This is a genomic window from Streptomyces sp. NPDC034099 (assembly GCF_055575415.1).
This window is the reverse complement of sequence record NZ_JBVISR010000007.1, coordinates 56,143-111,836: the sequence shown is the minus strand read 5'-3', so window position 1 is coordinate 111,836 and position 55,694 is coordinate 56,143. Positions and strand designations below refer to the sequence as shown.

The following is a 55,694-nucleotide window of genomic DNA, read 5'->3' as shown; positions in this document are numbered from 1 at the left end:
AGCGCAGGTAGCTCTTGACGGTCTCCGCGCCCACCCCGAGCCGCTCGGCCGCCTCCCCGTTCGTCGCGCCCGCGGCCACACAGGCCAGCACGTCCACCTCGCGCGGCGCCAGCCGGGGCCCCGGGACGGGACCGTCCCCCGCCACCAGCAGGCCGCACGCGCGCAGCAGCTCGTCCCGCAGCGCCGGGTCCGTGATCCTCGGTGCCAGTGCCCGCAGCGCCGCGTGCGCCTCCCGCACCTGCTCCCAGGCCGCCCCGCCCGCCGGGCCGGGCGCGGGCGCGGCCGCCGCCAGCAGCTCGCCCGCCTCCTCCCGCAGCACCAGCGCCTGCTCCGCGTCCCGTGCCGCCGCCACGGCCGCACCCAGCGTGCGGTCGCCCAGCGGCTGGGCCGTGCGCAGCGCGCCGTACAGGACGCCGCGCACCCGGCGCCGTACGACCACCGGTACCGCGAGGACCGAGCGCAGGCCCTCGGCGGCGACGGGCAGGTCGTACTCGTGGCTGATCTGCCGGGAGACGGAGTAGTCCGTCACCGCGCACGGCCGCGACAGCGCCACCGCCCGGCCGCCGAGCCCGTTGCCGGCGGTCACCGCCAGCGCGCTGAGCGCCGTCGTGGCCGTGCCGCTCAGCTCGCTGATGCGCACCTGGCGCCGCCCGGACTCCACCAGTCCGCCGAAGGCGACGGGCAGCCCGGTCGTACGCCGCAGCCGCACCAGCGCGCTGCGGATCTGAGCCGCGTCCGCCGCGTCCACCGCCACCGGCTCCGACCTCCCTCACGACCGCCGTCCCGGGACGCACACCCCCGTTCGGGGGTAGTGAGACCCACATCACGGATTAGACGATGGCACAGAGCCGCCCGGCAAGGTCCGGCACCGAGGAGGACAGATGACGACGGCCACGGAGCTGTTCCGCACCGCACGGGACTTCCTGCTGGAACACCGCGAGGACTACACCGCCGCCTACGAGGGGTTCCGGTGGCCCCGCCCCGAGAACTTCAACTGGGCGCTGGACTGGTTCGACGTCATCGCCGACGGGAACGACCGCACCGCCCTGCACATCGTCGAGGAGGACGGCCGCGAGGTCCGGGTCTCCTTCGCAGAGATGTCCGCCCGCTCCGACCGCGTCGCGAACCGCCTGCGCGAGTGGGGCGTCGGCCCGGAGGACCGCATCCTCGTCATGCTCGGCAACCAGGTGGAGCTGTGGGAGACCGCGCTGGCCGCGATGAAGCTGCGCGCCGTCGTCATCCCGGCCACCACCCTGCTCGGCCCCGCCGACCTGCGCGACCGTGTCGACCGGGGCCGGGTGAAGCACGTGATCGTGCGGGCCGGGGACACCGGCAAGTTCGACGACGTGCCCGGCGACTACACGCGTGTCGCGGTCGGCGGCGGCGCGGCGACGGCGCCCGGCTGGCGGCGCTACGAGGACGTGTACACGGCCTCCGACGCCTTCACCCCGGATGGCCCCACCGCCGCCGACGACCCGCTGATGCTGTACTTCACCTCGGGCACCACCGCCCGCCCCAAGCTGGTCGAGCACACCCACGTGTCCTACCCCGTGGGGCACCTGGCGACCATGTACTGGATCGGGCTGACCCCCGGCGACGTGCACCTGAACATCTCCTCACCCGGCTGGGCCAAGCACGCCTGGTCGAACCTGTTCGCGCCGTGGAACGCCGAGGCGACCGTCTTCCTGTACAACTACACCCGGTTCGACGCGAGCCGGCTGATGGCCGAGATGGACCGGGCCGGCGTCACCACCTTCTGCGCCCCGCCCACCGTGTGGCGCATGCTCATCCAGGCCGACCTGGCGCAGCTCGCCACCCCGCCCCGCGAAGTCCTCGCCGCCGGTGAGCCCCTCAATCCCGAGGTGATCGAGCAGGTCCGCCGCGTGTGGGGGAGGACCGTCCGGGACGGCTTCGGGCAGACCGAGACCGCCGTCCAGGTCTCCAACAGCCCCGGTCAGGTGCTCAAGACCGGCTCGATGGGCCGCCCCAGCCCCGGCTACCGCGTCGAGCTGCTCGACCCGGTGACCGGCGCGCCCGGCGCCGACGAGGGCGAGATCGCCCTGGACCTGTCCGAGCACCCGGTCGGCCTGATGACCGGCTACCACGGCGACGCGGACCGCACGGCCGAGGCGATGGCGGGCGGCTACTACCGCACCGGCGACATCGGCGCGCGCGACGAGGACGGCTACCTCACCTACGTGGGCCGGGCCGACGACGTGTTCAAGGCCTCCGACTACAAGATCAGCCCCTTCGAGCTGGAGAGCGCCCTGCTGGAGCACGAGGCCGTCGCGGAGGCCGCGGTCGTGCCGGCCCCGGACGAACTGCGCCTGGCGGTGCCGAAGGCGTACATCGTGCCGGCGGCGGGCTGGGAGCCGGGACCGGACACCGCGAAGGTGCTCTTCGAGCACTCCCGCCAGACCCTCGCCCCCTACAAGCGGGTGCGCCGCCTGGAGTTCGGGGAACTGCCCAAGACCGTCTCCGGCAAGATCCGCCGCATCGAGCTGCGCGAGGCCACGGCGGCCGGTTCCGCGAACGAGTACCGCGAGGAGGATTTCCGGTGACCCGCCTCTCCTACGCCCACGGCACCAGCACCACCCCGCTGCTCGGCGACACCATCGGCGCCGACCTCGCCCGCGCGGTCGCCGCCCACCCGGACCGCGAGGCCCTGGTCGACGTCCCGTCCGGACGGCGCTGGACCTACGCCGAGTTCGGTGCGGCCGTCGACGAGGTGGCGCGGGGACTGCTCGCGAAGGGCGTCACCAAGGGCGACCGGGTCGGCGTCTGGGCGGTCAACTGCCCCGAGTGGGTCCTCGTCCAGTACGCCACCGCCCGCATCGGCGTCATCATGGTGAACGTCAACCCGGCCTACCGGGCCCATGAACTGGAGTTCGTGCTCCAGCAGTCCGGCATCACCCTGCTGGTCGCCTCGCTCGCCCACAAGAGCAGCGACTACCGGGCGATCGTGGAGCAGGTCCGCGGCCGGTGCCCCGCACTGCGCGAGACCGTCTACATCGGCGACCCGTCCTGGGACGCGCTCACCGCGTCCGCCGCCTCGGTGCCGCAGGAGCGGGTCGACGCGCTCGCCGCCGAGGTGAGCTGCGACGACCCGGTCAACATCCAGTACACCTCCGGCACCACCGGCTTCCCCAAGGGCGCCACCCTCTCCCACCACAACATCCTCAACAACGGCTACTGGGTGGGCCGCACGGTCGGCTACACGGAGCAGGACCGGGTCTGTCTGCCGGTGCCCTTCTACCACTGCTTCGGCATGGTCATGGGGAACCTCGGCGCCACCTCCCACGGCGCCTGCATCGTCATCCCCGCCCCGTCCTTCGAGCCGGTCGCCACGCTGGAGGCGGTGCAGCGGGAGCGGTGCACGTCTCTGTACGGCGTCCCGACGATGTTCATCGCGGAGCTGAACCTGCCGGACTTCGCCTCCTACGACCTCACCTCCCTGCGCACCGGCATCATGGCGGGCTCCCCCTGCCCGGTGGAGGTGATGAAACGGGTGGTCGCCGAGATGCACATGGAGCAGGTCTCCATCTGCTACGGCATGACCGAGACCTCCCCGGTCTCCCTGCAGACCCGCATGGACGACGACCTCGAACACCGCACCGGCACCGTCGGCCGCGTCCTGCCGCACATCGAGGTCAAGGTCGTCGACCCGGTCACCGGCGTGACCCTGCCGCGCGGCGGGGCGGGCGAACTGCGCACCCGCGGCTACAGCGTGATGCTCGGCTACTGGGAGGAGCCCGAGAAGACCGCCGAGGCCATCGACCCGGGCCGCTGGATGCACACCGGCGACCTCGCGGTGATGCGCGAGGACGGGTACGTGGAGATCGTCGGCCGCATCAAGGACATGATCATCCGGGGCGGCGAGAACATCTACCCCCGCGAGGTCGAGGAGTTCCTGTACGGCCACCCGAAGATCGCGGACGTCCAGGTGGTCGGCGTGCCGCACGAGCGCTACGGCGAGGAGGTGCTGGCCTGCGTCGTCCCGCGCGACGCCGCCGACCCGCTCACCCTGGAGGAACTGCGGGCCTACTGCGACGGGCAGTTGGCCCACTACAAGGTGCCCAGCCGCCTCCAACTCCTCGACTCCTTCCCGATGACCGTGTCCGGGAAGGTGCGCAAGGTGGAGTTGCGGGAGCGGTACGGCACTCCGCAGCCGCCCCCGGGACACTGACCGCCGGCGGGGGCGGGCGGCGCGCGGCGTCCCCCGGCGCCCGTCCACCGGCGTCAGCCCGCCGCCCAGCCGGCGCTCACCGCGCAGAGCACCGGCAGGACGAGGAGGGCGGCACCCATCGGATGCGGGAACGGGCCGCGCTCCCGCACTACCTCGCGGACCGCGAACGCCTTGCGCTGGGCCGCGTCCGTCCGCTTCGTCGACAGCGGGGTCAGCGAACCCAGCAGTACCAGCAGCACTTCGGACCAGCGCAGCCGTTCCGCTCCCGCCACAGGCAGTGTCCAGGAGGACACCCAGCCCCTGAACGGCAGCAGCGCCAGAACCGTCCCGCACAGGAACCCGGCGCACGCCGCGCACGCCGCCTGCCACGGCACTCGCGCACCGGCCCCGAGGACGAGTGTCAGCGCCGCTGCCGAGGGGAGCGTCACGAGGGCGATCCACCGCTCCCGACGCACGGGCAGCCACCGCAGGAGCACGCAGGTGAGGACCAGGTCACAGACCAGGAGCGCGAACACGGCGAACGGAAGGAGCACGGGCGGTCCTCAGCTGTCGGGTAGGCGGTGGGGAGGAGGCCGCCACACGCCCCGGGAGGGCGGCTCATCCGATGAGAAAGGCCACGAGCACCGTCGTCGCCACGAAGATGACGAGGAAGACGACCAGTTGGCCCTTGGTCACCTCGTCCGCCGGCTGGCCCGCGCGGTGCAGGGCGAGCTGGCGGGCGAAGTACTTGGCATAGACGAGCCGCAGCACCACCAGAACGAGGGCGACGAGGGTGAACAGGAAGAGCGCCTGCTTCACGTCGCTGTCCCGGGCCAGGGTCTGCCCGCCGATGACCGCGGCGCCCGCCAGGGGCGGCAGTACCGCGGCGATGCGCTGCCACCTCTTCGTGGCCAGGGACTGCGCGGCGAGGGTGAGGGCGATGCCGGACACAACGGCCATGACCCACCATTGGGTGACGGACATGTCGGGCGTCAGCATGGGCACTTCCCTCTTCCGAGCCGCTGCGGACCGCCGCGATGACGGCATTGAGGTGGGACGGCGATCATATCCCGTCCCACCCCTGCCGGTTGCGTGCGTCCGCTACCAGGTCAGCCAGCCGACGACTGTGGTCGTGGCGTCACTCACCGCGCCGGAGATCTTCGCACCGACATCCTCCGCGACGTCGTCCAGGCCGCCGAACTTGCTGAGCAGCTTGCCCTTGCCGAGGAAGATGCCGCCCACCGCGAACATGCCGAGCGCACTGTGGAAGTCGCTGCCCTGCCAGTTGTCCGCGATGCCGTGCAGCAGGGCACTCGTCCCCTGCAGCCCCCAGGACACGAGACCGACGGCGCCGGCCGCCGCCAGCAGTGCCGGTGCGGCGGGCGGGAAGAGCAGGGCGCCCACACCGAGGACGACGCCCGCGCCGCCCGCGATCGTGCTCCAGTGCCCGGTGACCGTCGCCCACTGCTTGGCCGAACCGATGTCCTCCGGCCACAGCTCCCAGTCGTAGTACCAGGGCTTGTCGTGGTCGGAGCTCTGGGAGGGGTTGGTCCCGTTCGCCTTGTCCTGCGCGGCCTTCTCCGCGGCCTGGCGCGCCTTCTCGGCGGCCTCCGCCTTCCGCTTGGCCGCCACGATGGCCTTCGCCTCGCTGGCGGCGTCGGCGGCGGCTGCCGCGTCGGCGCCGGCCTGCAGCTTCGCGGCCCGGGCGCTGGCGGCGGAGGCCTGTGCCTCGGCGGCGGAGGCGACGGCCGCGCGGGCGGACGCCGACGCCTGCCGCATGGAGTAGTTCGCCGTCCGGGCCGCGCCGCGGGCCACCGTCGCGGCCTGCGACGCGCTGGCGGCTGACTTGGCCGCGTCGGACGCGGACTGGTCGGCGGCGTCCGCGTTGGCCTTGGCGTCCGCGGCGGCGTCGGCGGCGGCGTCGGCGTGGTCCTTCGCCTTCGCCGCCCAGTCGGAGGCCTCCTCGGCGGCCTGCCGGGCCTCGGCCGCCGCCTTCGACGCCAGCGCCGCGTCCTCCAGCGCCTTCGCGGCGACCTTCGCGGCGTGGGCGATGGTGGCGCGGATGGCGGCCACGTGCGTGGCGTGGTCCTCGTCGAGCCGCGCGATGTAGTACTTGTCGCGGGCGACGAAGTACCGCCGCATGCGCGCCGAGCCCTCCAGCACGATCTCCGCGGCCGACTTCATGTAGGGGCCGCCGGATTCGAGGAGGCGGAAGATCTCGACCTGGTCGTCCTGCTTGACGGCCTCCGCCAGCTCCACGTTGAGGAAGCGGTGCAGCGCCAGGGCGCTGCCGTCGGCGAGTGCCGCCTCGGCCTTCGCCTTGACGGCCTTGCCCGGGTCCTCGTTCAGGACGGAGAACACGGTGACCCGGTTGTCCGTGGCCGCGGCCTCGAGGACGCCGGACGCGAGGAACTCGGTGGGGGCGTCCTCGTTCTCGTCGGCCAGTGCCCGGTGGGCCGCTTCGGCGACGGCAGGCTTGGCCGACTCGGCGACGGTCAGCACCGTCTCGCGGTCGTCCTGGCGCTGGGCGAGGAGACGGTCGGCGCCGACCCAGTTGAGAACGTCCTGGTCGGCGCCCGCGAGGGCGAACTCGGCCGCGGCACGGGTCCAGCTGCCGGCCGAGTCCAGGAGCCGTACGGCGGCCTTGCGGCCCTCGGTGACGGCCTGGGCGGTGTCGCCGGCCCGCAGGGCCGCCTCCGCTGCCGCGATCGTGTTCTTCGTCTCCGCGGCCGTCTGGTCGGCCAGGGTGCGCCGGTTGTCGGCCTGCTTGGCGTCGTCGATCTCGGCCTGCGCCCTCAGCCTGGCCTCCAGGACGCCGAGTTCCGTGTCCTGGGTGATGCGGGCGGTCTCCGCCTCACGCGCGGCCGCCTCCACGGCTTTGGCCTCCTCGACCGCGTCGGCGGCCGTGGTCGCGGCCTTGACCGCGGCCTCGGCGTAGGCGGTGGAACGCTTGGCGTACTCGACCGCCTCACCGGCGTGCGCGGCCGCCTCGTCGGCCGCGTCCGCGGCCGCGTCGGCGTGGTCTGCGGCGCTGTTGGCGGCGTCCCGTGCGACCGCCGCCGCGGCTGCGGCCCGGTCGGAAAGGCTTCGGGCGGTACCGGCGGCCCGGGTGGCGCGCGCGGCGGCGGCGTTGGCCTCGGCGGCGGCCTGCCGGGCGGCGGCGGCCTGGGACGTGGCCACACCCGCCGAAGCGGCGGCGTTCGCGGCCTCGTTCGCGGCGACGGCGGCGTTCTGCGCCGCGCCCGCGGCGGCGGCACCGGCGGCGTAGGACTGCCGGGAAGCCGCCGCGGCGTGGTCGGCGGCCTTCGCGGCGGTGCGCGCGCGGCGCGCGGCGTTCCGGGCACCCTCGGCCGCACTGCGCGCGGCGGAGGCCTTGGAGGCGTCCTTGGACGCCGCGATGGCCGCACCGTAGGCGCGGGAGGCCGCGCCGCCCGCCGCCGCGGCGGCTGCGGCGGCGGCCTGGGCGGCCCGCGCGGCCCGGCCCGAGGCGGCCTGAGCCGTGCGGGAGGCGGCGATCGCGGTGTTGGCGGCGTTGGCCGCGCCGCGGGCGGCGTTGGCGGCGTTGTTGGCCGCGCGCGCCGACTTGCGGACGTCCTCCTTGGCCGCCAGGGCCTCCTCAGCCGCCTTCTGAGCAGCGGCCTTCGCCTCCTCCGCGGCCTTCTTGGCCCGGTCCGAGGCTGCCACGGCCTGCTCCGACTTGAGGCCGGCCTGCTTGCCCTCGCGCTCCACCACGGCGACCAGCTGCTCGATCGTCGCGCTCTCCTCGTCGCGGGCCCGCGCGATGAACTGACCGGAGACCAGGAAGCGGTGGATGGCGGCGGGCGTCCCGTCGGACAGGGCCTGCTCGGCGTACTTCTTCACCTCGGGGGAGGCGGTGTTGAGGATCGTGAAGACTTCGACCCTCTCGTCCTCGGCCTGCGCCGTGTACTGGGTCTCGTCCAGGAAGGTGCGCATGGCCTGGGCGGTGCCCGTGTTCAGGGCCTTGGTGGCCTCGCGGGCCACTGCGGGGCCGCTGTTGTTCAGGATGGTGAGCACCGCGACCCGTAGGTCGGTCGTCACCGGCTCGACGTAACCGTCGGTCAGGTAGGCGGTGACGGCGTCGTCGCCGGCCGTCAGCGCGGCCTCGGCGGACTGCTGGGCGGACTTGCCCGCGTGGGGGAGGCCCGTGAGCACGGCGAAGCGGTTGTCCTCCGCCTGGGCGACGGGGAGTTCACTGGTGAGGAAGGTGGAGACGGCGGCCTGGGACCCGGTCAGGGCGGCGGCCGCCGCCTCGCGGACGGCGACGCCGCCGATCTTGTACTGCCATACCGCCCTGCCCCGGTCGGTGTCCGGCAGATCGGTGTCGGTGTCTCCGGAGTCGCCCTCGGCGGCCCCGGCGGGGCCGGCGGCGAGCAACGCCACGCCGGGCAGGGCGGGTACGGCGCCCGTCGCGGCGATGGTGGTGAGTATGCGGCGTCTGCTCCACAGTGACGCTGACAAAGTGAGCATCCTTCCCGTACGGGATACGCGAGTGTGTTGGTGGACGAAACGTCCAACACTGGGACAGGAAAGCAGAACTGACCTGCCGTCAGCTTTACATGTTGCGCGGCGAAACATTACCTGTCCGTCACCGAATCGCCACCCTTATTCCGCCGGGAAAAAATTGGCGAATTCTAATTCTGGGAGAGCAGTTCACTGCGAGGATCGAGAGATGGTCACCTTTACTCCAAGGAAAGATCACAGGATCTTCATAAGTGAGAAGGCAACCTTTTCTTGGGTGACGCAGGTCACGCTGAGGTTGTGTGGGGTGACCTTTTTGTGGTGGTTAAAGGGTTGGACAAAACTATTCGGGCCGACTTCCATCGGGGGGCCGCAGGGGGTGCGGGTGCGTCCCGGAACCCCTTCAAGCGGTCCGGTGGCGGAATAATCCGGGGGGTTCTCAGGGCGAGTTGAAGCCGTCCAGTGCCGCCCATTCCGCAACGCGTACCGGACATTGCGTTCGTATCGACCCGTAGGACGGTAATGAAGAGCAAAGCACGTATCGGGACCTCGTGGTCCAAGGGGCGTTTCCTGGCGCGAACCGCGGCTGTCGCGGTCGCCGCGGGGGCACTGGCGGCAGTGGTGGCGGCCGGCGCCGGCGACTCGGCCGGGAGGAGCGGCACCTCCGTGCGCGCGGTCGCCGACGAGGCTCCCGGCTACGCCGTCGAGGACTTCGCCTATCCGCAGGCGGACAAGGTCCTCGAGGAGCAGGGCATCGTCCTCAAGCGGGGCGACGGACACATCGTGCTGGCCTCCTGTGCGCCGGGCACCGGTCAGCTGGAGGTCTACTCGCGCGAGGCGTCGAGCGTCTGCTTCGAAGTCACCGGTGACAGCGGCTGGCTGACGATGGAGATCCCGTCCGTCTACGGCGTGAAGACGAACGAGTACGCGACCCAGGTCGACCTGACCGTCGGCGAGGAGGAGAAGTCCGTCGACGTCCCCGCCAACTCGTGGAAGGCGGTGGGCGAGAGCGCCGACGAGCAGGGACGCCCCCACATGCTGGTGGAGATCAGGACGTCCAAGTAGTGGCCGGCGAGACCCCAGCAGTGACGAGCGATCAGCCCCCCTCCCCCGCAGCGACTCAAGCAAGGAGCCGACCCATGCCGCATCCCAGACCCTTGCGTCTCACCGCACTCGCCGCCGCCCTGGCCGCCGGACCGATCGCGCTGACCGCCGGTCCCGCGGCCGCCGTGACCGGCTCGGCGGCCGCCGACTCCGACACGACCTACGCCTACGCCGCCCAGATCGTCGTCGGCGACCACGACCGCGGCTGCTCCGGTGTCCTGGTCGACACCGACTGGTTGCTCACCGCCGCCAGTTGCTTCGCCGAGAACCCCGCCGAGAGCCTCGCCGTGCCGACCGGCAAGCCCGCCCTGACGACCACGGCGACCATCGGCCGCGCCAACCTCACGGGCACCGGGGGCGCGGTCCGCACCGTCGTCGAGCTGGTGCCCCGCACCGACCGCGACGTGGTCCTGGCCCGGCTGAACCGGCCGGTCACCAACGTCACCCCCGTCACCCTGGCCACCACCGCGCCCACCGCCGGTGAGGAGCTGACGCTCGCCGGCTACGGCCGTACGAAGACCGAGTGGGCGCCGCTGAACCTGCACACCGGTGCCTTCTCGGTCGACGCGGCCGACGCCACCACCGCGACGGTGACCGGCCGGGACAACGTGGCGGCGTGCATGGGCGACACCGGTGGCCCGCTGGTGCGCACCGTGAACGGCGCCAAGCAGCTGGCCGCCCTGAGTAGCCGCTCCTACCAGGGCGGCTGCTTCGGCATCGACGCCGCCGAGACGCGTACCGGGGGCGTGGTCGCCCGCGTCGACGACCTGGGTTCCTGGGTGGCCTCCAAGGTCGGGGCCAACCGGATCACCGACTTCAACTGCGACGGCGTCGAGGACATAGCCGTGGCCGACCCCGAGGCGACCGTCGGCGGCGACGCCAAGGCGGGCCTGGTCCGCGTCGTCCTCGGCGGGGGCAAGGGCACCGCCCAGATCGACCAGGACCTCGACTGGGTGCCGGGCGGGGGCGAGGCCAACGACCTCTTCGGGCAGGCCATCGCCACGGTCGACTACAACGAGGACGGCTGCACGGACCTGGCCGTCGGCACCCCGGGCGAGAACCTCGGCGACGCCGTGGACGCGGGCATGGCCGACGTCCTGTACGGCGCACCCGGCGGCATCGGCACCGGCGCCGTCAAGAACGCCCACTTCCAGCAGGCCACGGGCAACGGCTCCATCAACGCCTCCACGCCGGAGAACGGCGACCTGATGGGGCAGGCGATGGTCGCCGGTACCACGGCCGCCGGCGAACCCTTCCTCGTCATCGGCGTGCCCGGTGAGGGCCTGGGCGATGCCGCCGGAGCCGGCGAGGCGTTCTACGTGCGCGGCGGCACCAACGTCTCCGTCCACCAGGACGGGGTCGACGTGCCCGGGGCAGTGGAGGCGGGCGACGGTTTCGGCGCGGTGCTCGCGGCCGACGCCAACCACCTGGCCATCGGCGCCCCCAACGAGAACATCAACGGTGACGACGCCGCCGGCAACCTCGTGGTCTTCTCGCACGAGCTGAACAGCGACAAGAGGCCCACCCCGCTGTTCGGCCTCGACCAGGACCTGGACACCGTCTCGGGCGGCGCCGAGAAGGGGGACCGCTTCGGCGCGGCCCTGGCGCTGGCCCCGTACCGTCCGGCGGGTGCGGCGCGCGCCGACGATTCCCTCCTGGCCGTCGGCTCCCCGGGCGAGGCCCTGAACGTGGACGGTGTCAGCAAGGCGGAGACGGGCGGCGTCACCACCTTCCGGGTCACCGCGGCCGGCACCTACACGCAGCTCGAGGGATACTCCTCCGGCACCGGTGAGGACGACGTCTCCGGCACCTCCGAGGCCGGCGACCACTTCGGGTCCACGCTGACGGCCGTCAACACCGCGCCGCGTGCGGTGAGCACCGTGGCGACCATGAAGATGGCGGTCGGCATCCCGGACGAGGCCCTGGGTTCCGCGGCCAAGGCGGGTGCGGTGCACGTCTTCTCGATGCTGGGCTCGCCCGGCGCCAACGACAAGTGGATCGAGTCCGGCGACGGCGACGGTGTCCCCGGTGCGCCGGGTGCCAACGAGCGCCTCGGCTCGAGCATCCACTTCACCGGCACCCACCTGTACGTCGGCATGCCCTACGGTCCGACCGCCACCGGCGCGCTGTACGCCCTGCCGATGTCCAACGTGACCCTCGGTGAGCCCATTGCCGCGCCCACCGTGTACCAGCCGGGTCAGGGCGGCCTCCCGGCCGTCGGTACGGCCTTCGGACACGCGGCGAGGTAGTCGCTCAGTCTGATCCCTCCCAGTCGGCCGTGGCGTCCAGCGCCACGGCCGACGTGTTCGCCGGGCGCGGCACTCCCGACGGGTCGAGCACGAAGAGCGCGACGTCCAGCCGGTCGGCACGGACCCGGGCGTCCTCGGCGTACCCGGCGAGCGAGAAGTACACCCCCCGCGCCGACTCCGCCATCGCCGTCAGCCACAGGCACTCCACGTCCCGCACCGAGGCCGGGCCCACCGTCGGGTCCACCTGGACGGCGATGCCGGGCGCGGCGAGGCCGATGCCGGCCGGCGGACGCTGCTCGGCGCGGCGCACGTCCCGGTGGCCCAGCCCGCGCAGGTACAGGACTGCGGCGGTGACCGCGTCGCGGGCGGTGCGGATCGGAACGGCCCGGTGCGCCGGGACCCGTGACCCCGGGGTGCGCCCGGACCGGCCGGTGGCGGCGGGGTCCACCGGCAGGCACAGCACCGTCCCGCAGGGGCAGCCCAGCTCCGGGCGCGGCCACCGGCTCTCGGCCCCGCAGGCCGCACAGCGCACCCCGATCCACTCCTCGTCCCACGCCCGGTGGGTGACCGCGGTCGCGGCCCCGCGCGGGTCCAGTCCCGGGGCGACGGGCGCCCCGCACGCACAGGGATACGACGGGGCCGTGTAGCGGTGCCGGCGCCCGCAGGCGGTGCAGCACACCGAGATGGTCTCGGACATGACCCCCATCGTCCTCTCTTGACGGCCCCCGGCTGCCCACTTACATTACTTCCAGATCGTAGAAAATAAATTTCGCTATACGGAAGTTGCTACGGAAGAAGCTCACCGCGGGGCGCGACGGGAGTGCGAATCCGACAGCCGGATCAGGAGTACTCGATGGCTCGTATGACCGCTGCCCGAGCGGCAGTTGAGATCCTCAAGCGCGAGGGCGTCACCGACGCGTTCGGTGTGCCCGGTGCGGCGATCAACCCCTTCTACGCCGCGCTCAAGGCGTCCGGCGGCGTCCAGCACACCCTGGCCCGCCACGTCGAGGGCGCCTCGCACATGGCCGAGGGCTACACCCGCACCAACCCGGGCAACATCGGCGTCTGCATCGGCACCTCAGGACCGGCCGGCACCGACATGATCACCGGTCTGTACTCGGCGATCGGCGACTCGATCCCGATCCTGTGCATCACCGGCCAGGCGCCGACCGCGGTGATCCACAAGGAGGACTTCCAGGCCGTCGACATCGCCTCGATCGCCAAGCCGGTCACCAAGATGGCGGTCACCGTCCTGGAGGCCGCGCAGGTCCCCGGCGTCTTCCAGCAGGCCTTCCACCTGATGCGCTCCGGCCGTCCCGGCCCGGTCCTGATCGACCTGCCCATCGACGTCCAGACGACCGAGATCGAGTTCGACCCGGAGACCTACGAGCCGCTCCCGGTCTACCGGCCCCTCGCCACCCGCGCCCAGATCGAGAAGGCGATCGGCCTGCTCAACGCCGCCGAGCGCCCGCTGATCGTGGCCGGCGGCGGTGTCATCAACGCCGACGCGGCCGATCTGCTGGTGGAGTTCGCCGAGCTGACCGGCACCCCGGTGGTGCCGACCCTGATGGGCTGGGGCATCCTGCCCGACGACCACGAGCTGAACGCCGGCATGGTCGGCCTGCAGACCTCGCACCGCTACGGCAACGCGACCTTCCTGGAGTCCGACTTCGTCCTCGGCATCGGCAACCGCTGGGCCAACCGCCACACCGGCAAGCTGGACGTCTACACGGCCGGGCGGAAGTTCGTCCACGTCGACGTCGAGCCGACCCAGATCGGCAAGATCTTCGCCCCGGACTACGGCATCGCCTCCGACGCCAAGGCGGCCCTGAAGCTGTTCGTCGAGGTCGCGAAGGAGCTGAAGGCGGCCGGGAAGCTGCCCGACCGCTCCACGTGGGCCGCCTCCGCGCAGGAGCGCCGGGCCACCCTCCAGCGCCGTACGCACTTCGACGACATCCCGATCAAGCCGCAGCGCGTCTACGAGGAGATGAACAAGGCCTTCGGCCCGGAGACCCGGTACGTCTCGACCATCGGCCTCTCCCAGATCGCCGGCGCCCAGATGCTGCACGTCTACCGGCCCCGGCACTGGATCAACTGCGGCCAGGCCGGCCCGCTCGGCTGGACCGTCCCGGCCGCCCTCGGCGTCGCCAAGGCCGACCCGGACGCCCAGGTCGTGGCGCTCTCCGGCGACTACGACTTCCAGTTCATGCTGGAGGAACTGGCCGTCGGCGCGCAGCACAAGATCCCGTACGTGCACGTCCTGGTGAACAACTCCTACCTGGGCCTGATCCGGCAGGCACAGCGGGCGTTCGAGATCGACTTCCAGGTCAACCTGGAGTTCGAGAACATCAACTCGCCCGAGCTGGGCGTCTACGGCGTCGACCACGTCAAGGTCGCCGAGGGCCTGGGCTGCAAGGCGATCCGGGTGACCGACCCGAACGAGCTGGGCGCGGCCCTGGAGCAGGCCAAGAAGCTGGCCGCCGAGCACCGGGTGCCGGTCGTCGTCGAGGCGATCCTGGAGCGCGTCACCAACATCTCCATGTCGGGCACGAACGACATCTCCAACGTGGTGGAGTTCGAGGAGGTGGCCACGGAGCCGGGGCACGCCCCGACCGCGGTCAGGACGCTGAAGGTCTGACACACCCGCGCCGCGCGGCGAGAGCGGCCCGTTCCCCAGGGGACGGGCCGCTCTGCCGTGTGCGCGCTCAGTCCGGGCCGCCGCCCGCGTGGTCCCCGTGGCCCGTGCCGCCACCGCCGTCGCCCGGGACCGAGTCCTCGTACTCGTCGCGCCACCTCGGGAACCTGCCCCGGCCCAGCGAGAAGCGCACACCGCCGGCCGGGGTGCCCGGGGCCGCCAGCCCGGTCCGCAGCGCGAAGCGCGGCAGGAGCAGGCGCAGGGCGGCATCGCCGTGCAGGGCGACCGCGAGCAGCGTGTCCTCGTCCGTCAGCCCGTGCCTGACCGCCGGCAGCGGGTGCCGCTCCCGCCAGAACTCCACGCGCCGGCGGGCGCCGCGGGTCGGCCTGAGCCAGGGGTGACCGAGGAGCCCGTGCTCGGCGAGCGGGATGCGCGTCAGGGCCAGGGCCAGGCGGACGTCCGGGTGCCGGACCAGTTCGCGCGCGGTGAGCGGCTCGTGCAGACAGTCCAGGACGGTGCCCTCGAACGGACCCAGGCCCTCCGGCTCCGGTCCCGTCGTGCACAGCGTCCTGCGGGGGCCGGTCTCGACGGCGCCCAGCAGGTGCAGGGCGACCAGCGCCACCGTGACGGCGCCCGGCGGCCCGCCGCCCAGCAGCGCGATCTGATGCGGCTCCCACCCGATCTCCGTGCCACCGTCCACGACCCCACCCCCGTGCGCCCCCGTGTTCCCGGGGTTGTGCCCGCTGCGGGGGCTCCTACGCGCGTTCAGCGACCGTGGTGACCGTGGTGCTCGTGCAGCCCCGGCCAGTCCTCCGGGCCGCCGCCCTGCCACTCGACCAGGTCGCTCGACTCGACGTCGGTCACGTACAGGTCGGCCAGCCGCAGCAGTTCGGCGACGTCGTCGATGTGCGAGGCGACGCCCAGCGTCTCCTCGCCGGAGGTGACCCGGCGGGAGCCGTCGAGGGCGGGGGAGTGGACGACGCGTTGTGCCCGCTGCGGGGGGCTCCTACGCGCGTTCAGCGACCGTGGTGACCGTGGTGCTCGTGCAGCCCCGGCCAGTCCTCCGGGCCGCCGCCCTGCCACTCGACCAGGTCGCTCGACTCGACGTCGGTCACGTACAGGTCGGCCAGCCGCAGCAGTTCGGCGACGTCGTCGATGTGCGAGGCGACGCCCAGCGTCTCCTCGCCGGAGGTGACCCGGCGGGAGCCGTCGAGGGCGGGGGAGTGGACGACGATGTGCGGGTGCTCGGGTGGGTGTGCCGTTGCCATGCCTCCAGGCTGCTGCGCGGGCGGCGGATCCGCACCCGGTGAACGCCGGGCAGCGCCGGATGCGGGACCGTCCGCATCCGGCGCTGCTCGGCCGGTGAAGGTTCTTCACGTGGTGTCCGTCCGGCGGCGCGAGGCTGGGCGCGACAGGTCGTTCGCGCCGCCGGACGGGATCTTCGGGCCCCTCTGGGACGAGAGGCGTGTGGCTGGGACCGCGGCGGTGCGACGGGCCGGAACGGCTCCTCCCCTCAGGTCGTAGGAGAAGCGTCCGTGCCCTTCACCACCGCACTGGCTCGCTGGCCGCCGCGGTCCTCGCCCTGCCCGCGCCGGCACCTGGCGGTCACCCCTCATCCGGGCCGCTTCGGTGCCTGCGCGGGCCGCGCACACGGCCCCGGCCTCCCCGCCGGGTTCCGTGCGCGAGCCGGTGGATCAGTCCTCGCGCAGGGCGCGGACCGCCTCCTCCACGCGCTTGCCGTACTCGGGGTCGGCCGCGTGGAAGTGCGCGAGGTTCTTCTCGACGACGTCGCCCCGCGAGACCTGGGACAGGCCGCCGGCCAGGTTGGCGACCAGACGCTGCTTCTCGTCCTCGCTCATCAGCCGGTACAGCGCACCGGCCTGCACGAAGGGGTCGTCCTTGGTGTGCAGCGGCGCCTCGTGGGTCCCGGTGTGGCCGGAGACCGCGAGCGGGGCCGCCAGCGGACGGCCGGTCTCGGCCGGGCCGTCGTAGGAGTTCGGCTCGTAGTTCTTGGCGTACCGGCCCTGCGGGTTGGACGCCATCAGACCGTCCCGGCCGTAGTTGGCGGCGCCGCCCGGCACGGCCTTCGGGGCGTTCACCGCGAGCTGGGTGTGGTTGACGCCCAGGCGGTAGCGGTGCGCGTCCGCGTAGGCGAACAGACGGCCCTGGAGCATCTTGTCGGGGGAGGGGCCGATGCCCGGCACGAAGTTGTTCGGGGAGAACGCGGCCTGCTCGACCTCCGCGAAGACGTTGTCCGGGTTGCGGTCGAGCACCAGCCGGCCCACCCGCTTGAGCGGGTAGTCGGCGTGCGGCCACACCTTGGTCACGTCGAACGGGTTGAAGCGGTAGTTCGCCGCCTCGGCCACCGGCATCAGCTGCACGTGCAGCGTCCAGGACGGGTACACGCCCCGCTCGATCGCCTGCACCAGGTCCGTCTGGTGCGAGGTCGGGTCCTCGCCCGCGAGCTTGGCGGCCTCGTCGGCGGTCAGGCAGCGGATGCCCTGGTCGGTCTTGAAGTGGTACTTGACGAAGAAGGACTCGCCCTTGGCGTTCGTCCACTGGTAGGTGTGCGAGCCGAAGCCGTCCATGTGGCGGTACGACGCCGGGATGCCGCGGTCGCCCATCAGCCAGGTCACCTGGTGCGTGGCCTCGGGGGAGTGCGCCCAGAAGTCGAAGACGTTGTCCGGCTCCTGGCGGCCCGTGAACGGGTCGCGCTTCTGGGAGTGGATGAAGTCGGGGAACTTGATCGGGTCCTTGATGAAGAACACCGGGGTGTTGTTGCCGACGAGGTCGTAGTTGCCCTCCTCGGTGTAGAACTTCACCGCGAAGCCGCGCGGGTCGCGGACCGCGTCCGCGCCGCCGAGGGAGTCGGCCACGGTGGAGAAGCGCAGGAAGACCTCGGTGCGCTTGCCGACCGTGTTCAGGAAGTCGGCGTGCGTGAAGCCGGTGATGTCGTCGGTCACCTCGAAGTGGCCGTAGGCGCCGGAGCCGCGGGCGTGCACCACGCGCTCCGGGATGCGCTCCCGGTTGAAACGGGCGAGCTTCTCGATGAGGTGCTGGTCCTGGATCAGGAGCGGGCCGCCGATGCCGGCGGAGGCGGAGTTCTGGTTGTCGGCGACCGGGGCACCGGACTCGGTGGTGAGCACGCGCTGCGACATCGTGGACCTTCCGTGACCTGCTGAGCGAGGGTTCAGCGGAAACTCGTTTCCGCTTCGTGGAGCTTAGGACGTGAGCCTAGATTTCGGACCGTTGCACGTCAACAGTTTGTTGAAGTGGGTTCCGGGTGGCGCCGCCGCTCGGGCGCGACAGGACAGATGTCAGCGGCGGCGCCACCCGGAGGTCTCGGGGGCGGTGCGTCAGACCTGGGCGCCGGAGAGGCGCTCCACGGCCCGCAGCAGGGCCGAGTGGTCCAGGCCGCCGTCGCCCTGGGCGCGCAGGGACGCGACCAGTTGGGCGACCACGGCGCCGACCGGCAGCGCGGCACCGACGTTGCGGGCGGCGTCGGTGACGATGCCCATGTCCTTGTGGTGCAGGTCGATGCGGAAGCCCGGCTTGAAGTCGCGGGCGAGGAAGTTGTCCTTCTTCCGCGTCAGCACGGTCGAGCCGGCCAGACCGCCGTTGAGGACGTCCAGGGCGGCCTTCAGGTCCACGCCGGACTTCTCCAGGAAGACCACGGCCTCGGCGCACGCCTGGATGTTCACGGCGACGATCAGCTGGTTGGCGGCCTTCACGGTCTGGCCCGAGCCGTGCGGACCGCACAGCACGATGGTCTTGCCGAGCGCCTCGAGGAGCGGCTTGGCCTCGTCGAAGTCGGCCTGCTCACCGCCGACCATGATGGACAGCACGGCCTCGATCGCACCGGCCTCGCCGCCGGAGACCGGGGCGTCCAGGACGCGGACGCCCTTGTCCTTGGCGGCCTTCGCGAGGTCCACCGAGGTCTGCGGGGTGATCGAGGACATGTCGACCAGCAGCGCGCCGGACTTCGCGTTCTCCAGGATGCCGTCGGGGCCGTAGGCGATGGCCTCGACCTGCGGCGACGCGGGCACCATGGTGACGATCACGTCGGCGTCGCGCACGGCCTCGGCGATCGAGCCGGCCGCGGTGCCGCCGGCGGCGGACAGACGGTCCAGCTTCTCCTGCTCCAGGGTGAAGCCGGTGACCTGGTAACCCGCCTTGATCAGGTTCTCGGACATGGGGGAGCCCATGATGCCGAGACCGATCCAGGCAACCGTCGGGAGGGTCGGGTGGGAGGAATCACGCAGCGTGCTCATGATGGGTACCTCTCTGAAAATCTGTGGAGAATTCCTGCGGGGTGGCGCTCAGCGGGCCGCGCGGGCCTCGGCCGGCAGCCAGGAGAAGGACTGCGCGCTGGGGTCGTCGCCGGGCTTGTACTCCAGGCCGACCCAGCCGTCGTACCCGGCCTTCCTCAGGCGGTCGAGCAGGTCCTCCAGCGGGAGGGAGCCCGTACCGGGAGCGCCGCGGCCCGGGTTGTCGGCGATCTGGACGTGGCCGGTCTTCGCGGCGTACGCGTCGATCACCTGCGGCAGGTCCTCGCCGTTCATGGACAGGTGGTAGAGGTCCATGAGGAACTTGGCGTTGCCGAGCCCGGTGGCCTCGTTGACCTTGTCCACGACCCCGATCGCGGCCGGTGCCGACACCAGCGGGTAGAGCGGCGACTCGGGCTCGTTGAGCGCCTCGATCAGCAGGATCGCGCCGATCCGGTCGGCCGCGCGGGCCGCGAGGACCAGGTTCTCCAGCGCGAGCCGGTCCTGCTCGGCCGGGTCCACGCCCTCGACGCGGTTGCCGTACAGGGCGTTGAGCGCCGTGCAGCCCAGGGACTTCGCGAAGTCGGCGGCCACGTCGATGTTGGCGCGGAAGCGGTCCGACTCCTCGCCGGGCACCGACAGCGCGCCGCGGTCGGGTCCGGGCAGCCGCCCGGCGTAGAAGTTCAGACCGGTGAGCTGGACGCCCGCGTCCTCGATGGCCGACTTCAGGGCCTCGAGCTCGGACTGCTCGGGGGTGGGTGAGTCGATCCAGGGCCACCACAGCTCGACCGCGGTGAAGCCGGCCGCGGCGGCGGCCGCGGGACGCTCCAGGAGCGGGAGTTCCGTGAAGAGGATCGACAGGTTGACGTTGAAGCGCTGATCTGCGAAGCCCATCGGGTGCCGCGCTCCCTTCCGTTTCGATCGTATTCCGCATTACGGAAGTTCGTTTCTGCTTAATGGAAGATTGCCGGGGGAGTGCGGCCCTTGTCAAGAGGGGGCGGCGCAATGCGGTCACCCCGCGTTAGGTTGACCGCGTGCGATTGAGAGTGGAGTTCACGACCGAACCCTTCGACCTGGACGAGGCGCCCGCGCACGCGGTGGTGGCCCGGGAGGTCGTCGAGGCCGCCGAGCTGGACGCGGTCGACGTCGGCCCGTTCGGCAACACCGCCGAGGGCGGCGCCGACCGGGTGCTCACCGCCGTGGACGCGCTGCTGCGCCGCTCCCTGGAGGCCGGCGCCACCCGGATCTCGCTCCAGGTCAACGTGGTCGGAGAAGACGCCGGGCGAGGGGGCGAGCGGTGACCGGCCCCGCCGAGGAGCCGTTCATCGCGGCCGTCAAGCCGCTGGTCGACGCCATGGGTGGCGAGATGCTGCCGCCGGACGAGGCCGGCCTGGAGGACGTCGTGCTCTCCTGGGAGGGTGCCGACGTCGTCGCCGTACGCCTGCCCCAGCTCGCCGACTCCCTGGACCACATCCTGGCCGCCATGGAACGCCGGCGGGGCAGGCCGCTGGCCGACCTGGACCGCAGGGCCAAGCAGGAGGTCGTACGGGCCCTGGAGGCGCGCGGCGCCTTCGCCGTACGGCACGGCGTGGAGACCGTCGCGAGCGCCCTCGGCGTCAGCCGCTTCACCGTGTACAACTACCTCAACCGTGAGAAGGGCACCTGACCTGCACGATCCCCGACCACCTCCAGCCGCCGTCCGGTAACCGGGCGGCGGCTTTTCCGACCCCGAATTTTCAACAAAGTGTTGACGGCTTGTTTCCGAGGGCGTTAGCTATCGGCACGCCCGCTCAGCACAAGGCCACGGAGGCTCCCGTGACGTCCACTTCCGCGTCGGGCCTGGCCCGCTTCAACACCCTCGAGGAGTCCTCGGCACGCGCCGAACTCCACGAGGCGTGCGCCTCCACGGCGTGGGCCCGGCACCTGCTCGCCGCCCGCCCCTTCGCCACCGCCGAGGACCTGTACGCCGCCAGCGACGCCGCCATGGCCGAGCTGAGTGCCGAGGACCTCGCCGAGGCGATGGCCGGACACCCGCCGATCGGCCGTCCCAAGCCGGGCGACCCGACCTCGTCCCGCGAACAGGCGGGCATGGCCGGCGCCGCCGAGGAACTCAAGGCGGAGATGCTCGAACTGAACCTGGCCTACCAGGAGAAGTTCGGCCACGTCTTCCTCATCTGCGCCACCGGCCGGACCGGCGAGCAGATGCGGGACGCGGTCAAGGAGCGGATCGGCAACTCGTCCGAGCAGGAGCGGGAGATCGTCCGCGCCGAACTGGGGAAGATCAACCGCATCCGCCTGACCCGACTCGTCGAACAGGACGCCCGACCATGAGCACCAGCACCACCGCCTCCGTGTCCACGCACATCCTGGACACCAGCGCCGGCCGCCCCGCCGGGGACGTCGCCGTCCAGCTCGCCGCCCGTACGGGGCGCGACGCGGACTGGCAGGCGCTCGGCGGCTCCGCGACCGACGCCGACGGCCGGTGCAAGGACCTCCCGGCCCTGCCGGAGGGCACCACCCACGTACGGCTCGACTTCGACACCGAGACGTACTTCGCCAAGAAACAAGCCGCGGCCCAGCAGGACGCCCCCGCGCTCCGGGACAGCGAGAACGGCCGGCCCGTGTTCTTCCCCGAGGTCACCATCACCTTCGCGGTGGTGCCCGGCGAGCACTACCACGTTCCGCTGCTGCTCAACCCGTTCGGCTACTCCGTTTACCGAGGGAGCTGACCGACACCATGACCCGTTTCGTCCTGGGACAGAACCAGTACGGCAAGGCAGAGAACCGCGTCGTCAAGATCACGCGTGACGGCGACACGCACCACATCAAGGACCTGAACGTCTCCGTCGCGCTGTCCGGCGACATGGAGGAGGTCCACCGCAGCGGTTCCAACGCCAACGTCCTGCCGACCGACACCACCAAGAACACGGTGTTCGCCTTCGCCAAGGAGCACGGCATCGAGAGCGCCGAGGACCTCGGCGTCAAGCTCGCCCGCCACTTCGTGGACAACAACGACCCGATCCACCGGGCCCGCATCCGCATCGAGGAGTACGGCTGGGAGCGGATCGAGACCTCGAAGGGCGGCGCCCGGTTCGTCGGCGCCGACGAGATCGCCCACTCCTTCGTCCGCACCGGCCAGGAGACCCGCGTCGCGCAGATCACCTACGACGGCCACGGCATCCAGGTGCTCTCCGGCTTCAAGGACCTCACCGTCCTGAACTCGACCAACTCCGAGTTCTTCGGCTTCCTCAAGGACAAGTACACGACCCTCCCGGAGGACCACGACCGCATCCTCGCCACCACCGTCTCCACCTGGTGGCGGCACAACTGGGACGGCATCGACTCGCACGCCCCCGACTGGGACCGCTCCTACGGCGGGGTGCGCAAGCACGCGCTCCAGGCGTTCGCCGAGACCTACTCGTACTCGCTCCAGCAGACCCTCTTCGAGATGGGTGTGCGGGTGCTCAACTCCCGCGACGAGGTCGACGAGATCCGCTTCTCGATGCCCAACAAGCACCACTTCCGCTCGGACCTGTCGCCCTTCGGGATCGACAACGAGGCCAAGGACGGCGCCGTGTACTACGCCGCCGACCGCCCCTACGGCCTGATCGAGGCCACCATCCTGCGCGACGGCGCCGAGCAACTCATCCCGGTCGACATGACCAACCTCTGACGCGGAAAGCGCGCCCCCGGCCGTCCATCCGGACCCGGGGGCGCGTCACACCGGAGGAAACACCATGGCACTGCCTGCGAAAGGGTCCGCCACCGGCCCTGGCACCACCCCGCCGGTGCACACCGAGGACGCCGTCACGTCCGTGCACCCGGTCGACGAGAAGCTCCACCCCTCGCGGCTCGTCCCCGCCGCGCTCCAGCACATCGCCGCCATGTACGCGGGCGTCGTCACTCCTCCGCTCATCATCGGCCAGGCCTGCGGACTCGACCTGGAGGGCCGCACCCGGCTGATCGCGGCCTCGCTGCTGATCGCGGGCGTCGCCACCCTGCTCCAGACCCTCGGCGTCAAGGGCTTCGTCGGCAACCGCCTGCCGTTCGTCAACGCCGCCTCCTCGGCCGGCATCGCGCCCATCCTCGCCATCGTCGAGACCAACGCGAAGGGCAGCCAACTCCCCGCCGTCTACGGCGCGGTGATGGTCGCCGGCGTCTTCTGCCTCGCCGTCGGCCCGTTCTTCGGCCGGCTCCTGCGCTTCTTCCCGCCGCTGGTCACGGGTGTCGTCATCACCCTCATCGGCGTCACGCTGATGCCGGTCCCGGTCGGCTGGGCCCAGGGCGGCGACAAGACAGCCGCCGACTTCGGCTCGATGCGCCACCTCGCGCTCGCCGCCTTCACCCTCGCCGTCATCCTCGTCATCCAGCGCTTCGGCCGGGGCTTCGTCAAGCAAGTGGCTCTGCTCTTCGGCCTGTTGATCGGCACCCTGGCCGCCGTCCCGTTCGGCATGGCCGACTTCGGCGCCCTGAAGTCCGCGCCGGTCGCCGCGCTGCCCACGCCCTTCGCCTTCGGCGCCCCCGACTTCCAGCCCGCGGCCATCCTGTCGCTGTGCATCGTCATGCTGGTCCTGATGACGGAGTCGTCCGCCGGCATGCTCGCCCTCGGCGAGATCTGCGACCGCCGCGCCGACGCCAAGGTCATCACCCGCGGCCTGCGCACCGACGGCCTCGCCACCCTGGTCGGCCCCGTCTTCGGCGGCTTCCCCACCTCCGCCTTCGCCCAGAACGTCGGCGTCGTCTCCCTCACCCGGGTACGCAGCCGCTACGTCGTCGCCGTCGCCGGCGCCACCCTGCTGGTCCTCGGCGCCTTCCCGGTCCTCGGCGCGGTCGTCTCCCTGGTCCCGATGCCGGTCCTCGGCGGCGCGGGCATCGTGCTGTTCGGCTCGATCGCCGTCAGCGGCATCCGTACGCTCTCCGAGGCCGGGCTGGACGACAGCTCCAACATCATCCTGGTCGCCGTGGCGCTCGGAGCGGGCATCATCCCGCTCGCGGCGCCGACCTTCTACGCCGAGTTCCCCGCCTGGGCCCAGACCGTGCTGGGCTCCGGCATCAGCGCCGGAGCGATCGTCGCGGTCGCCCTCAACCTCTTCTTCCACCATCTCGGCACCCGGAGCCGCCAACCGGTTCCGGCACTCAAATCCTCCTAGGGTCCTGCCGTGCCCTCCCCGTGGGTACTCGACTCCCCGCCCACGGGCCCCACCGAAAGGCAAGGAAGCAGCATGGCAGCATCATCGGCAACCGGACGCACCGTCATCGAGCACGGTGCGATCGCCACCGTGGACGCGGGCGACACCGAGTACGCCTCCGGCCACGTCGTGCTCGCCGGCAACCGGATCGAGTCCGTCGGCGCGGGCGGGGCACCCCAGGACCTGGAGAACGTCGTACGCCGGATCGACGCCACCGGACACCTGGTCACCCCCGGACTGATCAACACCCACCACCACTTCTACCAGTGGCTCACCCGGGGCCTGGCCACCGACCACAACCTGTTCGACTGGCTGGTCGCCCTGTACCCGACCTGGGCGCGCCTCGACGAGCCGATGGCGTACGCGGCGGCCCAGGGCTCCCTCGCCATGATGGCCCGCGGCGGCGTCACCACCGCAGCGGACCACCACTACATTCACCCGCGGGGCGCCGGTGACCTGTCCGGCGCGATCATCCGCGCCGCCCGCGAGATCGGCGTCCGCTTCACCCTCGCCCGCGGCTCCATGGACCGCGGCGAGTCCGACGGCGGGCTGCCCCCGGACTTTGCGGTGGAGAGCCTGGACGACGCGCTCGCCGCCACCGAGGCGACCGTCAGGGAACACCACGACTCCTCCTTCGACGCGATGACCCAGGTCGCCGTCGCCCCCTGCTCGCCCTTCTCCGTCTCCACCGAACTCATGCGCCAGGGCGCCGAACTGGGCCGCCGGCTCGGCGTACGGCTGCACACCCACGGCTCGGAGACCGTGGAGGAGGAGAAGTTCTGCCACGAGCTGTTCGGCATGGGCCCCACCGACTACTTCGAGTCCACCGGCTGGCTCGGCGAGGACGTGTGGATGGCGCACTGCGTCCACATGAACGACTCCGACATCGCCGCCTTCGCCCGCACCGGCACCGGCGTCGCCCACTGCCCCTCCTCCAACGCCCGCCTGGCCGCGGGCATCGCCCGGGTCCCCGACCTGCTCGCCGCCGGCGTCCCGGTCGGCCTCGGCGTCGACGGCACCGCCTCCAACGAGTCCGGCGAACTCCACACCGAACTCCGCAACGCCCTGCTGATCAATCGCCTCGGCGTCCACCGCGAGGCCGCGCTGGACGCCCGCAAGGCGCTGCGCCTGGGCACCCACGGCGGCGCCCGGGTCCTCGGCCGGTCCGCCGAGACCGGCTCCCTGGAGGCGGGCAAGCTCGCCGACCTGGTGCTGTGGCGGATGGACACCCTCGCCCACTCCTCGATCGCCGACCCGGTGACCGCCCTGGTCTTCGGCGCCCCCGCCCCGGTCACGGCGTCGTTCGTGAACGGACGGCAGATCGTCGAGGACGGCAGGCTGCTCACGGCCGACGAGGACGCCCTCGCCCGCTCCACCCGCGACGAGGCACGACGCCTGGCGCGGATCGCCGCGCAGGGCTGAACCCCGTACAACAGAACACCACTTGATCTCCGGCCGGGAGGGACGGCTCCCGGCCGGTAACCGTGGACCCGAGCGGGGTCCACGGTGACCTGCTCCGGGGCGTGCGCCCCTGCGCGCACGCCCCGGAGCGGTCTCCCGTTTCCCCGAACGGTCCGTCCGGGTCCCGCACGACCACCAGTTCCACCTCCCTGACACCCACACGTCAGAGCCGACGTGTAACCGACCGGAGGAACGCCGCCGTGGCCGACCACCCTGTTGACGAGAAACTCCCGCCACTCAAGATGGCGACGACCGGCCTGCAACACGTGGCCGCCATGTACGCCGGGGTCGTCGCCCCACCCCTGATCGTCGGCGCGGCCATCGGCCTGAGCGCCACCGAGCTGACCTTCCTCACCGGCGCCTGCCTGTTCACCGCGGGCCTCGCCACCTTCCTGCAGACCCTCGGCATCTGGAAGATCGGCGCCCGGCTGCCCTTCGTCAACGGCGTCACCTTCGCCGGTGTCGCCCCGATGACCGCCGTGGTCGCCTCCACCGACGACAAGTCCGACGCCCTGCCGATCATCTTCGGCGCCGTCATCGTCGCCGGACTCCTCGGGTTCATCGCCGCGCCCTTCTTCAGCAAGGCGATCCGCTTCTTCCCGCCGGTCGTCACCGGCACCGTCATCACCCTCATCGGCATATCCCTGCTGCCGGTCGCCTTCGGCTGGGCGCAGGGCCCCGCCCCCGCGGCCGACGACTACGGCTCGTCGACCAACCTGGGCCTGGCCGCGATCACGCTCGTCATCGTCCTGCTCCTGCGCCGCTTCACCCGCGGCTTCGTCAAGCAGATCGCCGTGCTGCTCGGCCTGGTCGCGGGCACGCTCGTCGCCATCCCGTTCGGTGCCACGGACTTCGGTCCGGTCGCGGACGCGGCCGTCGTCGGCTTCCCGACGCCGTTCCACTTCGGCGCACCGCAGTTCCAGATCGCCGCGATCATCTCCATGTGCGTGGTGATGGTGGTCTCGATGACCGAGTCCACGGCCGACATGCTCGCCCTCGGCGAGATCGTGGACCGCCCGGCCGACGAGAAGACCATCGCGGCCGGCCTGCGCGCCGACACCCTGGGCTCGGCCCTCAGCCCGGTCTTCAACGGCTTCATGTGCAGCGCCTTCGCCCAGAACATCGGCCTGGTCGCGATGACGAAGATCCGCAGCCGCTACGTCGTCGCGGTCGGCGGCGGCTTCCTGGTCCTCATGGGCCTGTGCCCGATGGCGGCCTCGCTCATCGCCGTCGTCCCGCGCCCGGTGCTGGGCGGCGCCGGTGTGGTCCTCTTCGGCTCGGTCGCGGCCAGCGGAATCCAGACCCTGGTCCGGGCCAGCCTGGACAAGGACAACAACGTCCTGATCGTGGCGGTCTCGCTGGCCGTCGGCATCATCCCGATCGCGGCGCCGGAGTTCTACCACGCGTTCCCGGAGAACGCGAGGATCATCCTGGACTCGGGCATCTCCACCGGCTGCGTGGCCGCGGTCCTGCTCAACCTGGTCTTCAACCACATCGGCGGCCGGGAACGCGACGCGGAGGACGTCACCCACCCGATGGAGGCGGGCGACGAGATCACCGAGTCGTCCCGGGCCGCGGCGATGCCGTGACCCGAGCGTCCGACGCACGGCCGCGGGCGGGGGGCCGGTACCTCTGAACAGGGGCACCGGCCCCCCGCCCCCGTCCCCAGACCTCCAGCCTTGCCGGGGCCGCCCCCTCGTCTCCGGTTCTGTCGGGGCTGTCCCGCCGGTCGCCGGTCCTGCCGCTGACCGGCCCGCGGGCTTCCGATTCCGCCGAGGGCCGTCCCGCCGGTCCTCGCCCCGCCCGGTCGTGGCTTCCGCCGGTCCGGTCCCGCCCGGTCGTGGCTTCCGCCGGTCCGGTCCCGCCCGGTCGTGGCTTCCGCCGGTCCGGTCCCGCCGGTCGTGGCTTCCGCCGGTCCGGTCCCGCCGGTCGTGGCTTCCGCCGGTCCGGTCCCGCCGGTCGTGGCTCCTGCCGGTCCGGTCCCGCCGGTCGTGGCTCCTGCCGGTCCGGTCCCGCCGGGCGTGGCTCCCGCCGGTCGCCGTCCCCGGTCGGGAGCCTTTCGGCCGGTCGTGGGTCCGGGCGGGCGCCGGACGGTCACACCGGGCCGGTCCCACCGCGTCCCGCGCCGCCGCCCCCGCCCCGTCCGATCACCGGCCGCCCGTCCCACCGGGGTCGGCCGGTCGGCGCTGACGTCCCGCACCGTCCCGCAGTACCACCGCCGCCAGGACCAGAGCGGCCGTCGCGACCGTCGCCGCCACTCGGAAGGCGAGCTGATATCCCTCGGCCGTGGCCGGCACCGCCGCCGCACCCTGGCCCAGCAACCCCTCCGTCCGGGCCGCCGCCAGTGCCGACAACGCCGCCAGCCCCAGCGAACCACCCACCACCTGCGTGGTGTTGAACAACCCGGACGCCAGCCCCGCGTCCTCCTCGCGCGCCCCCGACATCGCCAGCCCCGTCAGCGCCGGCATCGCGGCGGCGAAGCCCGCGGCGAGGAGCAGCATCGGCGGCAGTACGTCCGCGAGATAGGCGCCGTCCACCGGTGCGCGGCTCAGCAGCGCCATCCCCGCGACGATCAGCACCAGCCCGGCCAGCAGCACCCGGTACGCCCCGAACCGGCCGATCGTGCGGGCCGAGAGCCCCAGCATCAGCACACCGATCAGGACCGGCGCCGGCAGGAACGCCGTCCCCGTCGCCAACTCCCCGTAGCCCAGCACCCGCTGGAGATACAGCGCGCCGATGAACTGGAAGCCGTACATCGTCGCCACCATCAGCACCTGCACGGCGTTCGCCCCCGTCAGCAGCCGCGAGCGGAACAGCCGCAACCGCAGCAGCGGGCGGGCGGCACGCGCCTGCCGCACGGCGAACGCGACGAACAGGGCGAGCGCGGCCAGGGAGAGGAGCACGGTGGTGACGGCGCCCAGCCGGCCGGCACCGGTGATCGCGTACACCGTCAGCATCAGCGCGCCCGTGACCAGGGCCGCCCCGGAGTAGTCCACCCCGCGGCCGGGGTCCGCGCCCTCGTCGGGGGCGAGGACCCGGACCGCCGCCGCCCACGCGGCCGCCCCGATCGGCAGGTTGATCAGGAAGATCCAGTGCCAGCTCAGTGCCTCGGTCAGCGCCCCGCCGAGGAAGGTGCCGAGCGCCCCGCCCGCCGCGCCGACCGCGCTGAACACCGCGATGGCGCGGGCCCGCTCGCGCGGCTCGGGGAAGAGCGCGACCACCATCCCGAGCACCACGGCCATCGTCATCGCGCCGCCGACCCCCTGGACGGCGCGGGCCGCGACCAGCACCTCCCGCCCGGTGGCCACCCCGCACAGCACGGAGGCCGCCGTGAACAGCGCGAGACCGGCGGTGAACATCCGCTTGCGGCCCACCAGGTCGCCGAGCCGGCCCGCCAGCAACAGCAGCCCGCCGAACGGGATCAGATACGCGTTCACGACCCACGCGAGACCCGGCCCCGTGAAGCCGAGATCGCGCTGGACGGCGGGCATGGCGACCGTGACGATGTTGCCGTCCAGGATCGTCATCAGCGCCCCCGTGCACAGGACGACGAGCGACGTCCAGCGGGAGTACGTTCTCCCGCGCGCCGCCGCCGGGGACTCGATCGTGATCGTCATGGTGACGAGGCCTCCGTTCTCCGCGCACCCCTTTGGTGCACGACTTGTAACGGGGGTCATCGTGAGTAACCATGGCGCCCGGCGTAAGGAGGCAGTTCGATGTCCCAGAGGAACACCGGTGTTACCTCCCAGGTGGTGAACGCGCACGCGTGCCCGGTCCGGGAAGTTCTTGACAGGGTCGCGGGGAAATGGAGCGTCCAGATCCTGGTCGCCGCGGCGCACGGCCCGATCCGGTTCACCGAACTGGAGCGCGGCATCGAGGGCATCAGCCGCCGCATGCTGACCCTGACGCTGCGCAACCTGGAGCGCGACGGCCTGGTGACCCGCACCGTCCACCCGACGGTGCCGCCGAAGGTGGAGTACGCCCTGACGCCCGTGGCCCGGGAACTGCATGAGTCGCTGCAACAGCTGACGGACTGGGCCGAGCGCAACCGGCACTACATCGCCGACGCCCGCGCGTCCTACGACATCGAGCACGACCCGGAGTTGACGGACGCCTGACCCGGCCGTACCGGTCGGCACGGACGCACCGGGGCTACAGGCCGAACAGCTCCGGCCGCGCCGCCAGTTCCTTGAAACGCTGCCGCGGGTCCGGCACCAGCCTGCGCTCGCTCAGGTCCATCAGCCCGCCGACGGCCTCGATCTCGGCGGCGACCGTGCCGTCCGCCTTGACGACGAGCTGCCGGATCCGGAAGGTCTTGCCCTCACCCCACTCGAAGGCACAGGTCACCGTGACCTCGTCACCGGCGAGCAGCTCCCGCCGGAACCGGATGGTCGTCTCCAGGGCCACCGGACCGACCTGGCGGGCGACCAGGTCGGCCTGCCGGATTCCGGCCGCCTGGAGCATCGACCAGCGGGCGTGCTCGGCGTAGTTCAGGTACACCGACTGGTTCAGGTGGCCCTGGGTGTCGGTCTCGTACCCGCGGACGGTCACCGGTACGGAAAACGGCTCGCTCACCGCTGCTGCCTCTCGTCGCACGTACTGACGGACCGATCCTGACATGCGGGCGTCACACCTTCCGCGGGGAGGCCAGCAGATAGCGGGCCCGGGTGCGCGGTTCGGTGTGCTCCCCGACCTGCCAGCCGGCCCGCTCCAAGGTCGCCGCACAGGCCCGCAGCGCGCCGCCGTCCGGCTCGTACACGGCGACGGCCTCCGGCTGCGGTGTCGCCCGCACCCGGTACCCGTCCTCTCCGTCCGGCCCGGCCGGCCGGTGCCCCGCCGCCTCCAGGGCCAGCGCGGCGGCCCGCACGAGATGCGACCGCTCCCACGCGCACGGCCGGTCCGTGCTCCCGTCGGGATGCGTCATCCGGCGCAGCTCCAGCAGCCCCTGCCAGGCGCCGCGCACCTCCCGCAGCCGCGCGGGCCCCGTGCTGCCCGGGGCGGCCTCCTCCCCGCCGACCCGCGCGGCGAACACGCCCCCGGTGTCCGGTGCGGCGGGTGCCTCGGGCGGCACCGCGACCGCGTCCGGGCCGGCTGCCGCCTCCCGTATCCGGTGCCCGGCCGGGGTCAGGAAGTGGTCGTGCGGCGGACGCGGATGCCGGAAGGCGAGCCCCCGCTTCACCAGCGCCGCGAGCTGGGCGGGCGTACCCCTCAGCCGTCCGGTGGCGGGATCGGCGGCGTCGATGACACGCCGCTGCGCGGCGGTGGGCGACAGTGCCACGGCGTGCCCCCCTTCTCTCGTCCTCTCTCGCCGGCTCACCGGTGACGTCTTCGAAGACTACGACGGGGGTCTGACATTCCAGGCGGCGATCACCGGCCGCCCGTGCTCCGTGCCCAGCCGGCACAGCGTGCCCGTGCCCAGCTGGAACAGTGCCCCGTGGGACGCCGGGAGGCCCAGGTGCCGGGCGGTGAGCACCCGCAGGAAGTGCCCGTGCGCCACCAGCACCACGCACCCCTCGGTGTCGGCGAACGCCGCCTCCACCGTGGCCAGCACCCGGTCGGCCCGCTCGCCCACCTGCTCGGGCGTCTCCCCGGGGTGGTCCGGCGGTCCGGGAGCCACCCCGTCCGTGAACAGGAACCAGTCAGGACGGCTCCGGTGGATCTCGAGGGTCGTGATCCCCTCGTAGCCGCCGTAGTCCCACTCGTGCAGGTCCGGCTCGATGCGCACGTCGTGCAGCCCGATCAGCTCGGCCGTCTCCCGGGCCCGCTGGAAGGGGCTGACGAAGGCCGCCCCGATCCGGTGAGACCGGATCAACGGCACCAGGCTCCGCGCCTGCTCCCGCCCCTTCTCGGTCAGCGGGACGTCCGTCAGCCCGGTGTGCCGTCCGGAGCGCGACCACTCGGTCTCACCGTGCCGGACCAGAAAAAGATCACCCATGCCCCCCAGGCTACGGCCGGGGGCGTCGCTACTGCCGGTAGCCGCTCAGGAAGCGTCCGATCCGTCCGATCGCCGCCTCCAGGTCCTCCGCGTGGGGCAGCGTCAGGATGCGGAAGTGGTCCGGGCTCGGCCAGTTGAAGCCGGTGCCCTGGACGACCTGGATCTTCTCCCTCAGCAGCAGGTCCAGGACGAACCGCTCGTCGTCGTGGATCTTGTGCACGGCCGGGTCGATGCGCGGGAAGGCGTACAGCGCGCCCTTGGGCTTGACGCAGGAGACACCGGGGATCTCGTTGAGCTTCTCCCAGGCCACGTCCCGCTGTTCGTGCAGCCGTCCGCCGGGGGCGGTCAGTTCGCGGATGGACTGGCGGCCGCCGAGCGCGGCCTGGATGGCGTACTGGGCGGGGGCGTTGGCGCACAGGCGCATGGAGGCCAGCATGGTCAGGCCCTCCAGGTAGTCCTTCGCGTGCTGCTTCGGCCCCGTCACCACCAGCCAGCCGGAGCGGAAGCCCGCCACCCGGTACGTCTTGGACAGGCCGCAGAAGGTCAGCACCACCAGGTCGGGGGCGAGGGACGCGGCCGAGTGGTGCACGGCGTCGTCGTACAGGATCTGGTCGTAGATCTCGTCGGCGAAGACCATCAGGCCGTGCCGGCGGGCGAGGTCGAGGATGCCCTCGACGATCTCCTTGGGGTAGACGGCGCCGGTGGGGTTGTTGGGGTTGATGATGACCACCGCCTTGGTGCGGGCGGTGATCTTCGCCTCCATGTCGGCCAGGTCCGGGTACCACTCCGCCTGCTCGTCGCAGAGGTAGTGCACCGCCCTGCCGCCCGCGAGGGTGGTCACCGCCGTCCAGAGGGGGAAGTCGGGGGCGGGGATCAGCACCTCGTCGCCGTCCTCGAGCAGGGCCTGTACGGCCATGGAGATCAGCTCCGAGACGCCGTTGCCGAGGAAGACGTCGTCCACGTCCACCTCCAGGCCGAGCGCCTGGTAGCGCTGGGCGACGGCCCGGCGGGCGGAGAGGATGCCGCGCGAGTCCGTGTAGCCGTGCGCCCGCGGCAGCATGCGGATCATGTCCTGGACGATCTCCTCCGGCGCCTCGAAGCCGAAGAGGGCGGGGTTGCCGGTGTTCAGGCGCAGGACGCTGTGTCCCGCCTCCTCCAGCGCGTTGGCGTGCTCGATGACCGGGCCGCGGATCTCGTAACAGACCTCGCTGAGCTTGTTCGACTGCCGGAACTCCATGCGCGGCTTCCCCTCCGGAATCTGGTGTTGCTTGGTTTTACCAAGTAGCAGCTTGGAAAGTCCAACAACTTGTCTACACTGCGTCGCATGTCACCTCGTCCTCGCCGTAGCTACGACCAGTACTGTTCCGCCGCCCGCGCGCTCGACGCCGTCGGCGACCGCTGGACCCTGCTGATCGTCCGGGAGCTGCTCGCCGGTCCGCGGCGCTACACCGACCTGCACGCCGACCTGCCCGGCGTCAGCACGGACGTACTCGCCTCGCGGCTCAAGGACATGGAGCGCGAAGGACTGACGACCAGGCGCCGGCTGCCCCCGCCCGGCGCGGCGTACGTCTACGAACTCACCGCGCGGGGACGCGGCCTGCTGCCCGTCCTGGAGGCGCTCGGCGCGTGGGGCGCCGGCGAGCTGGGGGAGCGGCGGCCCACGGACGCCGTACGCGCGCACTGGTTCGCGCTGCCCCTGCTGCGCGCGCTGCGGGAGGCCGGGGCGGGCGAGGGGCTGGTCGAAGTCCGGCTGGAGGAGGGGGAGTTCCATCTGTACGCCGACGCGGCGGCGCAGGGCTCGGCGGAGGGGCCCGTGTACGGCGAGGGGTCCGCGCCCGGGGAGCCCGACGCCCGGCTCGTGCTGGACGCCGTGACGTGCGTGGCCCTCGGGCGGGGCGAGGTCGGCCTGCGGGAGGCGGTGCGCGACGGCCGCGTCGAGGTGACCGGCGACGGCCCGGCGGCCAAGGCGCTGCGGGACGGGTGAAAACGGCAGGAGGCCCGCCGGAGCGGGCACCCTGATGGTGTGTCAGGCGCCCGGCGGCACCCGGGACGGCCGTCCCGAACCCCGGGTCAGCGCATAGCCGCCGATGCCCGCGAGGGCGGCCAGTACGGCCCCGATCCCGCTCCACACCCAGCGGTCCGACCACCAGCCCGACGACCAGCCGTCCTCCGGCTCGATCGCGGACAGCACGGCGCCCCGGTCCTCCTCGTCGCCCTCGTCGGCGCCGGAGGTCACCGCGATGCCCGGCACCAGCGGCTCGGCCAGCGAACCGTCCACCGCGGCGGCCCCGCCGATGTCCTTGGAGTCCACCCGGACCTCGGCGGAGACCGGCACACCGAGGTCCGAGGCCGGCACGTTCACCGCCGTCAGCCGGACGTAGTAGGTGCCCGGCAGCGGGTCGTTGGCCCACGGCTCGGTCCAGGCGCGCACGGTGCGCAGGACGCAGGCCAGCTCGACCGCGGAGGTGCCCGCGTCCGCGGTGCGGGCCTGGGCGCCCCACTGGCAGGCCTGGCGGCGGCGCAGACCGTCGTACACGTCGACCCGCCAGGTCTGGGCGGCGTGTGTCTCGGGCAGCTTCACCGTGGCCTTCACCGTGGGCCGCTGCCCGGCGTCGGCCGGGAACGACCAGTACAGGTAGTCGCCCGCGGCACCGTTCGCCGTGGCGACCTGCCCCTGCTCGAACTCGGCCGCCGTACGGAAGGACGTGCCCGCCGCGGTCGGCGCGTCGCCGTCATGCGCAGGGCTCGCGGAGGGCGAGGAGTCGGCCGCCGCGGGAGCCGCGGCGAGACCGAGCAGCACCACGGCCGCCGTCAACGCTCGGGTGAATCGCATCAGTTGGTCCTCCAGATCGCGAACCGCCAGCGCGAGAGCCAGCCCCACAGCAGACCGGCGACGAAGCCGACCAGCACCAGCAGGCCGAGCAGCCACCAGCCGCGCCCGAGGCCGAAGGCGGCCACGTCGTCGGAGTCGCCCGGACCGTCCACGACGTCGACGGTCAGCTCCAGCGGCAGCCCCGGCGTGGTCTTCACGCCGGAGGCGACGGAGAAGGAGTTGGTCACCTGCAGACACACGGCCTCGGCCGCGGCGTCCGCATCGTCGTCGTCGCTCTCCGCCTTCGGGTACCGCAGTCCCGTCGAGAGCACGTCGGTGCGGCCGTTGCCCGCCGCCTCACCGCGCACGATCTCCCGGCCGTGCACGGTCACCGCCCGCAGCAGCACCCCGTAGGACGGGTTCACGGCCCGGTCGGCGCCCACGCTCACCGAGGCGCGCAGCTCCTGACCCGGCTCCACGTCCACCCGGTACCAGCGCTGCTGCCCGAACTCCTCGCGGTCGGTGTACAGCCCCGACTTGAGTGTCGGCGCCTTCGCGCACGCGTCCGCGCCCTCGGTGGCGACCGGCGTCACCACCGGGTCGGCCGCGCGGTCCACCAACTGGTTGACCTTGTCGGTCAGTTCCTCGGTGTGCTCGACCGAGGTGTACGTGCCGCCGGTCGCCTCGGCGATACAGCTGAGCTGCTGCCGCATCTTGGTGTTGGGGACCAGACCCAGCGTGTCGATGGTGAGCCCGATGCCCTTGGCCGCGATCTCGCGGGCCACCTCGCACGGGTCCAGCGGGGCGCAGGTGTCCTCGCCGTCGCTGATCAGCACGATCCGCTTGGAACCGTCGCCGCCGTCGAGGTCGTCGGCCGCCTTGAGCAGCGCGGGCCCGATCGGCGTCCAGCCCGTCGGAGACAGGGTCGCCACCGCCGTCTTCGCCTCGGTGCGGTCCAGCGGGCCCACCGGGTAGAGCTGCGCGGTGTCCTTGCAGCCGGTCTTGCGGTCGTCGCCCGGGTAGTCCGCGCCGAGCGTCCGGATGCCCAGCCGCACCTCTTCCGGCGTCGCGTCGAGCACCTCGTTGAAGGCCTGCTTCGCCGCCGCCATGCGCGTGCCGCCGTCGATGTCCCGCGTCCGCATCGAACCGCTGACGTCGAGCACGAGGTCGACCTTCGGCGCGTCCTCACCCGTGGGTTCACCGGCGCTCGCCCCGGCCGGGAACGCCATCCCGGCCGCCAGCGCGGCGAGCAGGGCACAGGCGCCCGCCGCCAGCCGTGTTCTTGTGATCATCGGCGGATCTTATTGATCAGTGGTGTCGCGCTCCAAAACGAGACCGCGCCGATGCCCCGACTTCACCTCCACCGCAGCGGATTGGGCAGCTCCGTCCACAGATCGCCCGTGCTCCCCGGTGAAGTCCGCATCGCCGTCAGGGCCTTCACCGGCAGCGGCTCCTCGCGCAGGGCCACCGTGTCCTCCGTGCGGGGCAGTTCGGGCACGGCTGCCTCCAGGGCCCTGCGCAGTGCCGGGCCCGAACCTGCCGTCGCCGCCAGCGCGCCGCCCACCAGTGAACCGAACAGCTTCCGGCGCAGGGCGGCCGGTTCGTCGGTGAGGATCCGGGCGGGCAGGCCGGGGGCGGCGATACCGTGCCGGGCCAGGCGGGCCGGGGAGACGCGGATGTCGGCCAGGTCGCGGTAGACCAGGCGCAGCGGGTCGCCCGCGGCGGAGAGGACGACCAGGAGGTTCTGGCCGTGGGCCTCCAGCGCCACGCCCAGCTCCAGCGCGCGCAGCCCGGCGGTGAGCGCGATGCGGGCGAAGGCGGCGAGCCACCCGGGGGAGCGCGGCAGTCCGGTGGTCGCCAGCGCCGCCACCGGGACGACGTGCTCGCCCGGCGAGGCGTACACCCGGGGCGACTCGCGCAGTACGGCGGCCAGGTCGGGGGAGTGGGCGGTGGCCGCGCCCGGCGTGCGGGTCACGTGGAGCAGGCCGTTCATCCTCGCCGCCAGCCGCTCCCCGAACGCCGACAGGTCCGCCGACGCGGCGATCGAGGCGACCGAGATGTCCCGCACCGAGGACGTCAGCCGGGCGCTCAGCGCGGTCTTCACATGCACCGAACCGGGCATCGCCAGGGTCCGCAGGGACATCAGCGGACGCGCGGCAGGCCCGGCCCCGGCCGACTGCTTGAGCACGTGCGCCGCCTGCCACGGATGCACCGGGACCAGCACCCGCGCCCCGTCCCGCAGCTCCCGCGGCCACGCCCCCGTCACCAGGCACTCCGCCGCCGAAACCGGCACCAGCCCCAGCTCCACCACCGGCCCGTGCTCGGGCCCGTACGCCAACTGCTCGGCCACCGAGAAACCCGGCCGCGCACGGCAGCCCGGGTGGTAGGGATGCCCGTCGACCACCCGGCTCTCCCAGCCCCAGTCGCTGTCCGGCCACTCGTCCGGGTGATTCCCGGACGCCCCCTCCGACGCCCCCTCCCGCGCCGCCCGGGGCTGCGCCGCGCGCGACAGCGCCAACGACGCGGCGCTGTGCCCGAGTTCGGCGGCGAAGGCGGTCGAGTGCGGTACGGCGAGGTCGGTCATCAGCCGCTCCGGGTCGTCGTACGCGACCTCGTCCAGCCGGACGAGCGGCACGTACGCGTCAGTGCGGTACGGGTCGGCGGCCGGTCCGGTCAGCCGCCGGCCGTCCCGCAGGCGCAGGACCAGTCCGTCCCCGGACCGCTCCCGGCCCTCGATCCACGGCAGCGGTTCGAAGGCGAGGGCACGCCACAGCCGCGACAGCACGGCCGCGCGCGCCCCCGGCCGCTCGGCCGTGAACCGGGCGACCAGAGCGGGGCGGACGGCCGCCACCTCGTCGGCGACCGCGGCCGCTGCGCTGGGAGGACGATGCACGAGCTGGCTCCTCGGATACGGGTACGAGTACGGGGCAGGGCGTCACGGCGGAGGGCCGACGAGGGTCATGACGAGAGACATACTGATCGTCTCCGTCCTCTCCGCCATGGACCGACCGTAGGGAACGAGTGGAACGCGTGGATCTCCTGCCCCCGCCCACCGGCGCCGACTCCCGGGACGACGTGGCGCGCCGCGCCGACGCCCACGCGGCCGTACCGCTGCTGAACTGCCTGCTGCGCGAGGTGGCCGAGCCCCTGCCGGGCCCCGGCGCCCGCCCCGTGTACCGGCTGCCCGGCGGCAGACTGCTGCGGGTGCGCCGGGGCCGGCGGCCCGCCGAACCGGAGGTCCGCGCGGCGGACGGATGGCACCGCGTCGACCACGCCGAACTGGTGAAGCTCGTCGCCGAGGCGCTGCGCCGGCACACCGGTGTGGGCAATCACGAGCTGCCCACCGAGATGACCGACAGCCGCGACGCGGTGGCCGCGCTGCTGACGGCACGCGCCCGTGCCACCCCGCCCGCGGACCCGTACCTCCGCTCCGAGCAGGCCCTGCTCACCGGCCACACCCACCACCCCGCCCCCAAGGCACGCGGCGGCGGCCCGCACGCCGGGTGGCTGCCGTACGCGCCCGAGGCGCACGCCCGCTTTCCGCTGACGCTGCTCGCCGTGCGCGAGGACACCGTCGTCGACGAGGGCGACACCGCCGCCCTGGACGCCCTCGGCAAGGCCCCGCCCGGCTACCGCCTGCTGCCCGCCCACCCCTGGCAGCTGGAGCTGACGGCACCGGCCCTCGCCCCCGCCTTCGCCGACGGCCGGCTCGTCCGGGTGGGCACGACCGGCTTCTTCGCCTGGCCGACGGCCGCGATCCGCACGGTGTACGCGCCCGAGTACCTGCCCGGACAGGACCTGTTCCTGAAGTTCAGCCTCGACGTGCGCGTCACCAACGACATCCGCCGCCTGTGGCGCCACGACCTGATGCGACTGCGCCGCACGGACACCGCCGTCACCGAGGCCTTCGCCTCCCTGGGCCCCCCCGCGGCCTGGCTCGGCGACCGAGGCCACCGCACCGCCGACTTCGCCTTCGAGGAACTGGCCGTCGTCGTCCGCGACGGCCTGCGGGAGCACCTGCTGCCCGGCGCGACCCCGCTCCTGGCCGCCGCGCTCGTGGAGGGCTTCCCCGGCAGCCCGCTCCCGGCCACCGCGGACCCGGCGGCCTGGTGGGAGGCGTACCTCACCGCCGTCGTCCCGCCCGTCCTGACCGCCTTCGCCGACGACGGCGTCGTCCTGGAGGCGCACCTGCAGAACACCCTGGTCGCCGTGGACCCGGCCGGCACCCCGGTGCAGGCCCTGTTCCGGGACGCGGAGGGTGTCAAGCTGCTGCCGGACACCCCCCGGGCGGCCGGCTGGGAGCGCCTGGTCTACTGCCTGGTCGTCAACCACCTGTACGAGATCGCCGCCGCCCTCGCCGAACACCACCCCGGCCTCGACCCCTGGCCCGCCGTCCGCCGCGAACTGGCCCGCCACGACCTGCCCGAGATCCCCGCCCTGCTCGCCGCCCCCGCCCTCCCCGCCAAGACCAACCTCCTGCTGCGCTGGACCGGCGCGGACGGCGCCGACGCCCGCTACCGCCCCCTGCCCAACCCGCTGCGCGGGGCCTGAGCGGCGGCCTCCGCGACGCCCGGAATTCCCGTGCCGTACCGCACCCCGGTGGGGCACACTCACCGCATGGCGGACATGGACGCGTTCCGGGACGAGCTCGCCCGCTGGGCGGCGGGCGGCGCCTCAGACACGGCAGCGGAGCTGGCGGCGGACCTCGGCCTGCGGACGGCGGTGCTGCTGGAGGGCCCCAGCGACCTCGCGGCCGTCGAGGCACTGGCGGCCCGCGAAGAACGCGACCTGACCGCCGAAGGCGTGGCCGTGGTCTCCATGGGCGGCGCCATGAGCGTCGGACGCTACGCCGGTCTGCTCGGCCCTCCCGGGCTCGGCCTGCGCCTGACCGGCCTCTGCGACGCCCGCGAGGAGCCCTTCTACGACCGAGGCTGGCAACGGGCGGGCGCCGCGCGCGACTTCTACGTCTGCGTGGCCGACCTGGAGGACGAGATGATCCGGGCGCTGGGCCCCGAACGGGTCGAGGAGGTCATACGGTCCGAAAACGAACTCCGGCCCTGGCAGACCTTCCTGGCCCAGCCCGCCCAGCACGGCCGCTCCCGGCAACAGCAGTTGCGCCGCTTCCTCAGCACCAGGAAGGGCCGCAAGATCCGCTACGGCAGCCTCCTGGTGGAAGCCCTCGACACCGACCGGCCACCGGCCCCGCTGGCGGACCTCCTCACGGGGCTGTGACCGCCGGGCTACGTCAAGCCGTGCCGCCTCGTCGAGGGACCGGGGGCGCTGCTTGACATTGCCGCTGGCGGCAGGGTTACACGATGACCGGCATGAACAGCACCGCATCGCAGAGCAGCAGGGTCGTCGCCGTCACCGGAGCCGGCACCGGGATCGGCCGGGCCACCGCCCGTGCCTTCGCCACCGAGGGCGCCCACGTGGTCGCGATCGGGCGGCGGGCCGAGCCTCTCGAGGAGACCGCGGCCCGGCACGAGGGGATCACGCCGCTGGCCGCCGACATCACCGCCGAGGGCGAACCGGATCGGATCGTCCGGGCCGTGCTGGAGACACACGGCCGGCTGGACGTGCTGGTCAACAACGCGGGCATCGTGCGCAGCGGCGTCCTCGGCACGCTGACGCCGGAGATGATCACGGCTCAGCTTGCCACCAACCTCGTCGCGCCCATCCTGCTGGCCCAGGCCGCGCTGCCACTCCTGGAGAAGTCGGGCGGGGTGATCGTCAATGTCAGTACGTCGGTGGGGCAGCGGGCCTGGCCCGGCAACTCGGTCTATGCGGCTACCAAGACCGCTCTGGAACTGCTGACCCGCAGCTGGGCGGTCGAACTGGCACCCCGCGGGATCCGGGTGGTGGCGGTCGCCCCCGGCGCGATCGACACCCCCATCGGCGAGCACCAGGGCCTGACGCCGGAGCGGAGGGCAGCGGTGCGGGAGTGGCAGCTGTCGCACACACCACTGGCCCGGATCGGCCGCCCGGAGGAGGTGGCCTGGGCGGTCACCCACCTTGCCGCACCGGCCGCGTCGTTCGTCACCGGAGTGGTACTCCCTGTTGATGGCGGAGCGGTCGTGGCGTGATAGGAGTGGCCCGGGAGATGAGATGGATGCGGATCGGTGAGCTGGCCATGGCGACCGGGACAACTGCCCGTGCGCTGCGGCATTATGAGCAGGCCGGACTGATCTCCTCGCAGCGGGCCCCCAACGGCTACCGCATCTACGACGAGCGGGCAGTGGTGCGGGTCCGCAATATCCGCTACCTGCTGGCCGCCGGGCTCGTCCTGGACGACGTGCGGGTGTTCCTGCCGTGCCTGGACGGCGATGTGACTGCCGCACGGCCCTCGGACAAGGGCCTGCGGGTCGCGTGGGAACGGCTGGCGGTCCTCAACGAACGGATCGCTGCCCAGACCGAGGCCCGCGACCGGCTGGAAGCCGCGTTGCGACAGGCAACCGGTGGCCGGGACCGCCCAGTGGCCTGACGCCCGCCTCGTCGCAGAAGCTGAGGAACCGGGACCACGCCGTGGGGGACACGGCGAGCCGGACCCCGTCCCGGACCTTGGAGTCACGGACGTGGACGGTGTCAGGGCAGGCGGCCACCTCGACGCAGTCGCCGTCGCCACCGCTGCTGTACGTGCTCTTGAACCAGGACAGTTCCGTCGTGTTCATGGGGCTCCTCGCATCTGCTGCAACAGGCCCAGGGAGTCGTCGAGGGAGAGAGCCTGTGACCGCATCCTGGCATACCTCATTTGAAGGACGCTGACCTCTTTCCGCTCGGAAACGAACATGCCTCCGCGCTGCCCCTCGTTGTAGGCGAACCAGCGTGCGTCGGGCGTCTCCAAGAGCTGCATCGGGCCGTCCAGCCCCGCGTGGGCTTTCCGTGCCAAGGGCATCATCTGAACTTCGACATTGCGCAGCTCAGCGATTCCCAGCACATGGTCGACCAACTCCTGCGTGACCTCCACTCCGCCCATGCACCGCAGGAACAGGTGTTCCTCCAGAATGAAGCTGAACGCCGTGTTCGGCCGCTCCCTCAGCAGCCGCTGTCGTTCAGCCCGTGCCACCCACTGCGCCTCGATCTGATCGTCACCCAGGGGCGGGAGTTGGTTCGTGAACAGCGTGCGTGCGTAAGCCTCGGTCTGCAACAGCCCCGGAATCAACCGGCATTCATACGTGTACAGACTCACCGCCTCCGCCTCGAACCGCGCCCACTGCCGGAACCAGCTCGCCAGTCCCGGTTGCCGCGACAAATGCCGTGCCGCACCCCGCAGCGCCCCGAACGCGTCCAGGGTCTGCTCAGCGCGCTCCACGAAGTCCACCGGAGGGAACCGCCGCCCCTGCTCGATCGACGCCACCGTCGGCACCGAGTACCGCACTTGCGGCGCGAACTCCTCCTGAGTCAGCCCCGCCCGTTTGCGGAACGCCTTGACGACCTCACCGAACGCCTTGAGGCTGTCCGAGACCTCCGGTTCACCCGCGCCGCCCGTACCGTCCGTCATCCGGGACACCTCCCACCCGTCACGCCCACTCAACGGGCCCATGGTCACGGACGGTTACCCCTACTGTCCACCGTCCGCACCCGTACGCTCACCGTGCGTACCGGTCGCTGATCTGGTGGGACGCCGTCGCCGCAGGTGGGATGGCGGTATGAGACCAACCCCCACCCCCCGACTCCCGGTCACCGCGCGTGTGTTCGTCCAGCGGTTCAGCTCCACCCCGCGCGGCGCCCGACTGGCACGCCACCTCGTCCTGCACCGTCTCGACACGTGGGGCGTCCCGTACGGTTCGGCGGTGTCCGACACGGCCGCGCTGCTCGTGGCGGAGCTGGCGGCGAACGCCGTGACGCACGGGCGGGTGCCGGGGCGGGACATCGAGGTGCTGTTGCGGCTGGACGCGTACACGCTGCGGATCGATGTCTCCGACAGCCGGGGTGAGCGCCGCCCGACGGTCACGGCGGCACCGGAGGCAGAGCACGGGCGCGGACTGGTGCTCGTGGACGCGCTGGCGGACCGGTGGGGTGTGTTCGACCGCGTACCCGTCGGCAAGACGGTCCGCGCGGAACTGGACCTGCCGCCGCGTGGCGAAAGATCGCGCGCGGGTGATGACTTCGCGCGGGGATGAGAGTCTCCGTCACGACCGTCCCGCCCCGATGACAGGAGACCTTCCCGCATGACTGAGCCTGAGGAGACCGGCGTCTGGTCCTCGATCCGTGCGGAGCGAGCGGCGCTCGCGGCCGACCTCGCGGATCTGACCGACGAGCAGTGGGCGACGCCGTCGCTGTGCACCGGTCTGACGGTGCGCGAGGTGCTGGCGCATCTCACGGCGGGCGCGAGCCTCAACACCGTGCGCTGGCTGGCGGGGGTGATCCGCTGCCGGTTCGACTTCGACAAGCAGGTCGCCGTGCGGCTGGCCGAGCAGTTGGGCGCGGATCCGGCGGAGACCCTCGCGCGCTTCAGGCGCGTCGTCCCGAGCACGACCAAGCCGCCCCTGCCCGCCATCGCCATGCTGGGCGAGACGCTCGTGCACGGCGAGGACATCCGGCGTCCGCTGGGCGTCCGGCGCGACTACCCGATCGACGTCGTCACACGGGTGGCCGAGTACTACCAGGGCTCGGACATGGTGGTCGTCGCCAGGAAACGCATCGCGGGGCTGAGACTCGCCGCGGAAGACGGCCCTTTCACGACCGGCGCCGGGCCCGTGGTGTCCGGTCCCACCGTGGCCCTGGTGATGGCCATGACCGGCCGCGCGACGTACTGCGACGACTTGGCAGGGAAGGGCGTGGACATCCTCCGCGGTCGCTGCGGGACGGCTTGAACCGGCCTGCCGGTCGGCGCGTTCCGCGCTCGGGCGGGCGCGTCCATATGCTCGTCCCATGCTCACCGAAGTCACCGCCACCCGCTACGTCGAGCCCCTGCGCTCCGGCGGCTCCGTGCCCGCCGTGGTCGAGGCCGACGATCTCGGCACCTACGTCCTGAAGTTCACCGGCTCCGCGCAGGGGCGCAAGGCGCTGGTCGCCGAGGTGGTCGTGGGGGAGCTGGCCCGGGAGCTGGGGCTGCGGGTGCCGGAGCTGGTGCTCGCGCACTTCGACCCGGCGATCGCGGAGGCCGAACCGCACCAGGAGGTGCGGGACCTGCTGCACGCCAGCGCGGGACTCAACCTCGGCATGGACTACCTGTCGGGCGGCGCCGACTTCACGCCCGAGCTGGCCGAGGTGTTCCCGGTGGACGCGCGGGAGGCCGGGCGGGTCGTCTGGCTGGACGCCCTCACCGTGAACGTCGACCGGACGGTGCACAGCTCCAACCTCATGGTCTGGCCCACCCTCGGCACCGCACCCCCGCGGCTGTGGCTGATCGACCACGGCGCGGCGCTCGTCTTCCACCACCGCTGGGGCGCCTCCCCGCCCGAGAAGGCGTACGACTTCCGCCACCACGCCCTCGGCCACTACGCGCCCGACCTCCCGGCCGCCGACGCGGAGCTGGCGCCGAAGGTGACACGGGAGCTGCTGCGCGAGGTGGTGGACCGGGTGCCGGAGGCCTGGCTGACCCGCGAGGGCGGCCTCGACACGCCGGAGAAGGTGCGCGCGGCCTACGTGGACTACCTGCACGCGCGCGTCCGGGCCTCCCACCAGTGGCTGCCCACCGGCTTCCCGAGCCGCGAGGAGCTGGCCGCCGAGAACGCCGCCCGCGCGGCGCGCACCCAGCGGGGCCGGCCGGACTGGCTCAAGCGGGTCCCCGACCTGCACGGCAAGCCGCCCGCCGAGCAGGACTGGTCGGTCCACCTGGGCTGACACACGTCCGCGCCCCCGGTGCCGTGCTTCGGCGCCGGGGGCGCGGACCGTCGAACGCGGGTCGGCGTCAGCCCTTGAGCTGCTCGTACGCCGGCAGCGTCAGGAAGTCGGCGTAGTCCTCGTCGAGCGACACCGTGAGCAGCAGGTCGTGGGCCTGCTGCCAGTTGCCGGCCGCGAAGGCCTCGTCGCCGATCTCGGCGCGGATGTTCGCCAGTTCCTCGGCGGCGACCTTGCGGGCCAGGTCGGCGGTGACCTGCTCGCCGTTGTCGAGGACGACCTCCGCGTTGATCCACTGCCAGATCTGCGAGCGGGAGATCTCGGCGGTGGCCGCGTCCTCCATCAGGTTGAAGATGGCGACGGCGCCGAGGCCCCGCAGCCACGCCTCGATGTAGCGGATGCCGACCTGGACGGCGTTGACGAGTCCGGCGTACGTCGGCTTGGCGTCCAGGGAGTCGATGGCGATGAGGTCGGCCGCCTCGACGGCGACGTCCTCGCGCAGGCGGTCCTTCTGGTTGGGCTTGTCGCCGAGGACCTTGTCGAAGGACTCCATGGCGATCGGGACCAGGTCGGGGTGGGCCACCCAGGAGCCGTCGAAGCCGTCGCCGGCCTCGCGGTCCTTGTCGGCGCGGACCTTCTCGAAGGCGACCTTGTTGACCTCGGCGTCCCGGCGCGAGGGGATGAAGGCCGCCATGCCGCCGATCGCGTGCGCGCCGCGCTTGTGGCAGGTGCGGACGAGGAGTTCGGTGTACGCCCGCATGAACGGGGCGGTCATCGTCACCGCGTTGCGGTCCGGCAGCACGAACCTGGCGCCGCCGTCACGGAAGTTCTTGACGATGGAGAACAGGTAGTCCCAGCGCCCGGCGTTCAACCCGGCGGCGTGGTCGCGCAGTTCGTAGAGGATCTCCTCCATCTCGTACGCGGCCGTGATCGTCTCGATCAGGACGGTGGCGCGCACCGTGCCCTGCGGGATGCCGACGTAGTCCTGCGCGAAGACGAACACCTCGTTCCACAGGCGGGCCTCCAGGTGGGACTCCGTCTTCGGGAGGTAGAAGTACGGGCCCTTGCCGAGGTCCAGCAGACGCTGCGCGTTGTGGAAGAAGTACAGGCCGAAGTCGACCAGGGCGCCGGGCACCGGGCGGCCGTCCACCTGGAGGTGGCGCTCGTCGAGGTGCCAGCCGCGCGGGCGCATGACGACCGTCGCCAGTTCGGCGTCCGGGCGCAGGGCGTACGACTTGCCGGTGCGCTCGTCGGTGAAGTCGATGGTGCGGGTGTAGGCCGCGGTCAGGTTGAGCTGGCCGAGGACCACGTTCTCCCAGGTCGGCGCTGAGGCGTCCTCGAAGTCCGCGAGCCACACCTTCGCGCCCGAGTTGAGCGCGTTGATGGTCATCTTGCGGTCGGTGGGGCCGGTGATCTCGACGCGGCGGTCGTTCAGCGCGGCCGGAGCGGGGGCCACCTTCCAGGAGTCGTCCGCGCGGATCGCGGCGGTCTCCGGGAGGAAGTCGAGCGTGGAGGTGCGGGCGATCTCGGCGCGGCGCTCCGCACGGCGGGCGAGGAGCTCGTCACGCCGGGGCGTGAACCGCCGGTGCAGCTCGGCCACGAAGGCGAGCGCCGCATCGGTGAGGACCTCCTCCTGCCGGGGCAGGGGCTCGGCGTCGACGATGGCCAGCGTGGACGGCGCTGGTGCGGACATGAGCTGTCACTTCCTTCAGCGGTGGCACCGGGTGCCAGAGGGTGCGTATGGGGCATTACGCACTCGCCGTGCAGCGGAGTGCTTCTGGTCAGTGGATAGTAGTTTCCTCATCGTGGAACTTCAATGGTTTGTTGACGTCGAGATTCTCCGGGTCGAGGAAAGGTGGCGCTGGGTGCCACCTCCCTCACTCAAGGTGGACCAGGTCCGCCTCGGTGTCGATGTCGTACGGCCGTGCCACGTCCCCGCACTCGACGAGGGCGATCTCCGCCTCGTGTTCCCTCAGATAGGCGCGGGCACCCCGGTCCCCGGTGGCGGTCGCCGCGATTCCCGCCCAGTGCGCGGCGCCGAGCAGTACGGGATGCCCGCGCACACCCGCGTACGCCGCCGAGACCAGCGACGTCTCGTCCCGGTATCCGGCGCGCACCCGGGCCATCGCCTCCGCGCCGATGCCGGGCTGGTCCACCAGGCACACGAGGGCGGCCCGCGCCCCTGTTCCCGCCAGCGAGCCGAGCCCGGCGCGCAGCGACGACCCCATGCCCTGTTCCCAGCCGGGGTTGTCCACGAGAACGCAGCCGTCGAGCGCCGCCCGCGCGCGTACGTCCTCGGCGCGCGCCCCCAGCACGACATGTACGCGGGTGCAGCCGGCCGCACGCAGCATGTCGACCGCGTGTTCGACGAGCGGGTGTCCACGATGTTCGAGCAGTGCCTTGGGGCGGCCACCGAGCCGTCGGCCGCCCCCGGCGGCCAGCAGCAGCCCCGCCACCCGGCCGTCCACCTGGTCTTCTGTCAGGCCCTCGTTGTCGGTCATGCCCCCTGCATACCTGACCGCCCGCCAAACGCTCCGGCGTGCGCGGGATGTCCGGAGACTTTCCGGAGACTGAATTTCGGTCCGCGCGGTGGCGCGCGCGGCGCGGGGTGGCGTTTACTGGCCCGCGCACAACGGGGTGCGAGGGGGAGGGTTGTGTTGCGGAGCTTGGGGCAGAGGCACGTGACCGTCGGCGACGAGGACGTGAGGGTGGTGGCGCTGCGGACCGCCGTGTCCCGGCTGCGCCGCCAACTCGCCCTGCTGGCCGCCGATTTCCCGGACCGCGGGATCGCGGAGGACGAGCTGGCCGACCTCGCCGCCATGGCGGGCCACGGCGTCCCCGAAGCGGCACGGCTGCGCCGCTCCCTGCTGCTGATAGCCGGTGCGATCGGCTCCGTCAGCGCCCTCGCGCCGGGGCTGACGGAGGTCCGTCACGCCGTGGAGCTGTTCGGGGACCCGCCGCGCCCCTGAGCCCCGTGCGGGGAGGGTGCCTCAGACGACCGGGTTGCCGTTCGAGCCGTTCGCGCCGTTCGAGTTCAGCAGGGCCTGGGACAGCTCCGCCGCCACCTGCTGGAGCAGGGGCACGATCCGGTCGGTCGCGGCCTCGGTGACACGGCCCGCGGGACCGGAGATCGAGATGGCCGCGGCGGTGGGGGAGTCCGGCACCGGGACGGCCAGGCAGCGGACGCCGATCTCCTGCTCGTTGTCGTCGATCGCGTAACCCTGGCGCCGCACGTCCTCCAGCGCCGCGATGAAGCCGTCCGGCGTGGTGATCGTCTTGTCGGTCGCGGCCGGCATGCCGGTACGGCTCAGCAGGGCCCGCACCTCGTCCGCCGGGAAGCCCGCGAGCAGTGCCTTGCCGACGCCCGTGGAGTGCGGCAGGACGCGCCGGCCGACCTCGGTGAACATGCGCATCGAGTGCTTGGACGGCACCTGGGCGACGTACACGATCTCGTCCCCGTCGAGCAGGGCCATGTTCGCCGTCTCGCCGGTCTCCTCGACCAGACGGGCCAGGTGCGGGCGCGCCCAGGTGCCCAGCAGCCGGGAGGCGGACTCGCCGAGGCGGATCAGGCGGGGTCCGAGCGCGTAGCGCCGGTTGGGCTGCTGGCGTACGTATCCGCAGGCCACGAGCGTCCGCATCAGGCGGTGGATGGTCGGCAGCGGCAGCCCGCTGCTGGCCGAGAGCTCGCTCAGGCCGACCTCGCCCCCCGCGTCCGCCATCCGTTCGAGCAGGTCGAAGGCGCGCTCCAGGGACTGGACGCCGCCGGTGGCGGACCTGGCGGAGTCGGTGGTGCTGGCGCTGGACGTCGGCACGGCACGTTCCTTTCGGGGCTGGCGGGAGGAAAGAAGCGTACCCGGCGGCCGGTTGACTACCGGCTTGTACGTAGCTACGTTCTGCTTGCTGGAATTCTAATTCCGCTTTGTGGAAACGTCCAGGGCTGAGCCGTGGGCATGCCCGCACAAAGGGTGCCTCTTGACGGCACGGGAGCGGGAATGAAGACTCCTTCGACAGGAGACTTCAACAGAACGTTGAAAAACTCGGCGGCAGAAAAGAGGGGTTTCGGGTGTCCGGAGCTGAACTGGTGCTGCGCTCGACGCGCGTCATCACCCCCGAGGGGACACGCGCCGCGTCGATCGCGGTGACCGGGGAGAAGATCACGGCGGTCCTGCCGTACGACGCCCCCGTCCCGGACGGCGCCCGGCTCGAGGACGTCGGCGACCATGTCGTCCTGCCCGGCCTGGTCGACACGCACGTGCACGTCAACGACCCCGGCCGCACCGAGTGGGAGGGCTTCTGGACCGCCACCCGCGCCGCGGCCGCCGGCGGCATCACCACCCTCGTCGACATGCCGCTCAACTCCATCCCGCCGACCACCACGGTCGACAACCTGCGCACCAAGCGCGAGGTCGCCGCCGACAAGGCGCACATCGACGTCGGCTTCTGGGGCGGCGCCCTGCCGGACAACGTCAAGGACCTGCGCCCGCTGCACGAGGCCGGGGTCTTCGGCTTCAAGTCGTTCCTGTCGCCGTCGGGCGTGGACGAGTTCCCGCACCTCGACCAGGAGCAGCTCGCCCGGTCCCTGGCGGAGATCGCCGCCTTCGACGGCCTGCTGATCGTGCACGCCGAGGACCCGCACCACCTGGCCGCCGCCCCGCAGCAGGGCGGTCCCAAGTACTCCCACTTCCTCGCCAGCCGCCCGCGCGACGCCGAGGACACCGCGATCGCCACCCTGCTCGCGCAGGCCAAGCGGTTCAACGCCCGTGTTCACGTGCTCCACCTCTCCTCCAGCGACGCCCTGCCGCTGATCGCCGAGGCCCGCGCGGACGGGGTGAAGGTGACGGTCGAGACCTGCCCGCACTACCTCACCCTCACCGCCGAGGAAGTGCCGGACGGCGCCAGCGAGTTCAAGTGCTGCCCGCCCATCCGCGAGGCCGCCAACCAGGACCTGCTGTGGCAGGCGCTGGTGGACGGCACCATCGACTGCGTGGTCACCGACCACTCGCCGTCCACCGCCGACCTGAAGACCGACGACTTCGCCACCGCCTGGGGCGGCATCGCCGGCCTCCAGCTGAGCCTTCCGGCGATGTGGACCAAGGCCCGCGAGCGGGGTCTCGGCCTGGAGGACGTCGTGCGCTGGATGTCCGCGAACACGGCCCGCCAGGTGGGGCTCGACGGCCGCAAGGGCGCCATCGCGGTCGGCCGGGACGCCGACTTCGCCGTCCTCGCCCCCGACGAGACCTTCACCGTCGACCCGGCCGCCCTCCAGCACCGCAACCGCGTCACCGCGTACGCGGGCAAGACCCTGTACGGCGTCGTGAAGTCCACCTGGCTGCGCGGCACGCGCGTCGTGGCGGACGGCGCGTTCACCGACCCGAAGGGACAGCTCCTCGACCGGGCCTGACGTCCCGGACCCCCTGAACCCAGTCCCTCCCGAACGGCCCCGAAAGGAACACCTGATCACCGTGACGGCCCAGCAGAACACCTCGTTGGCCAGCTTCACCGGAGACGCGAACCCCTACGGAGGCGGCGACCCGTACGCGGACTACCGCACCGCCGACCTTCCCTTCACCCAGTACGCCAACCTTGCCGACCGGCAGCTCGGCGCGGGTGTCGTCGCCGCCAACGACGAGTTCTTCGCCCAGCGCGAGAACCTGCTGGTGCCCGAGCCCGCCGAGTTCGACCCCGAGCACTTCGGGCACAAGGGCAAGGTCATGGACGGCTGGGAGACCCGCCGGCGCCGCGGGGCCTCGGCCGAGCACCCCTGGCCCACCGAGGACGACCACGACTGGGCGCTGATCCGCCTCGGCGCCCCCGGCGTGATCCGCGGCATCGTCGTCGACACCGCCCACTTCCGCGGCAACTACCCGCAGGCCGTCTCCGTCGAGGGCGCCACCGTCGCGGGCTCCCCGTCCCCCGAGGACCTGCTCGCGGACGACGTGAAGTGGACGACCCTCGTCCCGCGCACCGCGGTCGGCGGCCACGCCGCCAACGGCTTCGCCGTCTCGGCCGAGCAGCGCTTCACGCACCTGCGCCTCAAGCAGCACCCCGACGGCGGCATCGCCCGCCTGCGCGTGTACGGCGAGGTCGTCCCGGACCCCGCCTGGCTCACCGCCCTCGGCACCTTCGACGTGGTCGCCCTGGAGAACGGCGGCCAGGTCGAGGACGCCTCCAACCTCTTCTACTCGCCGGCCACCAACACCATCCAGCCGGGCCGCTCCCGCAAGATGGACGACGGCTGGGAGACCCGCCGCCGCCGCGACCGGGGCAACGACTGGATCCAGTACCGCCTGGTGGACCGCGCGCAGATCCGCGCGATCGAGATCGACACGGCGTACCTGAAGGGCAACAGCGCCGGCTGGGCGTCCGTCTCCGTCAAGGACGGCGAGGCGGGCGAGTGGCGCGAGGTGCTCCCGCGCACCCGGATGCAGCCCGACACCAACCACCGCTTCGTGCTGCCCGAGACGGCCGTCGGCACCCACGCGCGCGTGGACATCTTCCCCGACGGCGGCATCTCCCGCCTGCGCCTGTTCGGCTCCCTGACCGAGGACGGCGCGGCCCACCTCGCCGCCCGCCACCAGGAACTGGGCGGCTGACCCGCCGCTCGGCACAGACCCGCGGGGCGCACCGGCAGGACAGCACCGGTGCGCCCCGCGCGCACGTTCCGGGGCGCGCGTCGCGCGCGTCCCGGGAGCGGCTACGCCGCGTGGCCGCCGTCCACGGCGAACTCCGCGCCGGTGACGTACGAGGCGGTCGCCAGGTACGCCACCGTCGACGCCACCTCGTCCGCCGTGCCGAAGCGGCCCAGCGCCGTCATGGCCGCCTGCCCGTCCGCGTAGGGGCCGTCCGCCGGGTTCATGTCGGTGTCGATGGGCCCCGGGTGCACGATGTTCGCCGTGATCCCGCGCGGGCCCAGCTCCCGGGCCAGCGCCTTGGTCAGCCCGATCAGCGCCGACTTGCTCGTCGCGTACAGCGTCCCGCCGGGCCCCGGCACCCGCTGGGTCATGCAGGTGCCGACGGTGATGATCCGCCCGCCCCCGGTCATGCGGGCCGCGGCCGCCTGCGAGGCGAGGAAGACGCCGCGGACGTTCACCGCGAGCAGCCGGTCGACGTCGGCGGTGGACAGGCTCTCCAGCGGGCCGAGCAGGCCGAGGCCCACGTTGTTGACCAGCACGTCGAGGCCGCCGCCGAGCGCCGTGGCCGCCCGCTCGACCGCCCCCGCCGCCTCGTCCGCGTCGGCCGAGTCGGCCCGCAGGGCCACCGCCCGGCGCCCCAGCGCCCGGGCGGCCCGTACGACGTCCTCGGCCGCGTCCTTGCCGTTCACGTAGGTGAGGGCCACGTCCGCGCCCTCCCGTGCCAGCCGCAGGACGGTCGCCGCGCCGATGCCCCGGCTGCCGCCGGTCACGAGGGCGGTGCGGCCCGTCAGGGGAGCGGTGGCGGGGGCGAGTGGGTTGGTGTGCGTGTCGGTGTTCATGGGTCCATCCCAGCCGGGCCGCCGCGCCCGTGCTGGCGGCGAACGGACATCGACCTGACCGGCGCGCAGGCCGTGCCGGACAGGGGTGTGAACACGCGGAAAACACATAGGACGTCCCGGGAAACTCCACGGTCTTGTCATTGACATGCCACTGTCTACGCGCGTCATCATGAACGCATGCGATTCCCCCCACGCGCCGCTCGGCTCGGCGCAGCAGCCGCAGTCCTGTCCGCCCTCCTCGTGGGCGGCACCGTCTCAGCGACCACGGCCGGCGCCGCCCCCGCGGCGGTCGGCGACATCTGCTACAGCGACCTGCCCTCCCAGGCGCACGACACGCTCGACCTGATCGAGCAGGGCGGTCCCTACCCGTTCGAGCAGGACGGGACCGTCTTCCAGAACCGGGAGGGCGTCCTGCCCAGCCAGTCCTCCGGGTACTACCACGAGTACACGGTGATCACGCCGGGCTCCGACACGCGCGGCGCCCGCCGGATCGTCACCGGCGAGGAGAACCAGGAGGACTACTACACGGCCGACCACTACGCGTCGTTCGACCTCGTCGACTACGGCTGCTGAGGCCCGGCCCGCCCGACTCACCGGGACGTGCGGCTCTCGGCGGCGGCGAACAGCGCGCCGCCGAGGGCGAGCAGCGCGACGCTCGCGTAGACCTCGTAGCCGTCCAGGGCACCGATCCGCTGCACCAGACCGATGTTCCAGTCGGTGAACTCGTGCACCAGGCCCATCGCGCCCTGGAGCACGGCGAGGAAACCCAAGAACTCCAACAGTTGCTTCATGATCCCGACTCTCGCCCCGCGGTACCCCCACACACATCGGCCGCGGGGCGAGTCCGGCCCGACGGAAGGCGGCGGTGCGCGCGTACCGCGCGCCGAAAGTCGCGGCTCGCGCGACTTTGGTCGACGGTCCCCGCCGGCCGGCCGTTCCGGACGCTGCCCCTGCGTAGATTTGTCGACTGTGAACAGTGACGAGCAGGCCACGGTGCCCCCGGCCTTCGCGAAACGGCGCTGGGTGCTGCCGGCGGCCCTGGTCGAGGACCTGTACCCGCAGCCCCGGCGGCCCGGCGGCCGGCCCCGGCGCACCGCACGCGACTGGGTCGTCGACTTCGCCTGCTTCCTGCTGGCGGTCACCATCGGCCTGCTGGCCGCCGACGCGCTGGACCAGGAGCCGGACCTCTCGCCCGCGATGGCCGTCGCGGACCAGCTGATCGGCGCCCTGGCCTGTGCCGCGGTCTGGCTCCGGCGGCGGTGGCCGGTCGGGCTGGCCGCGGCCATGGTGCCCGTCTCCCTGGTCTCGGCCACCGCGGGCGGCGCCGTACTCGCCGCCCTGTTCACCGTCGCCGTGCACCGGCCCCTGCGGTACGCGGCGTGGATCGGCGGCGCGAGTCTCGCCGTGACGCCCGTGTACTACTGGATGCGCCCGGAACCCGGGCTGCCCTTCCTCGCCTCCCTCGTCATCGCCTTCCTGCTCACCGTCACGGTGCTCGGCTGGGGTCTGCTGGTCCGCTCCAAGCGCCAGCTCCTGCTCAGCCTGCGCGACCGCGCCCGGCACGCCGAGGCCGAGGCACGGCTGCGGGCCGAACAGGCGCAGCGGCTGGCCCGCGAGGCCATCGCCCGCGAGATGCACGACGTCCTCGCCCACCGGCTGACGCTGCTCAGCGTGCACGCGGGCGCCCTGGAGTTCCGGCCCGACGCTCCCCGGGAAGAGGTCGTCCGGGCGGCGGGCGTCATCCGGGAGAGCGCGCACGAGGCCCTCCAGGACCTGCGGCAGATCATCGGTGTCCTGCGGGCCGGGGAGTCCGACGACGCGGGCCGTCCCCAGCCGACGCTCGCGGCGCTCGACGCGCTGGTCGCCGAGTCCCGTGAGGCCGGCATGAAGGTGACCCTGGCGGACCGCGTGCCCGACCCCGGCACGGTCCCCGCCGCCGTCGGCCGCACCGCGTACCGCATCGCCCAGGAGGCGCTGACCAACGCGCGCAAGCACGCGCCCGGCACCGAGGTCACCGTCTCGGTCACCGGAGCACCGGGCGACGGACTCGCCCTGTCGGTGCGCAACGCCCCGCCCCCCGGCGAGGTACCGCACGTGCCCGGTTCCGGCCAGGGCCTGATCGGGCTGACCGAGCGGGCCACGCTCGCGGGCGGCACCCTGGAGCACGGCCCGACACCCGGCGGCGGCTTCGAGGTACGGGCCCGGCTGCCGTGGGACTGAGACGTCGGCAAGTGGCCGGGGGCGACCGTGATTACGTAGGACGCATGACTGCGATCAGACTGCTCCTCGTCGACGACGACCCGCTGGTGCGGGCAGGGCTGGCCCTCATGCTGGGCGGCGCCGACGACGTGGAGATCGTCGGCGAGGCCGCCGACGGCGACGAGGTCGGGGCGCTCGTCGACCGCACCCGCCCGGACGTCGTCCTCATGGACATCCGGATGCCGGGGGTGGACGGCCTCACGGCCACCGAGCGGCTGCGGGGCCGGGCGGACGCGCCCCAGGTCGTCGTGCTCACCACCTTCCACGCGGACGAGCAGGTGCTGCGCGCCCTGCGTGCCGGTGCCGCCGGGTTCGTCCTCAAGGACACCCCTCCCGCCGAGATCCTCGACGCGGTGCGCAGGGTCGCGGCCGGAGACCCTGTCCTGTCGCCCGCCGTCACCCGGCGGCTGATGGAGCAGGCGGCCGGTACCATCCCCGACGCGCGGGGGCGGCGCGCGCGTGCCCGGGTGGAGAGCCTCAACGACCGCGAGCGCGAGGTCGCCGTCGCGGTCGGGCGCGGCATGGCCAACGCCGACATCGCGACCCACCTCTTCATGAGCGTCGCCACGGTCAAGGCCCACGTCTCCCGCATCCTGGCCAAGCTCGACCTCGGCAACCGGGTCCAGATCGCCCTGCTGGCGTACGACGCGGGGCTCCTGGACGAGTACCAGGACGACACCCCCTAAGGGGTGAGCACCTCGGGGACCTCCGCCAGCCGTACGGGTCTGCGCTCGCGGCGGGAGATGTCGCAGGCCTCCGCGATCCGCAGGGCCTGCAGCGCCTCGCGCCCGTCGCAGGGGTTGGCCCGCTCGCCGCGGACCACCCTCACGAACGTGTTCAGCTCGGCCTCGTAGGCGGGCCCGAAGCGCTCCACGAAGCCCGTCCACGGCTTGTCCGCGGCCGGGGGACCGGTCGGCTCGGTGGACGCGATCGGCGTACGGTCGTCCAGGCCCACGACGATCTGGTCCAGCTCCCCGGCCAGCTCCATGCGGACGTCGTACCCCGCCCCGTTCAGCCGCGTCGCCGTCGCCGTCGCCAGCGTGCCGTCGTCCAGCGTGAGCAGCGCCGCCCCCGTGTCCACGTCGTCCGCAGCGCGGAACACCGGCGGACCGGCGTCGGACCCGGCGGCGTACACGTCGACGACCTCGCGCCCGGTCACCCAGCGCAGGACGTCGAAGTCGTGGATGAGCGTGTCCCGGTAGAGCCCGCCGGACTGCGGCAGGTACTCGGCCGGCGGCGGGGCCTGGTCGCTCGTCACCGCCCGGACGGTGTGCAGCCGGCCCAGCCGTCCGGACCGCACCGCCTCCCGGGCCCCGGTGTAGCCGGTGTCGAAGCGGCGCTGGAAGCCCATCTGGAGGATCGTCCCGGCGGCCTCCACCTCGGCGATCGCCTGTAACGTGCCGGGCAGGTCGAGGGCGATGGGCTTCTCGCAGAACACCGGCAGCCCCGAGCGGGCCGCCCGTCCGATCAGCTCCGCGTGGGCCGGCGTCGCCGTGGTGATCACCACCGCGTCCACGCCCCACTGGAAGATCTCGTCCACTCCCGGCGCCGCCGTCTCGCCCAGCCGGTGCGCCAGGTCCTGGGCCCGTGTGAGGTCGGCGTCAGTGAGGATCAGGGACCCGACGTCGCGGTGGCGGCTGAGCGTGTTGGCGTGAACGGTGCCGATGCGGCCCGTTCCGATGACCCCGATGCGCATGGAATCAAGGTGGGCTCACAGCCGCCCCCTGTCAATGCGTATGTCCGGACAATCGAACTACACAACTTCCCGTCATCTGCGCGCGGAGCTACGCTCGGCCCGTGCCGAAACCAGAAGTGGACCCGACCGTGTCGCTGGACCTCAGCGTGGATCGCAGCAGCCCCGTGCCGCTGTACTTCCAGCTGTCGCAG

Annotated in this window: 56 protein-coding genes (2 of these 56 only partly in view); 29 read left to right on the top strand and 27 right to left on the bottom strand. The window is 72.5% G+C overall.

Annotation, left to right across the window (positions count from 1 at the left end; all coding sequences use genetic code 11):
• A protein-coding gene (locus ACZ56V_RS21195; RefSeq protein WP_398913376.1) for a response regulator transcription factor crosses the window boundary here: on the bottom strand, positions 1-754 show its 5' portion. Its footprint begins 77 nt before the window's first position; the window shows 754 of its 831 coding nt (coding positions 1-754); it begins with the start codon at positions 752-754; its stop codon lies off the left edge, out of view.
• 127 nt (positions 755-881) lie between these two features.
• Here ACZ56V_RS21195 and ibuL point away from each other — a divergent pair, with 127 nt between their 5' ends.
• Positions 882-2,561, top strand: coding sequence for an isobutyrate:CoA ligase IbuL (ibuL, locus tag ACZ56V_RS21190; protein ID WP_468944272.1), 1,680 nt, complete (start codon positions 882-884; stop codon positions 2,559-2,561).
• Complete coding sequence (gene lbuL / locus ACZ56V_RS21185) at positions 2,558-4,186, top strand: linear/branched/unsaturated fatty acid:CoA ligase LbuL (RefSeq protein WP_467381002.1); 1,629 nt, start codon at positions 2,558-2,560, stop codon at positions 4,184-4,186. The genes ibuL and lbuL overlap by 4 nt, the downstream gene beginning before the upstream one ends.
• A 53-nt stretch (positions 4,187-4,239) precedes the next feature.
• On the opposite strand, the gene ACZ56V_RS21180 is transcribed toward lbuL, so the two are convergent.
• The 3 genes from ACZ56V_RS21180 to ACZ56V_RS21170 all read right to left on the bottom strand — a co-directional run bounded on the left by ACZ56V_RS21180 (position 4,240) and on the right by ACZ56V_RS21170 (position 8,644).
• Positions 4,240-4,719, bottom strand: coding sequence for a hypothetical protein (locus tag ACZ56V_RS21180; RefSeq protein WP_398913370.1), 480 nt, complete (start codon positions 4,717-4,719; stop codon positions 4,240-4,242).
• Between the two features lie 64 nt (positions 4,720-4,783).
• Complete coding sequence (locus ACZ56V_RS21175) at positions 4,784-5,164, bottom strand: hypothetical protein (protein ID WP_398913368.1); 381 nt, start codon at positions 5,162-5,164, stop codon at positions 4,784-4,786.
• A 102-nt stretch (positions 5,165-5,266) separates the two neighbouring features.
• Complete coding sequence (locus ACZ56V_RS21170) at positions 5,267-8,644, bottom strand: ALF repeat-containing protein (protein WP_468944266.1); 3,378 nt, start codon at positions 8,642-8,644, stop codon at positions 5,267-5,269.
• A gap of 522 nt (positions 8,645-9,166) precedes the next feature.
• Here ACZ56V_RS21170 and ACZ56V_RS21165 point away from each other — a divergent pair.
• Together ACZ56V_RS21165 and ACZ56V_RS21160 are read left to right on the top strand one after the other, a co-directional pair.
• Positions 9,167-9,709, top strand: coding sequence for a hypothetical protein (locus tag ACZ56V_RS21165; RefSeq protein WP_398916102.1), 543 nt, complete (start codon positions 9,167-9,169; stop codon positions 9,707-9,709).
• 74 nt (positions 9,710-9,783) lie between these two features.
• A complete protein-coding gene (locus ACZ56V_RS21160; protein ID WP_398916104.1) occupies positions 9,784-11,997 on the top strand; it encodes a trypsin-like serine protease in 2,214 nt (737 codons plus the stop codon).
• Positions 11,998-12,001: 4 nt separating this feature from the next.
• Here the strand turns inward: ACZ56V_RS21160 and ACZ56V_RS21155 are convergent, their stop codons facing one another.
• A complete protein-coding gene (locus tag ACZ56V_RS21155; protein ID WP_398916106.1) occupies positions 12,002-12,703 on the bottom strand; it encodes a hypothetical protein in 702 nt (233 codons plus the stop codon).
• A gap of 147 nt (positions 12,704-12,850) precedes the next feature.
• Between ACZ56V_RS21155 and gcl the strand changes: the two genes are divergently transcribed.
• Entirely contained in the window at positions 12,851-14,635 is a 1,785-nt protein-coding gene (gene gcl, locus ACZ56V_RS21150) for a glyoxylate carboligase (RefSeq protein WP_467381008.1), read from the top strand.
• Positions 14,636-14,702: 67 nt separating this feature from the next.
• On the opposite strand, the gene ACZ56V_RS21145 is transcribed toward gcl, so the two are convergent.
• The 6 genes from ACZ56V_RS21145 to ACZ56V_RS21120 form a co-directional block, all read right to left on the bottom strand.
• Positions 14,703-15,332 (bottom strand): TIGR04222 domain-containing membrane protein, encoded by a 630-nt coding sequence (locus tag ACZ56V_RS21145; protein WP_468944260.1) that lies wholly within the window; start codon positions 15,330-15,332, stop codon positions 14,703-14,705.
• Between the two features lie 65 nt (positions 15,333-15,397).
• Positions 15,398-15,652: a hypothetical protein gene (locus ACZ56V_RS21140; protein ID WP_468944669.1), complete on the bottom strand. Its 255-nt coding sequence runs from the start codon at positions 15,650-15,652 to the stop codon at positions 15,398-15,400.
• Positions 15,649-15,900 carry a hypothetical protein gene (locus tag ACZ56V_RS21135; protein WP_467381012.1) on the bottom strand — a complete coding sequence of 84 codons (252 nt, stop codon included), beginning with the start codon at positions 15,898-15,900 and terminating at the stop codon, positions 15,649-15,651. Before ACZ56V_RS21135 ends, ACZ56V_RS21140 begins: the two co-directional genes overlap by 4 nt.
• A gap of 426 nt (positions 15,901-16,326) precedes the next feature.
• Positions 16,327-17,790, bottom strand: a complete 1,464-nt coding sequence (locus ACZ56V_RS21130) for a catalase (RefSeq protein ID WP_467381013.1) — start codon at positions 17,788-17,790, stop codon at positions 16,327-16,329.
• A gap of 198 nt (positions 17,791-17,988) precedes the next feature.
• Entirely contained in the window at positions 17,989-18,903 is a 915-nt protein-coding gene (locus tag ACZ56V_RS21125; RefSeq protein WP_398916115.1) for a 2-hydroxy-3-oxopropionate reductase, read from the bottom strand.
• Between the two features lie 48 nt (positions 18,904-18,951).
• A complete protein-coding gene (locus ACZ56V_RS21120) occupies positions 18,952-19,791 on the bottom strand; it encodes a TIM barrel protein (RefSeq protein WP_467381015.1) in 840 nt (279 codons plus the stop codon).
• A gap of 140 nt (positions 19,792-19,931) precedes the next feature.
• Between ACZ56V_RS21120 and ACZ56V_RS21115 the strand changes: the two genes are divergently transcribed.
• The 8 genes from ACZ56V_RS21115 to ACZ56V_RS21080 all read left to right on the top strand — a co-directional run bounded on the left by ACZ56V_RS21115 (position 19,932) and on the right by ACZ56V_RS21080 (position 27,136).
• Entirely contained in the window at positions 19,932-20,198 is a 267-nt protein-coding gene (locus tag ACZ56V_RS21115; protein WP_356362347.1) for a YkoF family thiamine-binding protein, read from the top strand.
• Positions 20,195-20,563, top strand: a complete 369-nt coding sequence (locus tag ACZ56V_RS21110; protein ID WP_356362350.1) for a helix-turn-helix domain-containing protein — start codon at positions 20,195-20,197, stop codon at positions 20,561-20,563. Before ACZ56V_RS21115 ends, ACZ56V_RS21110 begins: the two co-directional genes overlap by 4 nt.
• Positions 20,564-20,712: 149 nt before the next feature.
• Positions 20,713-21,228: a 2-oxo-4-hydroxy-4-carboxy-5-ureidoimidazoline decarboxylase gene (gene uraD, locus ACZ56V_RS21105; protein WP_467381018.1), complete on the top strand. Its 516-nt coding sequence runs from the start codon at positions 20,713-20,715 to the stop codon at positions 21,226-21,228.
• Positions 21,225-21,626, top strand: coding sequence for a hydroxyisourate hydrolase (uraH, locus tag ACZ56V_RS21100; RefSeq protein ID WP_356362355.1), 402 nt, complete (start codon positions 21,225-21,227; stop codon positions 21,624-21,626). The genes uraD and uraH overlap by 4 nt, the downstream gene beginning before the upstream one ends.
• 8 nt (positions 21,627-21,634) lie before the next feature.
• A complete protein-coding gene (gene pucL, locus ACZ56V_RS21095; RefSeq protein WP_356362357.1) occupies positions 21,635-22,570 on the top strand; it encodes a factor-independent urate hydroxylase in 936 nt (311 codons plus the stop codon).
• Positions 22,571-22,634: 64 nt separating this feature from the next.
• On the top strand, positions 22,635-24,047 hold the full coding sequence (locus tag ACZ56V_RS21090; RefSeq protein WP_467381023.1) for a nucleobase:cation symporter-2 family protein: 1,413 nt from the start codon (positions 22,635-22,637) through the stop codon (positions 24,045-24,047).
• A gap of 72 nt (positions 24,048-24,119) precedes the next feature.
• A complete protein-coding gene (locus ACZ56V_RS21085) occupies positions 24,120-25,508 on the top strand; it encodes an 8-oxoguanine deaminase (RefSeq protein ID WP_467381025.1) in 1,389 nt (462 codons plus the stop codon).
• A gap of 239 nt (positions 25,509-25,747) precedes the next feature.
• A complete protein-coding gene (locus ACZ56V_RS21080; RefSeq protein WP_104634531.1) occupies positions 25,748-27,136 on the top strand; it encodes a nucleobase:cation symporter-2 family protein in 1,389 nt (462 codons plus the stop codon).
• Positions 27,137-27,694: 558 nt separating this feature from the next.
• On the opposite strand, the gene ACZ56V_RS21075 is transcribed toward ACZ56V_RS21080, so the two are convergent.
• Complete coding sequence (locus tag ACZ56V_RS21075) at positions 27,695-29,164, bottom strand: MFS transporter (protein WP_468944245.1); 1,470 nt, start codon at positions 29,162-29,164, stop codon at positions 27,695-27,697.
• Positions 29,165-29,263: 99 nt separating this feature from the next.
• On the opposite strand from ACZ56V_RS21075, the gene ACZ56V_RS21070 reads away from it, so the two are divergent.
• Complete coding sequence (locus tag ACZ56V_RS21070; RefSeq protein ID WP_467381030.1) at positions 29,264-29,665, top strand: winged helix-turn-helix transcriptional regulator; 402 nt, start codon at positions 29,264-29,266, stop codon at positions 29,663-29,665.
• A 34-nt stretch (positions 29,666-29,699) separates the two neighbouring features.
• Here the strand turns inward: ACZ56V_RS21070 and ACZ56V_RS21065 are convergent, their stop codons facing one another.
• Genes ACZ56V_RS21065 through ACZ56V_RS21050 form a run of 4 tightly spaced genes read right to left on the bottom strand, consistent with a single transcriptional unit; the run spans position 29,700 to position 32,719 of the window.
• Positions 29,700-30,122, bottom strand: coding sequence for an acyl-CoA thioesterase (locus ACZ56V_RS21065; protein WP_356362365.1), 423 nt, complete (start codon positions 30,120-30,122; stop codon positions 29,700-29,702).
• 52 nt (positions 30,123-30,174) lie between these two features.
• Entirely contained in the window at positions 30,175-30,825 is a 651-nt protein-coding gene (locus tag ACZ56V_RS21060) for a hypothetical protein (RefSeq protein ID WP_398916129.1), read from the bottom strand.
• 57 nt (positions 30,826-30,882) lie between these two features.
• Positions 30,883-31,482, bottom strand: a complete 600-nt coding sequence (locus ACZ56V_RS21055) for a histidine phosphatase family protein (protein ID WP_398916131.1) — start codon at positions 31,480-31,482, stop codon at positions 30,883-30,885.
• Positions 31,483-31,510: 28 nt separating this feature from the next.
• Entirely contained in the window at positions 31,511-32,719 is a 1,209-nt protein-coding gene (locus ACZ56V_RS21050; protein WP_468944239.1) for a pyridoxal phosphate-dependent aminotransferase, read from the bottom strand.
• Positions 32,720-32,806: 87 nt separating this feature from the next.
• On the opposite strand from ACZ56V_RS21050, the gene ACZ56V_RS21045 reads away from it, so the two are divergent.
• Positions 32,807-33,466, top strand: a complete 660-nt coding sequence (locus ACZ56V_RS21045) for a winged helix-turn-helix transcriptional regulator (protein ID WP_398916134.1) — start codon at positions 32,807-32,809, stop codon at positions 33,464-33,466.
• A gap of 42 nt (positions 33,467-33,508) precedes the next feature.
• On the opposite strand, the gene ACZ56V_RS21040 is transcribed toward ACZ56V_RS21045, so the two are convergent.
• The 3 genes from ACZ56V_RS21040 to ACZ56V_RS21030 all read right to left on the bottom strand — a co-directional run bounded on the left by ACZ56V_RS21040 (position 33,509) and on the right by ACZ56V_RS21030 (position 37,187).
• Complete coding sequence (locus tag ACZ56V_RS21040; protein WP_468944235.1) at positions 33,509-34,315, bottom strand: hypothetical protein; 807 nt, start codon at positions 34,313-34,315, stop codon at positions 33,509-33,511.
• Positions 34,315-35,586: a vWA domain-containing protein gene (locus ACZ56V_RS21035; protein ID WP_356362375.1), complete on the bottom strand. Its 1,272-nt coding sequence runs from the start codon at positions 35,584-35,586 to the stop codon at positions 34,315-34,317. Before ACZ56V_RS21035 ends, ACZ56V_RS21040 begins: the two co-directional genes overlap by 1 nt.
• Positions 35,587-35,648: 62 nt before the next feature.
• Positions 35,649-37,187, bottom strand: a complete 1,539-nt coding sequence (locus ACZ56V_RS21030) for an IucA/IucC family protein (protein WP_468944231.1) — start codon at positions 37,185-37,187, stop codon at positions 35,649-35,651.
• A 128-nt stretch (positions 37,188-37,315) separates the two neighbouring features.
• Between ACZ56V_RS21030 and ACZ56V_RS21025 the strand changes: the two genes are divergently transcribed.
• The 4 genes from ACZ56V_RS21025 (at position 37,316) to ACZ56V_RS21010 (ending at position 40,775) form a co-directional block, all read left to right on the top strand.
• Complete coding sequence (locus tag ACZ56V_RS21025) at positions 37,316-38,845, top strand: IucA/IucC family protein (protein ID WP_467381040.1); 1,530 nt, start codon at positions 37,316-37,318, stop codon at positions 38,843-38,845.
• Between the two features lie 66 nt (positions 38,846-38,911).
• The gene (locus ACZ56V_RS21020) at positions 38,912-39,526 is read left to right on the top strand and encodes a TOPRIM nucleotidyl transferase/hydrolase domain-containing protein (protein WP_468944227.1); all 615 of its coding nucleotides are present in this window, start codon (positions 38,912-38,914) and stop codon (positions 39,524-39,526) included.
• An 83-nt stretch (positions 39,527-39,609) separates the two neighbouring features.
• Entirely contained in the window at positions 39,610-40,377 is a 768-nt protein-coding gene (locus tag ACZ56V_RS21015; protein WP_467381043.1) for an SDR family NAD(P)-dependent oxidoreductase, read from the top strand.
• A gap of 26 nt (positions 40,378-40,403) precedes the next feature.
• On the top strand, positions 40,404-40,775 hold the full coding sequence (locus ACZ56V_RS21010; RefSeq protein ID WP_467381044.1) for a MerR family transcriptional regulator: 372 nt from the start codon (positions 40,404-40,406) through the stop codon (positions 40,773-40,775).
• Here ACZ56V_RS21010 and ACZ56V_RS21005 read toward each other — a convergent pair.
• Positions 40,681-40,962, bottom strand: a complete 282-nt coding sequence (locus ACZ56V_RS21005) for a DUF397 domain-containing protein (RefSeq protein ID WP_468944224.1) — start codon at positions 40,960-40,962, stop codon at positions 40,681-40,683. The two genes, ACZ56V_RS21010 and ACZ56V_RS21005, sit on opposite strands and share 95 nt — an antisense overlap.
• Positions 40,959-41,792 (bottom strand): helix-turn-helix domain-containing protein, encoded by an 834-nt coding sequence (locus ACZ56V_RS21000; RefSeq protein WP_467381048.1) that lies wholly within the window; start codon positions 41,790-41,792, stop codon positions 40,959-40,961. Before ACZ56V_RS21000 ends, ACZ56V_RS21005 begins: the two co-directional genes overlap by 4 nt.
• A 148-nt stretch (positions 41,793-41,940) precedes the next feature.
• Here ACZ56V_RS21000 and ACZ56V_RS20995 point away from each other — a divergent pair, with 148 nt between their 5' ends.
• From ACZ56V_RS20995 to ACZ56V_RS20985, 3 genes are read left to right on the top strand one after another with little or no spacing between them, the layout of a single operon-like run.
• Positions 41,941-42,414, top strand: coding sequence for an ATP-binding protein (locus ACZ56V_RS20995; RefSeq protein WP_467381049.1), 474 nt, complete (start codon positions 41,941-41,943; stop codon positions 42,412-42,414).
• A 48-nt stretch (positions 42,415-42,462) separates the two neighbouring features.
• Positions 42,463-43,107: a maleylpyruvate isomerase family mycothiol-dependent enzyme gene (locus tag ACZ56V_RS20990; protein ID WP_468944221.1), complete on the top strand. Its 645-nt coding sequence runs from the start codon at positions 42,463-42,465 to the stop codon at positions 43,105-43,107.
• A gap of 58 nt (positions 43,108-43,165) precedes the next feature.
• On the top strand, positions 43,166-44,080 hold the full coding sequence (locus ACZ56V_RS20985; protein ID WP_467381052.1) for a HipA family kinase: 915 nt from the start codon (positions 43,166-43,168) through the stop codon (positions 44,078-44,080).
• A 67-nt stretch (positions 44,081-44,147) separates the two neighbouring features.
• Here ACZ56V_RS20985 and aceB read toward each other — a convergent pair whose 3' ends face one another.
• Positions 44,148-45,770, bottom strand: a complete 1,623-nt coding sequence (aceB, locus tag ACZ56V_RS20980; RefSeq protein ID WP_468944219.1) for a malate synthase A — start codon at positions 45,768-45,770, stop codon at positions 44,148-44,150.
• A gap of 184 nt (positions 45,771-45,954) precedes the next feature.
• Positions 45,955-46,578 (bottom strand): nucleotidyltransferase family protein, encoded by a 624-nt coding sequence (locus ACZ56V_RS20975; RefSeq protein WP_467381054.1) that lies wholly within the window; start codon positions 46,576-46,578, stop codon positions 45,955-45,957.
• Positions 46,579-46,731: 153 nt separating this feature from the next.
• Between ACZ56V_RS20975 and ACZ56V_RS20970 the strand changes: the two genes are divergently transcribed.
• Entirely contained in the window at positions 46,732-47,046 is a 315-nt protein-coding gene (locus tag ACZ56V_RS20970) for a DUF5955 family protein (RefSeq protein ID WP_467381056.1), read from the top strand.
• Between the two features lie 21 nt (positions 47,047-47,067).
• Here ACZ56V_RS20970 and allR read toward each other — a convergent pair whose 3' ends face one another.
• Positions 47,068-47,889 carry an allantoin degradation transcriptional regulator AllR gene (gene allR / locus ACZ56V_RS20965; protein WP_398916173.1) on the bottom strand — a complete coding sequence of 274 codons (822 nt, stop codon included), beginning with the start codon at positions 47,887-47,889 and terminating at the stop codon, positions 47,068-47,070.
• A gap of 251 nt (positions 47,890-48,140) precedes the next feature.
• On the opposite strand from allR, the gene allB reads away from it, so the two are divergent.
• Positions 48,141-49,478, top strand: a complete 1,338-nt coding sequence (allB, locus tag ACZ56V_RS20960) for an allantoinase AllB (protein WP_468944214.1) — start codon at positions 48,141-48,143, stop codon at positions 49,476-49,478.
• 61 nt (positions 49,479-49,539) lie between these two features.
• A complete protein-coding gene (alc, locus tag ACZ56V_RS20955) occupies positions 49,540-50,670 on the top strand; it encodes an allantoicase (protein ID WP_468944211.1) in 1,131 nt (376 codons plus the stop codon).
• Positions 50,671-50,771: 101 nt separating this feature from the next.
• Here alc and ACZ56V_RS20950 read toward each other — a convergent pair whose 3' ends face one another.
• Complete coding sequence (locus ACZ56V_RS20950; protein ID WP_398916177.1) at positions 50,772-51,548, bottom strand: SDR family NAD(P)-dependent oxidoreductase; 777 nt, start codon at positions 51,546-51,548, stop codon at positions 50,772-50,774.
• Between the two features lie 177 nt (positions 51,549-51,725).
• Here ACZ56V_RS20950 and ACZ56V_RS20945 point away from each other — a divergent pair, with 177 nt between their 5' ends.
• Positions 51,726-52,121 carry a ribonuclease domain-containing protein gene (locus ACZ56V_RS20945; protein ID WP_356362413.1) on the top strand — a complete coding sequence of 132 codons (396 nt, stop codon included), beginning with the start codon at positions 51,726-51,728 and terminating at the stop codon, positions 52,119-52,121.
• Positions 52,122-52,138: 17 nt separating this feature from the next.
• On the opposite strand, the gene ACZ56V_RS20940 is transcribed toward ACZ56V_RS20945, so the two are convergent.
• Positions 52,139-52,339: a hypothetical protein gene (locus ACZ56V_RS20940; RefSeq protein ID WP_467381062.1), complete on the bottom strand. Its 201-nt coding sequence runs from the start codon at positions 52,337-52,339 to the stop codon at positions 52,139-52,141.
• A gap of 169 nt (positions 52,340-52,508) precedes the next feature.
• Here ACZ56V_RS20940 and ACZ56V_RS20935 point away from each other — a divergent pair, with 169 nt between their 5' ends.
• Positions 52,509-53,768: a sensor histidine kinase gene (locus ACZ56V_RS20935; protein WP_398916181.1), complete on the top strand. Its 1,260-nt coding sequence runs from the start codon at positions 52,509-52,511 to the stop codon at positions 53,766-53,768.
• A 44-nt stretch (positions 53,769-53,812) separates the two neighbouring features.
• A complete protein-coding gene (locus ACZ56V_RS20930; protein ID WP_468944206.1) occupies positions 53,813-54,493 on the top strand; it encodes a response regulator transcription factor in 681 nt (226 codons plus the stop codon).
• Here the strand turns inward: ACZ56V_RS20930 and ACZ56V_RS20925 are convergent.
• Positions 54,490-55,503 carry a Gfo/Idh/MocA family protein gene (locus ACZ56V_RS20925; RefSeq protein WP_467381066.1) on the bottom strand — a complete coding sequence of 338 codons (1,014 nt, stop codon included), beginning with the start codon at positions 55,501-55,503 and terminating at the stop codon, positions 54,490-54,492. The genes ACZ56V_RS20930 and ACZ56V_RS20925 overlap by 4 nt on opposite strands.
• 128 nt (positions 55,504-55,631) lie before the next feature.
• On the opposite strand from ACZ56V_RS20925, the gene ACZ56V_RS20920 reads away from it, so the two are divergent.
• On the top strand, positions 55,632-55,694 hold the 5' portion of the coding sequence (locus tag ACZ56V_RS20920) for a myo-inositol degradation transcriptional regulator (protein WP_356362595.1). 675 nt of this gene lie beyond the right edge of the window; the window shows 63 of its 738 coding nt (coding positions 1-63); the start codon lies at positions 55,632-55,634; its stop codon lies beyond the right edge, outside the window.

Bases quoted from the DNA above. Each gene is read 5' to 3' on its own strand.
- ACZ56V_RS21160 (WP_398916104.1), top strand. From the start codon at position 9,784: ATGCCGCATCCCAGACCCTTGCGTCTCACCGCACTCGCCGCCGCCCTG.
- ACZ56V_RS21125 (WP_398916115.1), bottom strand. From the start codon at position 18,903: ATGAGCACGCTGCGTGATTCCTCCCACCCGACCCTCCCGACGGTTGCC.
- ACZ56V_RS21020 (WP_468944227.1), top strand. From the start codon at position 38,912: ATGGCGGACATGGACGCGTTCCGGGACGAGCTCGCCCGCTGGGCGGCG.
- ACZ56V_RS21120 (WP_467381015.1), bottom strand. From the start codon at position 19,791: ATGGGCTTCGCAGATCAGCGCTTCAACGTCAACCTGTCGATCCTCTTC.
- ACZ56V_RS21070 (WP_467381030.1), top strand. From the start codon at position 29,264: ATGTCCCAGAGGAACACCGGTGTTACCTCCCAGGTGGTGAACGCGCAC.
- pucL (WP_356362357.1), top strand. From the start codon at position 21,635: ATGACCCGTTTCGTCCTGGGACAGAACCAGTACGGCAAGGCAGAGAAC.
- ACZ56V_RS21000 (WP_467381048.1), bottom strand. From the start codon at position 41,792: ATGACGGACGGTACGGGCGGCGCGGGTGAACCGGAGGTCTCGGACAGC.
- ACZ56V_RS20930 (WP_468944206.1), top strand. From the start codon at position 53,813: ATGACTGCGATCAGACTGCTCCTCGTCGACGACGACCCGCTGGTGCGG.
- ACZ56V_RS21175 (WP_398913368.1), bottom strand. From the start codon at position 5,164: ATGCTGACGCCCGACATGTCCGTCACCCAATGGTGGGTCATGGCCGTT.
- ibuL (WP_468944272.1), top strand. From the start codon at position 882: ATGACGACGGCCACGGAGCTGTTCCGCACCGCACGGGACTTCCTGCTG.
- ACZ56V_RS21015 (WP_467381043.1), top strand. From the start codon at position 39,610: ATGACCGGCATGAACAGCACCGCATCGCAGAGCAGCAGGGTCGTCGCC.
- ACZ56V_RS20985 (WP_467381052.1), top strand. From the start codon at position 43,166: ATGCTCACCGAAGTCACCGCCACCCGCTACGTCGAGCCCCTGCGCTCC.
- uraH (WP_356362355.1), top strand. From the start codon at position 21,225: ATGAGCACCAGCACCACCGCCTCCGTGTCCACGCACATCCTGGACACC.
- ACZ56V_RS20940 (WP_467381062.1), bottom strand. From the start codon at position 52,339: ATGAAGCAACTGTTGGAGTTCTTGGGTTTCCTCGCCGTGCTCCAGGGC.
- ACZ56V_RS21165 (WP_398916102.1), top strand. From the start codon at position 9,167: ATGAAGAGCAAAGCACGTATCGGGACCTCGTGGTCCAAGGGGCGTTTC.
- ACZ56V_RS21155 (WP_398916106.1), bottom strand. From the start codon at position 12,703: ATGGGGGTCATGTCCGAGACCATCTCGGTGTGCTGCACCGCCTGCGGG.
- ACZ56V_RS20925 (WP_467381066.1), bottom strand. From the start codon at position 55,503: ATGCGCATCGGGGTCATCGGAACGGGCCGCATCGGCACCGTTCACGCC.
- ACZ56V_RS21130 (WP_467381013.1), bottom strand. From the start codon at position 17,790: ATGTCGCAGCGCGTGCTCACCACCGAGTCCGGTGCCCCGGTCGCCGAC.
- ACZ56V_RS21040 (WP_468944235.1), bottom strand. From the start codon at position 34,315: ATGCGATTCACCCGAGCGTTGACGGCGGCCGTGGTGCTGCTCGGTCTC.
- ACZ56V_RS21055 (WP_398916131.1), bottom strand. From the start codon at position 31,482: ATGGGTGATCTTTTTCTGGTCCGGCACGGTGAGACCGAGTGGTCGCGC.
- ACZ56V_RS20975 (WP_467381054.1), bottom strand. From the start codon at position 46,578: ATGACCGACAACGAGGGCCTGACAGAAGACCAGGTGGACGGCCGGGTG.
- gcl (WP_467381008.1), top strand. From the start codon at position 12,851: ATGGCTCGTATGACCGCTGCCCGAGCGGCAGTTGAGATCCTCAAGCGC.
- aceB (WP_468944219.1), bottom strand. From the start codon at position 45,770: ATGTCCGCACCAGCGCCGTCCACGCTGGCCATCGTCGACGCCGAGCCC.
- ACZ56V_RS20945 (WP_356362413.1), top strand. From the start codon at position 51,726: ATGCGATTCCCCCCACGCGCCGCTCGGCTCGGCGCAGCAGCCGCAGTC.
- ACZ56V_RS21010 (WP_467381044.1), top strand. From the start codon at position 40,404: ATGCGGATCGGTGAGCTGGCCATGGCGACCGGGACAACTGCCCGTGCG.
- ACZ56V_RS21085 (WP_467381025.1), top strand. From the start codon at position 24,120: ATGGCAGCATCATCGGCAACCGGACGCACCGTCATCGAGCACGGTGCG.
- ACZ56V_RS20995 (WP_467381049.1), top strand. From the start codon at position 41,941: ATGAGACCAACCCCCACCCCCCGACTCCCGGTCACCGCGCGTGTGTTC.
- ACZ56V_RS21090 (WP_467381023.1), top strand. From the start codon at position 22,635: ATGGCACTGCCTGCGAAAGGGTCCGCCACCGGCCCTGGCACCACCCCG.
- ACZ56V_RS21050 (WP_468944239.1), bottom strand. From the start codon at position 32,719: ATGGAGTTCCGGCAGTCGAACAAGCTCAGCGAGGTCTGTTACGAGATC.
- ACZ56V_RS21135 (WP_467381012.1), bottom strand. From the start codon at position 15,900: ATGGCAACGGCACACCCACCCGAGCACCCGCACATCGTCGTCCACTCC.
- ACZ56V_RS21075 (WP_468944245.1), bottom strand. From the start codon at position 29,164: ATGACGATCACGATCGAGTCCCCGGCGGCGGCGCGCGGGAGAACGTAC.
- ACZ56V_RS21035 (WP_356362375.1), bottom strand. From the start codon at position 35,586: ATGATCACAAGAACACGGCTGGCGGCGGGCGCCTGTGCCCTGCTCGCC.
- ACZ56V_RS21005 (WP_468944224.1), bottom strand. From the start codon at position 40,962: ATGAACACGACGGAACTGTCCTGGTTCAAGAGCACGTACAGCAGCGGT.
- ACZ56V_RS20990 (WP_468944221.1), top strand. From the start codon at position 42,463: ATGACTGAGCCTGAGGAGACCGGCGTCTGGTCCTCGATCCGTGCGGAG.
- ACZ56V_RS20950 (WP_398916177.1), bottom strand. From the start codon at position 51,548: ATGAACACCGACACGCACACCAACCCACTCGCCCCCGCCACCGCTCCC.
- ACZ56V_RS21045 (WP_398916134.1), top strand. From the start codon at position 32,807: ATGTCACCTCGTCCTCGCCGTAGCTACGACCAGTACTGTTCCGCCGCC.